General features: G+C 71.2%; 46 protein-coding genes, 1 tRNA gene and 2 CRISPR repeat arrays (1 of these 49 cut by a window edge). Of the genes, 21 read left to right on the forward strand and 26 right to left on the reverse strand.

What is annotated here, in order from left to right:
- Positions 1-107 precede the first annotated feature (107 nt).
- The gene (locus tag LG943_RS12715) at positions 108-599 is read right to left on the reverse strand and encodes an ATP-binding protein (RefSeq protein WP_270072460.1); all 492 of its coding nucleotides are present in this window, start codon (positions 597-599) and stop codon (positions 108-110) included.
- Positions 600-815: 216 nt separating this feature from the next.
- Between LG943_RS12715 and LG943_RS12720 the strand changes: the two genes are divergently transcribed.
- Both LG943_RS12720 and LG943_RS12725 read left to right on the forward strand, forming a co-directional pair.
- The gene (locus LG943_RS12720) at positions 816-1,667 is read left to right on the forward strand and encodes a helix-turn-helix domain-containing protein (RefSeq protein ID WP_270072461.1); all 852 of its coding nucleotides are present in this window, start codon (positions 816-818) and stop codon (positions 1,665-1,667) included.
- Positions 1,664-2,029 carry a DUF397 domain-containing protein gene (locus LG943_RS12725; RefSeq protein WP_270072462.1) on the forward strand — a complete coding sequence of 122 codons (366 nt, stop codon included), beginning with the start codon at positions 1,664-1,666 and terminating at the stop codon, positions 2,027-2,029. The genes LG943_RS12720 and LG943_RS12725 overlap by 4 nt, the downstream gene beginning before the upstream one ends.
- An 855-nt stretch (positions 2,030-2,884) precedes the next feature.
- On the opposite strand, the gene LG943_RS12730 is transcribed toward LG943_RS12725, so the two are convergent.
- Both LG943_RS12730 and LG943_RS12735 read right to left on the reverse strand, forming a co-directional pair.
- Entirely contained in the window at positions 2,885-6,934 is a 4,050-nt protein-coding gene (locus LG943_RS12730) for an ATP-binding protein (RefSeq protein WP_270072463.1), read from the reverse strand.
- A gap of 396 nt (positions 6,935-7,330) precedes the next feature.
- Positions 7,331-8,182, reverse strand: coding sequence for a hypothetical protein (locus tag LG943_RS12735; RefSeq protein ID WP_217781961.1), 852 nt, complete (start codon positions 8,180-8,182; stop codon positions 7,331-7,333).
- 563 nt (positions 8,183-8,745) lie between these two features.
- Between LG943_RS12735 and LG943_RS12740 the strand changes: the two genes are divergently transcribed.
- The 3 genes from LG943_RS12740 to LG943_RS27770 all read left to right on the forward strand — a co-directional run bounded on the left by LG943_RS12740 (position 8,746) and on the right by LG943_RS27770 (position 10,659).
- Entirely contained in the window at positions 8,746-9,186 is a 441-nt protein-coding gene (locus LG943_RS12740; RefSeq protein ID WP_270072464.1) for an ATP-binding protein, read from the forward strand.
- 128 nt (positions 9,187-9,314) lie between these two features.
- The gene (locus tag LG943_RS12745; RefSeq protein WP_270072465.1) at positions 9,315-9,515 is read left to right on the forward strand and encodes a hypothetical protein; all 201 of its coding nucleotides are present in this window, start codon (positions 9,315-9,317) and stop codon (positions 9,513-9,515) included.
- A gap of 649 nt (positions 9,516-10,164) precedes the next feature.
- Complete coding sequence (locus LG943_RS27770; RefSeq protein WP_372451083.1) at positions 10,165-10,659, forward strand: HNH endonuclease; 495 nt, start codon at positions 10,165-10,167, stop codon at positions 10,657-10,659.
- Here LG943_RS27770 and LG943_RS12750 read toward each other — a convergent pair.
- Positions 10,546-11,193, reverse strand: a complete 648-nt coding sequence (locus LG943_RS12750) for a hypothetical protein (RefSeq protein ID WP_270072466.1) — start codon at positions 11,191-11,193, stop codon at positions 10,546-10,548. The two genes, LG943_RS27770 and LG943_RS12750, sit on opposite strands and share 114 nt — an antisense overlap.
- A 389-nt stretch (positions 11,194-11,582) precedes the next feature.
- Between LG943_RS12750 and LG943_RS12755 the strand changes: the two genes are divergently transcribed.
- Positions 11,583-12,569, forward strand: coding sequence for a phosphotransferase family protein (locus LG943_RS12755; protein ID WP_270072467.1), 987 nt, complete (start codon positions 11,583-11,585; stop codon positions 12,567-12,569).
- On the opposite strand, the gene LG943_RS12760 is transcribed toward LG943_RS12755, so the two are convergent.
- The 5 genes from LG943_RS12760 to fxlM form a co-directional block, all read right to left on the reverse strand.
- Positions 12,530-13,048 (reverse strand): hypothetical protein, encoded by a 519-nt coding sequence (locus LG943_RS12760; protein WP_270072468.1) that lies wholly within the window; start codon positions 13,046-13,048, stop codon positions 12,530-12,532. The genes LG943_RS12755 and LG943_RS12760 overlap by 40 nt on opposite strands.
- A gap of 152 nt (positions 13,049-13,200) precedes the next feature.
- The gene (locus LG943_RS12765) at positions 13,201-14,352 is read right to left on the reverse strand and encodes a lanthionine synthetase C family protein (protein ID WP_270072469.1); all 1,152 of its coding nucleotides are present in this window, start codon (positions 14,350-14,352) and stop codon (positions 13,201-13,203) included.
- Positions 14,339-17,254, reverse strand: a complete 2,916-nt coding sequence (locus tag LG943_RS12770) for a lantibiotic dehydratase (protein ID WP_270072470.1) — start codon at positions 17,252-17,254, stop codon at positions 14,339-14,341. Before LG943_RS12770 ends, LG943_RS12765 begins: the two co-directional genes overlap by 14 nt.
- Before the next feature lie 75 nt (positions 17,255-17,329).
- Positions 17,330-17,539: an FxLD family lanthipeptide gene (locus LG943_RS12775; protein WP_179766672.1), complete on the reverse strand. Its 210-nt coding sequence runs from the start codon at positions 17,537-17,539 to the stop codon at positions 17,330-17,332.
- Positions 17,536-18,813 (reverse strand): methyltransferase, FxLD system, encoded by a 1,278-nt coding sequence (fxlM, locus tag LG943_RS12780; protein ID WP_270072471.1) that lies wholly within the window; start codon positions 18,811-18,813, stop codon positions 17,536-17,538. Before fxlM ends, LG943_RS12775 begins: the two co-directional genes overlap by 4 nt.
- Before the next feature lie 381 nt (positions 18,814-19,194).
- Between fxlM and LG943_RS12785 the strand changes: the two genes are divergently transcribed.
- From LG943_RS12785 to LG943_RS12835, 11 genes are all read left to right on the forward strand, one after another.
- A complete protein-coding gene (locus LG943_RS12785) occupies positions 19,195-20,970 on the forward strand; it encodes a helix-turn-helix transcriptional regulator (RefSeq protein ID WP_270072472.1) in 1,776 nt (591 codons plus the stop codon).
- Positions 20,971-21,675 carry an SDR family oxidoreductase gene (locus LG943_RS12790; protein ID WP_270072473.1) on the forward strand — a complete coding sequence of 235 codons (705 nt, stop codon included), beginning with the start codon at positions 20,971-20,973 and terminating at the stop codon, positions 21,673-21,675. It begins immediately after the preceding gene.
- Positions 21,676-22,149: 474 nt separating this feature from the next.
- Positions 22,150-22,494, forward strand: a complete 345-nt coding sequence (locus LG943_RS12795) for a DUF742 domain-containing protein (protein ID WP_270072519.1) — start codon at positions 22,150-22,152, stop codon at positions 22,492-22,494.
- Complete coding sequence (locus tag LG943_RS12800; RefSeq protein WP_270072474.1) at positions 22,475-23,053, forward strand: GTP-binding protein; 579 nt, start codon at positions 22,475-22,477, stop codon at positions 23,051-23,053. The genes LG943_RS12795 and LG943_RS12800 overlap by 20 nt, the downstream gene beginning before the upstream one ends.
- On the forward strand, positions 23,050-24,282 hold the full coding sequence (locus LG943_RS12805; protein WP_270072475.1) for a styrene monooxygenase/indole monooxygenase family protein: 1,233 nt from the start codon (positions 23,050-23,052) through the stop codon (positions 24,280-24,282). Before LG943_RS12800 ends, LG943_RS12805 begins: the two co-directional genes overlap by 4 nt.
- Before the next feature lie 196 nt (positions 24,283-24,478).
- Entirely contained in the window at positions 24,479-26,239 is a 1,761-nt protein-coding gene (locus LG943_RS12810; RefSeq protein ID WP_270072476.1) for a beta-ketoacyl [acyl carrier protein] synthase domain-containing protein, read from the forward strand.
- A complete protein-coding gene (locus LG943_RS12815) occupies positions 26,212-27,522 on the forward strand; it encodes an acyltransferase domain-containing protein (RefSeq protein WP_270072477.1) in 1,311 nt (436 codons plus the stop codon). The genes LG943_RS12810 and LG943_RS12815 overlap by 28 nt, the downstream gene beginning before the upstream one ends.
- A 435-nt stretch (positions 27,523-27,957) precedes the next feature.
- A complete protein-coding gene (locus tag LG943_RS12820; protein ID WP_270072478.1) occupies positions 27,958-28,275 on the forward strand; it encodes a hypothetical protein in 318 nt (105 codons plus the stop codon).
- 216 nt (positions 28,276-28,491) lie between these two features.
- Positions 28,492-29,166: a CPBP family intramembrane glutamic endopeptidase gene (locus LG943_RS12825; protein ID WP_270072479.1), complete on the forward strand. Its 675-nt coding sequence runs from the start codon at positions 28,492-28,494 to the stop codon at positions 29,164-29,166.
- A gap of 74 nt (positions 29,167-29,240) precedes the next feature.
- Positions 29,241-30,143, forward strand: a complete 903-nt coding sequence (locus LG943_RS12830; protein WP_270072480.1) for an endonuclease/exonuclease/phosphatase family protein — start codon at positions 29,241-29,243, stop codon at positions 30,141-30,143.
- Between the two features lie 123 nt (positions 30,144-30,266).
- The gene (locus tag LG943_RS12835; protein ID WP_270072481.1) at positions 30,267-33,170 is read left to right on the forward strand and encodes a DEAD/DEAH box helicase; all 2,904 of its coding nucleotides are present in this window, start codon (positions 30,267-30,269) and stop codon (positions 33,168-33,170) included.
- 250 nt (positions 33,171-33,420) lie between these two features.
- Positions 33,421-34,168: direct repeats of the CRISPR family, unit length 31 nt; unit sequence GTTTCAATCCCTCCAGGGATGATCAGCGACC.
- Between the two features lie 110 nt (positions 34,169-34,278).
- Here the strand turns inward: LG943_RS12835 and cas2 are convergent.
- From cas2 to LG943_RS12875, 8 genes are all read right to left on the reverse strand, one after another.
- Positions 34,279-34,542, reverse strand: a complete 264-nt coding sequence (cas2, locus tag LG943_RS12840; RefSeq protein WP_270072482.1) for a CRISPR-associated endonuclease Cas2 — start codon at positions 34,540-34,542, stop codon at positions 34,279-34,281.
- 2 nt (positions 34,543-34,544) lie between these two features.
- Positions 34,545-35,525 carry a type I-B CRISPR-associated endonuclease Cas1b gene (gene cas1b, locus LG943_RS12845; RefSeq protein ID WP_270072483.1) on the reverse strand — a complete coding sequence of 327 codons (981 nt, stop codon included), beginning with the start codon at positions 35,523-35,525 and terminating at the stop codon, positions 34,545-34,547.
- On the reverse strand, positions 35,522-35,989 hold the full coding sequence (locus LG943_RS12850) for a CRISPR-associated protein Cas4 (protein WP_270072520.1): 468 nt from the start codon (positions 35,987-35,989) through the stop codon (positions 35,522-35,524). Before LG943_RS12850 ends, cas1b begins: the two co-directional genes overlap by 4 nt.
- A 60-nt stretch (positions 35,990-36,049) precedes the next feature.
- Positions 36,050-39,145, reverse strand: a complete 3,096-nt coding sequence (cas3, locus tag LG943_RS12855; RefSeq protein WP_270072484.1) for a CRISPR-associated helicase Cas3' — start codon at positions 39,143-39,145, stop codon at positions 36,050-36,052.
- On the reverse strand, positions 39,142-40,194 hold the full coding sequence (cas7i, locus tag LG943_RS12860) for a type I-B CRISPR-associated protein Cas7/Cst2/DevR (protein WP_270072485.1): 1,053 nt from the start codon (positions 40,192-40,194) through the stop codon (positions 39,142-39,144). The genes cas3 and cas7i overlap by 4 nt, the downstream gene beginning before the upstream one ends.
- A complete protein-coding gene (locus tag LG943_RS12865; RefSeq protein ID WP_270072486.1) occupies positions 40,194-41,495 on the reverse strand; it encodes a hypothetical protein in 1,302 nt (433 codons plus the stop codon). The genes cas7i and LG943_RS12865 overlap by 1 nt, the downstream gene beginning before the upstream one ends.
- A 104-nt stretch (positions 41,496-41,599) precedes the next feature.
- Positions 41,600-42,289 (reverse strand): CRISPR-associated endoribonuclease Cas6, encoded by a 690-nt coding sequence (cas6, locus tag LG943_RS12870; RefSeq protein ID WP_270072487.1) that lies wholly within the window; start codon positions 42,287-42,289, stop codon positions 41,600-41,602.
- Positions 42,290-42,748: 459 nt separating this feature from the next.
- A CRISPR array of direct repeats spans positions 42,749-43,881; the repeat unit is 30 nt; unit sequence CTTGCGATCCCTCCAGGGATGATCAGCGAC.
- 249 nt (positions 43,882-44,130) lie between these two features.
- Positions 44,131-44,859 (reverse strand): DUF2637 domain-containing protein, encoded by a 729-nt coding sequence (locus LG943_RS12875; protein ID WP_270072488.1) that lies wholly within the window; start codon positions 44,857-44,859, stop codon positions 44,131-44,133.
- Between the two features lie 211 nt (positions 44,860-45,070).
- Here LG943_RS12875 and LG943_RS12880 point away from each other — a divergent pair.
- Positions 45,071-45,145: transfer RNA gene (locus LG943_RS12880), tRNA-Val, on the forward strand.
- 302 nt (positions 45,146-45,447) lie between these two features.
- On the forward strand, positions 45,448-45,915 hold the full coding sequence (locus LG943_RS12885; protein WP_270072489.1) for a hypothetical protein: 468 nt from the start codon (positions 45,448-45,450) through the stop codon (positions 45,913-45,915).
- Between the two features lie 184 nt (positions 45,916-46,099).
- On the opposite strand, the gene LG943_RS12890 is transcribed toward LG943_RS12885, so the two are convergent.
- From LG943_RS12890 to amiA, 9 genes are all read right to left on the reverse strand, one after another.
- Positions 46,100-46,567, reverse strand: coding sequence for a peroxiredoxin family protein (locus tag LG943_RS12890; RefSeq protein WP_270072490.1), 468 nt, complete (start codon positions 46,565-46,567; stop codon positions 46,100-46,102).
- 39 nt (positions 46,568-46,606) lie between these two features.
- Entirely contained in the window at positions 46,607-47,110 is a 504-nt protein-coding gene (locus LG943_RS12895; protein ID WP_270072491.1) for an RNA polymerase sigma factor, read from the reverse strand.
- Between the two features lie 339 nt (positions 47,111-47,449).
- Positions 47,450-49,141, reverse strand: coding sequence for an ATP-binding cassette domain-containing protein (locus LG943_RS12900; RefSeq protein ID WP_270072492.1), 1,692 nt, complete (start codon positions 49,139-49,141; stop codon positions 47,450-47,452).
- Positions 49,138-50,808 (reverse strand): ATP-binding cassette domain-containing protein, encoded by a 1,671-nt coding sequence (locus LG943_RS12905; RefSeq protein WP_270072493.1) that lies wholly within the window; start codon positions 50,806-50,808, stop codon positions 49,138-49,140. Before LG943_RS12905 ends, LG943_RS12900 begins: the two co-directional genes overlap by 4 nt.
- Entirely contained in the window at positions 50,805-51,902 is a 1,098-nt protein-coding gene (locus tag LG943_RS12910; RefSeq protein WP_270072494.1) for a nitroreductase family protein, read from the reverse strand. Before LG943_RS12910 ends, LG943_RS12905 begins: the two co-directional genes overlap by 4 nt.
- A gap of 7 nt (positions 51,903-51,909) precedes the next feature.
- Complete coding sequence (locus tag LG943_RS12915) at positions 51,910-53,367, reverse strand: YcaO-like family protein (RefSeq protein ID WP_270072495.1); 1,458 nt, start codon at positions 53,365-53,367, stop codon at positions 51,910-51,912.
- Entirely contained in the window at positions 53,364-54,392 is a 1,029-nt protein-coding gene (locus LG943_RS12920) for a CocE/NonD family hydrolase (protein ID WP_270072496.1), read from the reverse strand. The genes LG943_RS12915 and LG943_RS12920 overlap by 4 nt, the downstream gene beginning before the upstream one ends.
- Complete coding sequence (locus tag LG943_RS12925) at positions 54,389-55,300, reverse strand: hypothetical protein (protein WP_270072497.1); 912 nt, start codon at positions 55,298-55,300, stop codon at positions 54,389-54,391. Before LG943_RS12925 ends, LG943_RS12920 begins: the two co-directional genes overlap by 4 nt.
- Positions 55,301-55,386: 86 nt before the next feature.
- Complete coding sequence (gene amiA, locus LG943_RS12930; protein WP_246425016.1) at positions 55,387-55,497, reverse strand: streptamidine family RiPP; 111 nt, start codon at positions 55,495-55,497, stop codon at positions 55,387-55,389.
- A gap of 117 nt (positions 55,498-55,614) precedes the next feature.
- Here amiA and LG943_RS12935 point away from each other — a divergent pair, with 117 nt between their 5' ends.
- Both LG943_RS12935 and LG943_RS12940 read left to right on the forward strand, forming a co-directional pair.
- Positions 55,615-56,829 carry a hypothetical protein gene (locus LG943_RS12935; protein ID WP_270072498.1) on the forward strand — a complete coding sequence of 405 codons (1,215 nt, stop codon included), beginning with the start codon at positions 55,615-55,617 and terminating at the stop codon, positions 56,827-56,829.
- On the forward strand, positions 56,829-57,671 hold the 5' end (the start) of the coding sequence (locus tag LG943_RS12940; protein WP_270072499.1) for a prolyl oligopeptidase family serine peptidase. Its footprint extends 936 nt past the window's final position; 843 of the gene's 1,779 nt are visible here — the first part of the coding sequence; the start codon lies at positions 56,829-56,831; the stop codon falls past the right edge of the window. The genes LG943_RS12935 and LG943_RS12940 overlap by 1 nt, the downstream gene beginning before the upstream one ends.

Here is a 57,671-nt window from a genome sequence, read left to right on the forward strand (position 1 = left end):
CCAGACCCGGTGGTTGGTCAATGTGGCCTGGTGGAGCCAGAGCCAGGTGGTGCCGCAGCCGGGAAAGGAAAGCGGCACCACCCTGCAATTGCTCCTCGGCGGTGCGGTCACATGCCGAGGACCAGGCGTTCCCTTTGCAGGCGGAGGCGCACCTGCGCCGACATCGCCGTGAACGAGGGCACGGCAGTGGGAGACAATGCGAACCACACCGCCTTTCCCATCGCTCCTCCCCGAGGCACAACTCCGCAGCACCCCCCGGCCAGGACCGTGACCAGGTGCAGGCCGCGCCCTCCCTCTTCGGGACTGCCCGCTGCCTCGATCGCCGGAAACGCGGGAAGGACTGGCGCCCGCACACCGCAGTCGTGCACTTCGATGAGGGCGCACCGGGGCAGCGGCGTCGATGCGCGCACGGTGACCGGGCTACGGCCATGCCGCCAGGCATTGGTCACCAGTTCGCTGACGATCACGTTCGCGTCCGCCCTCTTGACTTGGTCGAACCCGTGCTGCTCGAGCCAGCAGCCGATCAGCGCACGGGCTTGAGCGGCGCCTTCGACCGGCAACCTCGCCCAGTGCATCAGGACGTCCGTGGTGTCATTCACGATCTCCTCCAGGGATGACCCCGCGCGGCGGTCGACCAACCCCGCGGAACGTGAGGTTGCCGTCGCGCCCAGGAGTTCGATGATGCCTCTCAGGAATATTCCTGGCAAGTGCTCGAAACATTCTCGTCCGCTTTCTCGCACATGTCAGGATGGTGATCGGGACGTGAGCCGCCCAGCGCGCCACACTGGTGTCCTCCCTGACTAGAAAGGATCGACGTGCAGCAGCGCAGCCCTGTCGCAGCCCGCCGCAAGCTCGGTGCTCACCTGCGCGAACTCCGCGGCGCCGCCCGCCTTACCGGCACCAAGGTCGCCCAGCGCCTGGGCTGCGCGCCGTCCACGGTCAGCAAGATCGAGAGCGGCAACCTCGTCCCCGATTCAGCCCTGCTCGACCGCATGCTCGACCTCTACGGGCTGGAGCCGGCCGCCGAGCGCGCGGCCTTCCACCGACTACTCGACACGGCCTCGGGCGAGGGGTGGTGGGAGCAGTACGAAGACGTCCTGCCGCCGCGCTTCAACACCTACATCGGCCTCGAACTCGACGCCTTGTCGGTGACGGCCTATGAGACCACCCTCGTGCACGGCCTGCTGGAGACCCGGGCCTACGCCGGCTCGCTGATGCACGCGGCCGCCTTCGGCCAGCGCCCCGACGACATCGAGACGCTGGTCGAGGTCCGCATGCGCCGCAAGGAGAACTTCGACCGCGAGCCGCCGCTGCGGCTGTCGGTGGTGATGGAGGAAGCCGCCATCCGCCGCCCGGTGGGCGGCCCGGCCGTCATGCGCGAGCAACTGGCCTACCTGCTGGAGGCGCAGGAGAAGCCCTACATCAACATCCAGATTCTGCCGTTCTCGCTGGGCGCCCATATCGGCCTCACGGGCCCGGTCGCGCTGCTGGAGTTCCCCGACGACCCGCCCGTGGGCCACGCCGAGGGCACAACCGGCAACACCTTCCTCACCAAACCCCGCGATACCAGCCGCTGTAGGATCATCCTCGACAAACTGCACGAGCTGGCCCTGTCTCCTGCCGAGACCTCAGCCATGATCAGCGCCGCCCTGGAGGAGCTGCCGTGAGGCGTTGGCCTTCGGTCGACACCGAGGACGTCCCGTGGGTGAAGTCCTCCTACAGCACCAACCCCAACGGGTGCGTGCAGATCAAACGGCTGGGAGATCACGTCCTCGTCGGCGACTCCAAGCACCCCGACGGCCCGACCCTGACTGTCACAGCCGAGGAGTGGGACCGCTTCCTCGACGCGTTCATCGCAGAAGGCCCCGAATCCTCCGGTCGGCTCTGGGCCTCCTTCCACGCCGACGGCGGATTCACCCTGAGCACCACCGACCCCCGCGATCCAAAGCTGGTCTACACGCAACAGGAGCGCGAGGCCTTCGCCAACGGCGCCCGCGCGGGGGAACTACGAAGCCACATCCGGTCGTAGGTCCTCAGTTTCCGCGACACTGCCTCGCAAGGAGAAGCCATCACTGCCCCCGGGGAAGAAGGCCAGTGTCGGCGGCAGAGAGCACACAACGGCTTCGCAGGAGCCTGCACCTGCTCCTCTTGCACGCGCGTCTTACTCGGTGTCGTAAGCGCGGCTTCGGTGAGCCAGCGCTGCGTTGCCTTCGTCCGTGATGACAGTCACCCGCCTCCACATGCATGGAGAGCACCCGACCATCGGATTAGAAGTCCGCCATTTTCCTACCGCCAAGTGCTGAATTAGCCCCTGACGTGCCGTTCTATCCGCGAGAAGGCGCGCGCTAATACCGATCTGTCGCGCAGTGTGCCGCACAGGTGCCAAACCACCGAGCACCCACGGAGCACCATGGCCGCCACAGCGTCCGCCCTAGATTTCACCAGCCCCCTCGCACAACCACGCAAATATGAACATATGGACGCACGTCCTAGAAGCCACACACGCGCAGAGACAGCCACCGCCATAGGACTCGTCCGCAGTGCCCTCACGCCGGGAGACCGTGGCCTCGGCGATCAGGCGGTTCCGTACCAGTGCACCCTGCCGTTCTCCCACCGCGCCTTAGCGCTCAGACTCTTCCAAGTGGGCCTCGACGAGCCGCCGTCACTGCCATTGCCATCAACGGCAGTGACGATGGGCTCACTCCTATCTTGCGTGGAGAGCACCACGAGACCGGGGCCGCGAAGCCCTGGCTGCCGAATCATTTTCAGGTGCGTGGAGAGCACGCACGACGAAGGGCCCGACACCTCATGCTGACGAGATTTCCGCGGCTGACCAGGCGTTTGAGCTTGGAGCGCCTGTCGTGGGAAACTTAAGGCCGGTTCGTCAATCCCATCCGTTTTCAATGTCCTCTTGGTGACGTCGACGATCAGCATCGAGGGTGCCCTGCACCAGTTCTATGCCCCGCTCGTAATCGGAACGAAGGTCCGAATCTTGGACTTGGATTGCGGCCTGTCGAGCGCGATCAAGAGTATCATTCAATTCAGGGGAATCCCCGTCTAAGTCGCTCCAGTGGCCGGGGTGCATCGTTCCCAGGAGATTTTTTCGGACCTTTGCATGACAGCCTGTTATGCGAGCGCGCTTCATGATCTTCTCAGCAAGAACCCAGTGACGGAGCGGCCACGTATCGACGCTTCTCAGTACCTCGGTCAGTGCCAAGAGGTAGTCCGCGTCGAGTTCCGCGACGAGTTCGGCCAGGACTGTCCCCTGAGCCTGGGTCAGGCGGTCGTTGATGGCTGTGGCAACCACGCGACCGAGGCGGTCTTGGATGGCGGGGTCAAGAGAGAGATTCTGGCGGAGCCAGGACACGAGCGCGCTGGGGTGGTCGTCGTAGACGGCGCCGAGACCGGGCAGGTCGACGCGCAGCGCGATATCTGCGGCGTCTTTCTCAGCGAGATGGTTCAGTACAAGGTCAGGATGGGAGGACGCGATGCCCACGAGCACCTGCTGAACCTCATAGGACTCGTAGTCGGTGCGTCCGATGAGCCGGAGGACCGCAATGGCCTCCTCCTTGGTAAGTCCGGCTCCGTAGGCTGATCCGTCGAGGCCGCTGGCTCCCTCTAGAGCACAGGTGGCGGCAACATCAGTGATGCCTTTATCGAGCATGAACGGGACAGCTTCAAGAGGCTTCGCGCGAAGATAGGGGCCGCCTACACCGAGAAACGTATCCGCGACCTTTGGATCGGGATCACTGGTGCCAGTTACCCAGAGGACATGCAGGTCGTCGATGTTGTCCCAGGCATTGCGGTCAAATGCGTGAGCGATGGCCGTTTTGATGGATCCGCGCTCGTTGACGACAGCACCGTGAAGCCACATTACACCCTCGTCTGGGGTGAAATGCAACATAAGTCTGATGAGATGCCACACACTTCGGTCGAGTGGCCCGGGTTCTCGGCCAGCGATTTCGCGAACGATGTCAGGGAGGATTTCTGGCGCCCGATGTGCGATGCGCCGCCAGACAGACCATAGATTGCAGGATCGATCGTGGTGGAGGTTGATAACGTCGCGAGCAGTGCGGTCCAGGAGGTCGAGCATCTCGATGACCGTGCCGAAGTGGAGGAGGCGTCGCACGATGTCATCAACTATGGTTTCTTCGAGTTCGTGCCGGCCTTGACTTTTCTGTATTAACTGTTGAGCGTGTTCGGCCTGGATTTCACTCTTGGTCAGGCCTGCTGTACGCTCATTTTCGGTTGCTCGGGAGGCTTCGAGTTCTTCGAGTGTGGGCACGTCGCCCGGATGGACCCTAGTGGATACGAGCCATCTTTCAAAAAGGACGTCTGCAAGGTCATCTTCGAGGTGACCAACACCGTCGAGTGTGGCCAGAGTCGTGAGGGCGGCATGCATTACGCGCGACGACTTTGCGCGCTCTGCCGGCCAGGTGAGGATGTGGCGTACCCGGCGGCGGAGAGCGGGGATGGACGTTCGCCGCGCGATCTCGGTCAGCACGGCGATGGTCGCCAGATCATCATCCTCCCAAGAAAGAATGATGTCGGGATCGGCTCCCTGGCCAAAATGACCGCGCGGTTGACGCAGGGCGTGCTGCAACAGCGCGATGGCCTGAGAGACGCGGTGGTGATTCTGGGAGAGGGCCTGGTCGAGAAGGAGTGCCCGGATTTGGTCGCGTACCGCTCGCATCGCTGTTGCGTCGATAGGTACTCCTTGCATCGAGATCGTATGCGGAGCTATCTGGACCGTTGCAACTTCCTCCTTCACAAGTAGGGGTTTGAGGGCGAACAGCGGTGTAGCTTCGTTTTCACCCTGGCCAGGTTCGGTGAGCCATTCGGTGACTCTCGCGACGATGCGTTCCGGGAAGGAGGAATGGGGAAGTTTGATCAGATTTCCAAGATGCTGCTCAATTGCCCACCGTGCGTTCTCTGTATTTGAATGGGGCGGGTACGGGGTGTGCTGGTGTAGAGCCCATAGCGCGTCCAAGGCGGTCTCGAGGAGCTCGGGTGCATGGACGGCAGCGCTCGCGTACAGGCTAGGAAGTTTGCTGCGAACATCGTCTCGGCCCAGAGCTGGCCGACCACTAAGCTCGCGCCACGATCGTTCACCGCTGTCCTGAGGAACCGGCGTATTACACCCGTCCTCCTCGTCCAGCCGGATCCGTAGGCCCTCCAGCACGTCGAGCAGCGCTCGCGGCTGAGTCGCCGCGAGTTGCTGGAAGTGTCCCAACTCGTCATACAAGTCGTCATAGGACAACGTCTGCAGGCGATGACGGATCATCGCCCAGATCCGGTTCATGACACGAGGGCCGTTGCGCCTGCATAGGCGCCAGTCGAGTTCACCGAGGGACATCATCAGCCGGTGCTGATATTGCCCGTGACCAAAGGCTTCCCAGAGAGCGGCGACGAACCCGGTATCGAAGTTTCTGCAAGCTGCTTGGTCTTCAAGAATGCTGTCAGCCACGATGTCCGGCACGACCCGTAACATGTCCCCTTGTTTTATGAGGACACCGTGGTCAGTCAGCGAGGTGATGATCTGCATCAGATCGAGGGGTAGCAAGTCGCAGAAATCCGCGATCTGGCACATCAGTTCATGGTCCTCACAGGGCACTGCTCCGAGTGCTGCATAGGTGGCCAGAACCTTGCGTGTGGCTCTGCCGTCGAACCCATCGACCTCGGGCTCGCGCAAGCCGCGATACCGCGCAAGGACCGTCTCGCGCAGGTTGGCGTCGACGGCCAGCGCCGCGGTCAGCTCCCCGTGTCGGATTAGATTGGTGGTGATCACCGCGACGTGTGGACTGTGCTCTGCCTGACCAGCCAGGTAGGACCGTAGGTCAAAACTCAGTCCCATTCCGTCAGTAAGCTCCTTCACAAGACGCTGAGCCTGCGTTCTCGTGAGCTCACCAACTGGAACATTAGTCTTCTCCGATGGCCGAAAACCGGCCAGGATCACCTGTTGAGTGACGGCTTCCAGCGCGCTCGGTCGAGTCGCTAGAACGATCTGGATGTCCTCCCGGCTGCGAGCCAACCTTAACAGCGGCGCGAGCGCATCGGTGTCGACGTGAGCGTCATCGACTACGACTACCGAGGCGCCAATCCAAAGCTCACTCATCGCCTTCTCACTGAACACCCATCCGGACCTTAGACAGATGACAAGAAGGTGCGGTTGTCGCTCCCGTAGTTCGAGAAGCGATTCTGTCAAGAGGCGGGACTTCCCCCGGCCACCAGGGCCGGTCACCACCACAACCTGCCGAAAATCGCCCGAGGTACGATCGAGGGCACGCTTCATCCTGTCCATCTCAGCCGTCCGGCCAACGAGGGGAGCGATATCGTTCATCACGTCCTCGGGGCTCCGCCGTTCGCCTGCGAACGTCTCAATCGACACGAATGAATCGTCCGGACTTTCCAAAAACAGCCGCCTGACCTCCTGCCCCCAAAACTCGTCAAGAATTTCGCGCTGGATCTGAACCGGCAGCTCACGTAGCATCACGGTCAAATCCCGTCGATCCCACAGTTGCCAACTTGGATGCTTCTTGATCTCATTGCGTGCGCCGATCTTCGCGACATCGGAATACACGAGATACAGTTCCTTCGCTTCCTCAAACGTCAACTCGTGTACCGCCTGGATCACCCGTGCTGGTGACAAGGACTTTAGGTGCTTGCACTGCCAGGCGGCGGGCACACCGTCATTGAAGTGGCCGAACAAGTCGATGCCGCCCTGCGTGTCACCTGAAACACCCCAACGAACGATGTTCGCGACGTGTCGCTCGTTCATACCGAGAAACGTCTGAGCCTTCAACAGGCGCTCAACGAAGCTTTCAAAACGCATGGCTGAAAGCCATGGAGTGGGAAGCAGTTGAGGCTCTCTATCGCCGAGGAACCAGTCACGCGCTGATTGCGATTCCGACTTTTTGGCACGCTTCCCAGCCATTTGATCATCCAATTCCGTGAACTCGTTGAACCGCCCAACCCGCCGACTCGCGACTTGGTGTTTGTCGTGAGCCCTGACGACGTATACGACACATTCTTGCAGATGTCGCCGACATCCGGCTGGGGAGACATGGGGCCCGCAGGTGGCAGCCCGGCCAACGGGCCTGGTGTTCCAGTCCGTCATTCTCCTTCCGCCCAGTGCCGAATCATTCTCTGACGTGCCGTTTTACCCGCGAGGGCGCACCCACCAATACCGTTCGACCCCGCCGTGCACCGCGTAGGCCCGAAACCACCGAGCACCTACGGAGCACCATGACCGCGACGGCGTCCGTCCTAGACTTCGCCAGCATCCTCGAATAGCCAAGTGAATGTGAACATATGGGTACGCCTCGTAGGTTCAGTGGGTGCCCTCTGCACCACCACGTACCCGAGCGATCTTGAAGATGGCCACAGGACCCAAGAACGGTGATGGACCACTAGTAAGGGGATAGTCCTGACCCATACCGGCGTAGAGGACGAGCCCGTTCCCTGACAGCTCTTTCAAGATTTCAGTGATGCTCCGCTGCGCGTCCCGTACCTCAGAACGAGAGTACTCGATATCTGACGATATATCGCTCCAGTCACGGAAGGCTTGCACCGCACTATCAATGACATCCTGTTCCTCGTCTGAGCAGTCGTCTGGCTCGATGTGTTCTAACCACCCCAGGCAGCCAGAGAGGATAGGCCAAAGATCCCGCCCCGTCTTCACATGGTTGAGCGCCACGACATGAGGCTCTGGGTCGTCCACCGTAATGACATCGATAATTCGATCGACCTGATCCCTTTTCAGCTTGCTGATCACATCGGCAAGCGTCTTGATCCCCCACACTTCAATAATGACGCCCCTGTACAAGGGGCGAAGTTCGTTGTCGATGAATTGGTCAACTTCGCCTGGTGCCGTATCGTTTGTGAGGAAACGCCATACCCTCACGTCACGGTGCTCCTGGAGGCAGCCCTCCAAATCTCTGCGGATCTTTGCCTTGGTTCTATCAATCCGCTCGCCGCGCGTGGCGTGTGCCGCGAAGAACACCCGAGCTTTAGGGCAGTATCCGTCATTCTTGGTGTCCCCCTTCGGACCGGCGGCCCGCACGGGTTCATAGTCACCCGGGTACAACTCCATGCCGAGACGGTCCATGCAATCCTGGAAGGCGTTGCCCTCAAGCCGAAGCAACTGGCCTTCAACGAGTTTCCGCAGCGAGTTCTGATCCATAGGAGTCATTATTCCGATCATCCGCCCCACATCCGCTGGGGGCGGACTTACAGTGACGTGCTCGGCTGTGGAGCCGGGCCGGCGAGTGGCGAGGCAGCCGAGGACCCCGCGCAGCGTGTCGGCGTCCTCGGTGTCCTGCGCGGTCTCGGGGGCGGCGAACTGGTGCAGAAGCGCGTATGAGGCGGGGTGCGGCTGAACTGGGACGGTTGTGGATGCTGGTGCCGTGGCGGCGCCGGTCAATCAGTCACGCCTCGGTCAGGATGTTGAGGTCGTGGCTGACGCTGTGCGCGCTCGGGGTAACGCGGCGGCGAGGTCTCCGGCGCGCACGCCCTCGGAGGGGCGGCGCCACGTTCAAGGCGCGCGCCTTTGCGCGTTCCTCCATAACGAAAGCAATGGAAAGTGCCTTACAAAACCGGTCCAGTTATACGAGAATTGGACTCCACAACATTCTAAGTACGTGCGGATATTTCTCACGGCACATATTGACTGGTCCTGAAAAGGTGGGTGTAGATGTCGGTGCCCTACCGGGCGTGCCCTGCAACCAGCACAGGGAGGGAATCCGCATGCAGCCCCACCGGCCCACACCCGCCAATCCGCCTCCGAACACCCTCTGCCGCATCCTCGCCACGTCCGATCCCTCCCAGGTCGGCGCCGTGCGCGCGTGGAACGCCGAGGCCACCGTCGAGGAGGCGCGCAGCCACGACATCCAGCTCGTGGCCGGTGAACTCGTCGCCAATGCTCTAACCCACTCGAGTTTCCCGGCGCCGCCCGGCCCGGTCGGGATGATCGCTCTGCGTCAGAGCGCCCACCACGTCGAAGTTCGGGTCACCAACCACGCCCCACGGCCCGGGTCGGTACCGCTGCCCCGTCCAGCCGACCCCGACGCGGAGTCCGGGCGAGGACTGCTCCTCGTGGCGGCCCTCGCCGACATATGGGGCTGGCACCGTGAAGACACCCGGATCACCGTGTGGGCACGCTTCCACCGCTGCGGCGGTGCCCAGTGATGGGCCTGCGCGGTCGGGGCCGCACGTCCGTGCGCACTCCGCGCCACGCCCGCGTCTCCCCCGCCGTCAAACCCCGCACATCGGCCGCTGCCCAACCGGTGTTCGACGCCGCCGCCAGCGCCCGCGCCTTGGCGCAAGCCCTTCGAGCGCGCGGCCAGCAGCGGGTCTACGGTGTGGCCGATCCCCGCGTCTCGGTGGTCTCCATCCCGCAGGCCACCGTGTGGTGTCGCGGCGGCATGTTGGTCTGGCGCGACGCCTTGGGCAGGCGTGTGCAGATCTTCGCCGAGGAGATCGACCACGCCGTAGCGCTCCTGCTCGCCGCCCCCTGAGACCTTCACCCGCCAGGCGCGGCAGTCTGTCGAGAACGCCGCAGGGCCCGCAGCCAGCCCGGGCTCTATCGATGGCTGCCCGCCACGCCGCCGGGGACTGAACCACCGTCCCGAGCAGCGTCCGCCTCCGCCCGGGACACCCACAGAGACCTCTGAACTGGCCTGTCAGCAATGTGTCGGCGGCCGGTCACCGTTTTGATGAGACCGCCCGGCGCGGTGAGGGGCGCCGCTTCGCACGGCCCAGTCCAGCCTTCGCACCCGGGCGGGAATGACCGCCTCACCTGGCCTGTCAGCGACAGGTCCTCGGTAAGTCCCCGCGCGCCGGCGTAGGCGGCCGGGGCCGGCCCGCTCCGGAGGCCGGCGCGCGAAGAACACATGCAGCCGGCTGCCGTTCTCCGCGCTGTGCATCACGTCGTCCGGTTCGAGGTCGGCTGCTTCGACGGTGATGCCCAGCTCCTCACGGAACTCGCGCACCGCTGCGTCAATGATTGCGCTTTTATCCTCGGCTTCCAAGTCGCTGAGAACACCTCACTGCGTTCGCAGGGATGGATCAATGACTGGCAGGATGCGCTGATCTGGGCGGAGTCAGAGCTGTCGAGCGCGGGAGTACTGTCTTGCCATGGCAGACCGACCTCCCATCCCCACCGAGATGCGCCGGCAAGTTCTCGTCGAATCTGGCCACCGCTGCGCTATCCCGACGTGCCGGCAGCACCCTGTTGACATCGACCACATAGACGACTGGGCGAAGGTGCGCGAGCACAGGTTCGAGAACCTGATCGCCCTCTGCCCGACCTGCCACCGCCGGAAGTCGGCGGGAGAGATCGACCGGAAGTCGGTCCGCCAGTACAAGGAGAACCTCGGTGTCCTGAACAGTCGTTATACGGCAATGGAGATGCAGCTTCTGCGCTGGTTCGTGAAATACCGAGCCCAGAGAGGATATCCGATGCTCCCTTATGGGATGGTATGGCTGATCGGGAATCTCGTTGAAGACAACCTGGTGTCCCTTTCGAATGACCGGGGCGGATTACGGCTAATGAGAGAACAAGCGGAGATCCGTCGTGCTCATTATGTCGTCCTTACTGAAGACGGCAAGGACTTCATCGCCCGTTGGATCGATGCTCGTCCCCTCAGCCCTACGCTTTAGCAAAGCGCGTCGCTCAACGACGTCGAACGGCCCCCAGGCCCGGTCGTTCTCGGCTTCGGTGGTGCGCTGGCGACGGTAGTTGATGACCAGCAGGGCCACCGCGTCCAGGTCGCGCGGGCGCAGCACCTCGGGCGGCTCCCAGGCGGGCGTGTCCAGCAGCAGCCATACCCCGGCGGTCAGCAGCGCCACCACCCCGGCGGCCACCACCCAGGCCAGGGCGATCAGCCACGCCAGCGGAAGCGGCGCGGTGTGCCGCCGCGCCAGCCCCGCCGTCCCTGCAGCCGCCAGCGACGAGGACGAGGGGTGAGCGGCCGCCCGGTGGTCGTGTGCGCCCAAGTCGAGGACCGCAGCGCTGATGCGGTGATCACCGAACTGAACCGGCGCGGCGTGCCGATGGCCCGGTTCGACCCGGTCACCGACTTTCCCGGGCGAGGTGACCCTCGCTGCGGAAGCGGGCGGCGGGAAGGGCTTGCACGGCCGCACCACCACCCCTCGCGGGTCGTTGACCTCGCCTTGGTGCGCGCCGTCTACCACCGCCGCACCTCCGGGTACGGGGCCGCCTTCGCCCACCTGGCCGAGCCAGACGCGCGGTTCGCCGCCGCCCAGGCCCGCCGTTGCCCGAATCCGGGGCGTCGGCGCCCCGTTGAGACGGGAGTATCGCCGGGCCGCTCTGGCCCGGCGCGCCCCTCCTGGCGTTCGCCTCCTGCGGCCACGGTCGAGGCAAAGGCACCGCTTTGTGGCTGCCACGGCATCTGCCCAGACGCCTTGGGGCCTCACCGCCATCTCACGCGCTGGGCCGATCACGGCCGCACGATCCAGCTCGACCGCGACGCCCCGCCGACGAGGCTCTCGCCCGTGCGGCCGGGACAATGGACACACTCCCGTGCCGTCGGCCAGCGCATCTTCATCCACGAGGGGATCACATGGACTTCCGCCCGATCGAGCGCACGGCGCAGGCGTTTCAGCAGCCGGTGACCGCCGAGGAGGTCCAGAGGGTTTGCCGCCGCGTCTTCGGCTCCGATGCCCGAGTGGTGTCCGCGGTGGAGCTGGGATCGGGCATGTACAACAACGTCTATCGCGTGGCTCTGGCCGAGCGGGACCGCCGGGTGGTTCTTCGGGTGGCGCCGGCGAAGGCGCGGCAGTTCCGCAGCGAGCGGCACCTGATGAGGAACGAGCACGCCGGCTTTCCGTGGCTTGCTCCGATCGCGCACCTGATGCCGCACGTGATCGCCGCGGACTGGACGGGGCAGGTGATCGGCCGGGACTGGATGATCCAGACCTACCTGGAGGGTGTCCCGGCTCCAGAGCATCTGGGGTCGTACCCGCGGAGCACATGGCCGGCGTTCTTCCGGCAGATGGGTGCGATCACCCGTGCCGTGCACGATGTGCGGGGACCACATTTCGGGCCTGTGGCCGGGCCGGGATACGCCACGTGGAGCGAGGCTGTGATCGCCTCGCTGGAGGACATCGCCGCCGACCTGGACGGTGCGGGGCTGGAGGCGGCAGACGTGCGCAGGGTCGCCGCCGCGGCCGGCCACGACCGGGCGGTGCTGGACGAGGTCACCGAACCCCGCCTTCTGACCGGTGACCTGTGGACTGTGAATACTCTGCTCGACCGGGACGCCGACGTGCCGACCATAAGCGGCGTGCTGGACTTCGACCGCTGCCACTTCGGGGACCCGGACGCCGATTGGACGATCCGTATGGCGACGGCCAAGGCCGATGAGCGCGAAGCCTTCTGGGAGTCCTACGGGCCGCTGGACCGGTCGGAGGCCGCGGTGTGGAGGGCGCGGGTCTATGAGGCGCGGCATCTGGGTGCGGTACGCCTGGAGCGGTACCGGCTGGGCAAGGCGGAGGCGGTGAGCGAGAGCTATGGGGCGATGGCCGCCGTGCTCGCCCAACTGGCCTGACCCGCGTCGCCGGGCGGGACCACGCGGAGTTGGACCTGTCGCGCGAGCAGGTCGGCACGCTGTTCCACCTCGGCCGCGTCCGTGCCGGTGGCGACGAAGGCGCCCAACCGCTGGGCATTGGCCGAAGGGGTGTGGACCATGCCGCCGATCGGCGCCCGCCAGCGCACGAACGGCACCCCCGGCGCGGGCCTCCGAAACCCGGTCACGGAGACGAGCCGTCCGGCGTGCGGGGCGGCGATGAAGCGGACGGTGGCATAGCCGTGGGCGGTGGGGGTGAGCACTGCCGGGCGGCCTAAGGCGACGTCGAGCAGGGCCGCGAAGACCTCGATGCCCAGGGCGTGCTGGAGCAGGAGGCCGATGTGCCCGGCACCGATCCGGGCGGCGATCTCGATGATCGTGCACTGGCAGGCCACATCAACGATGACTTCGGTGTGCGAGGCGCCATGAGGGATGCCGACCGCGCGGATCACCGCGTCCACCTCCCGGTGCACAGCCGCTTCGGTCGCCGGGGGCAGGCGGACAGGAATGCCGACATCGCCACCTCGGCGAAGAGCGAGTGGACGCGAAGGCGTGGGCGGCGCTTCGCCACTCGTCAAGAGGAAGTCCCGTGAACCGGCTCGCGCTCGCCGCCTCAGGCCAGGAGGAGGCAGCGGTCCCAGCGGGAGTGTAGACCCGAGTTCAAGGCCAGGTGAGTGCCTGCGGTGCCTTCCAGGAAGTCCGCCCTTTCGTGGTGCGGCGCGGGTGTCTCAGCGGACTTCCGCACGGTCAGCAGGTGGCGGCGGAGTCGGGGCGCCCCGGGCGCCTGGTCCTCGGCCATCCGCGTGAGGGCGCGTAGACCCCCCGCAGGGCCGTGGCACAGACCTCCGGCGGTGAGGCCATCGACGCCGGCCCCGGCCACCAGACATGCGTCCATGGCCCGCTCGGCCGTGTGCCGGCGCGCGATGTCGCCCAATGCCAACGCCGCGATCTGCTGGGCGCGGGCAATGCCCGGGGTTCCGTAGCACCATGTGGGCGGCCCGGGTCGGGTCGGCCCGGTGGCAGTGTGGGCGACCGTCCAGGGCGGCCACCATGGTCCCGCCCGACCGTCGTACTGAAGAGAGTCCAGATAGGCGCAGAGGAGTTCGAGCGTGGCACGCTGCTCCCGCACCGTGCGGCCGGCGCGGTAGGTCAATCCCAGGAGGCTCACCACGCCGGCGATACCGTGGGCCATGCCGAGGTTGGCGTGGCCGTCGGGAAAGTACGGGTCGTGTCCTCCCCGGGGCGAGTGGTGGACCCACCAGCCGGGGTGGCAGCGACCCTCGCGGCGCACCGGGCGGCACAGGCGCACCAGGTAGGCCAGCACGTCCTCGAGCAGTTCGCCGTCAGGGTCGGCCTCCCACACCGCCACGGCGATTCCGGTGAGGCCGCTGACCAGGTCGTACTCCCCAAAGGAGGCCGGTTCCGCGCGGTCGATGCGGGCGTGGGCGGCTTCCAGGCGGTGGCGGACGAGCCTCCGCAGTTGTTCCCGGACCGTCGCGCGGGCACGGCGGTAGTGGTCGGGCGGGGCAAGGGCGAGCGTGAAGGCGACTGCGGGAAGGCCGTGGAACAGGCCGGGACGGACCGTGGGATCGAGGACACCCCCTGCCAGGGCGGTGCGCAACCATGCGTGAGCCGTCTCGGCAGGGCTTCCCGCGGCCAGGTGGACCAAGGCGATTCCCAGAGCACCGCGTGCGAGGGACAGCGGCGGTCCCGCTTCCGCCTCAACGGAAGCCGGGTCCTGGGGAAGCGCATCAGCGGGGGGCATGGGCCGCTCCGGGCAGGTGGCGCAGGGACAGGGTGAGGCTGCGCGCCAGCGCGAGCAGGCGGTGCTCGTCGTCCCGGTCGGGCCCGTGCACACGGTTGTGGTGCATGTGCCACAGCGAGGGCAGCACCGCCAGGGGGTCCTGGCAGTGGCGCCGGTAGGCGGCCAGTGCTTCGTCCCGGGCCTGCCACGCCCGGTCGACGTGCGGCGCCGTTTCTGCCTGGGTGAGCAGTGCGCGAGCGCGGGCCAAGGCGGGGCGGTCGACCGGCTCGGAGGAGCGGGGCAGACGGGTCAGCAGCCAGTCAGACGCAGCTCCCATGGCCGCGGAGACGCGGAGCAGGGACAGCGCCGCCAGCGCCCGAAGACGGTCCGCGTCCTGCCCGCACGCCTGAATCTGCGCCAGTGCGGCGCGGCTGTCCGCGACGAAGACGTCCTCGGCGGCCCTCATGGCGGTCCCGCGGCCGTACCTGTCCCGCTCCGGGCGGTAGGGCTCGAGTCGCCAAGTGTGGATCAGTTCCGCCTCGCCGAGGGTTCGGGCCCACTCCCCCACGGCCGCCTGTACGGCGTCCGGCTCGGCCGGTGCCCGTAGGCGCAACCGCAGGTGCGGACCGGAGTCGTCGCGGTAGCGCACGAACCAGGTCCGCACCGGCACTCCTCCGAGGAGGGCGTCAAGGCCGCTGAGTCCGGCCAGGACCCCGGTGAACAGGCAGGGGTCGGTGTAGAGGTGCGCGGAGACCCACGCGGACCTGTCGACGGCCGCGGCACTGCGCGCCCGTGAGGCGATCGGGGGATTTGGGCACGGCGTCGGCGGCCGCGTGGTGCCCAGGGGAAACACGAGTTCGTGGGCGTGGCCGCCACACCAGGAGAAGCCGTCCGGGTCGGGGGCCTCGGTGATGACGGCGCTGCCGTGCCGGTGCAGGTGGTCGGTGACCAGCACGCGCTGTGCGGGCTCCGCGAGGTCCAGCGGCAGCCCGCGTTCCCCCTCCAGCAGCAGCACGCGGCGGGGCAGGGGCAGGTGGGGCCGGCTGCGGGCCTGGGGCCATGTGTGCGGAGTGAGGCGCCACTGGGCGGGGGTGAGGATGCTGCGGCCGGTGCGCAGCCGCGGCAGGTAGGCGAAGCTCGCGGTGGTCGGCGGCCACGGTCGGTTGGTCGGGTAGAGGCCAGTGCGGCCCTGCGGCAGTTCGGCGGTGAAGCGGGCCATGGGGTGGGTGTAGCGGCGCGTGTCCAAGGCACTGGTGCAGAAGGGCTCCAGCACGGCTCCGGTGGGCGTGTGGACCAGGCGCAGGTGGTCGGGGTCGATGCGCACCGCCACCTCCCGGATGTCCATGACCTCGACGCCTGGCTGGTCGGGCGGGTAGGTGTCGATCACCAGTACGCGCGAGGCGACGATGGGCGAGCGGGCGACGTGGGACGCGTCAGCGGCCATGGGTGGGGCCAGGACCTGCACGGGCACGGCGCCTGCGGTGAGGGTCGGCAGGTGGGTGTCCAGGCGTGGATTCACCATGCCCGGCAGATGGGCGAAGCGCCCGGTGAGGGCTCCCGCCCCGCGCGAGAGCCCGGTGATGAACAACTGGAACCGGCCCGCGTCGACATCGGCTGCGGAGGCGCTCAGCAGGTGGGCTCGCACCTCGGTGTGCGCGGGCACCCGATCGGGCTCCGCGCCGACGAGGTGGCGCCACGCCGGTGCCTCCAGGTCGAGGTCGACTTCGCCCTGCGCGGCGGCCTCGGCGGCGGCCGCCGCCAGGGCGCGCTCCCGGTCCCGGTCGGGGCGCGCGGCGGGGGCGGTCAGGCGCGAGCCGGGGAAGGACGCGGGCAGCCCCAGCCCGGCCGGTCCGGTCAGGCTGAGGAGGTCGACGAGCGCGTGCTGGCCGTAGGTGTCCAGGCAGCGCCGGTGGTAGTCGGCCCATGCTGTCTGGTCGGCGGTCTTTGGGGCAATGCGCGCCGCCACACCGGCGGCGCGGGCCGCCTCCTCGGCCACCTGGCGGTGGAGTTCGACCCGCACCGCCAGCCGGGTGTCGATCGCCACCGCCTGCCCGTCGCCGGCGCCCAACTCCCGGTTGACCCGGTGGCGGATGCGGATCCGCTCCTCGTGGCCGGTGCCGGATCGGTTGTGGTGCCGCAGCGCTTTCGCCGCCGGCTCCAGAGCGGGGGCGTGCTCGGCGAGGTGGGACAGCGGCCACGGGTGCCAGACGGGCGGCGGTGCCGCGCTGATGAGGATCCGGTGCGCGAGCAGGGTCGTGAGCAAGTCGGAGACGGCGGCCGCCCCGGCTCCGGGGAAGGCGCAGGTGAGCGCGGTGCGCAGTTCACCGATGGTCGTGGGCGCCCGGGCGAGGCCCAGGGCAAGGGAGACCGCCGGGGTGTGGCGCAGCGACACCGTGCCCGCCTTGCGGGGGTCATCGCGGTGCGGGGTGTGGGCCAGGACCAGCCGGTCGCCGTGGACGCGCACCGTCTGCGCGGCCACCACCCCGGTGGCGTGGCCGGCTTCGGCGCTCGCAGCGCCGGCGTGGGCGGCCAGCCAGCCGGGAGCGGGCTGGGCGAACTCCTGGTGGTGGTCCTGCCAGGTGACCTGTGTCGAGGAACCGATCGCGACGGGCGCGACTCCCGCGAACAGTCCGAACGGTGTCGGGCGGCCGGTGGCGCGAAGCAGGTAGCGGGTGAGCGCTGCGGCGGTGCGGCGCGCCTTGGCCTTCGTTGGAGGATCGGCACGGAACAGCGTGCGTGCCAGCGACGGGCTGGCGACCTCGATCGCCCTCACCAGAAGGTGATCCCGTTCGCAGACCTCGGCGGTCCACGCGCGCAACTCCGCCTCGGAAGCCCGTCCCACGTCGAGCCAGCGCCGCCCGGGGGCGTGGGCGCGGGTGGCGGCACGCAGCGACGCGCCCAGTCCGGTCAAGGGGGTGTACACCAGGGCTCCGTTCAGTCCGGTCGGGGGGCACGTGTGAGCGGGCACCGTGCTCGGCGCCCGCTCACACGGCTCAGGTCATCCGCCGCCGCCGCTGTTGGTGCAGCTCTGCGTGCAGGCGCTCTGGCAGGTGGAGCCGCATCCGTCGTTGGTCATCGACCACAGCGGCTCATCGACAACGGGGACCTCGACCCGCAGGTCCAGATCGAAGGCGTCGTCGCCGAGCGTGCGGTCGCGGCTGAGGGCCACGAGGCCGTCGGCGGTGGGTGCCGCGGTGAGGGTGCTCAATGTCGCTCCTTTTCTCCGAGGGTGTCGGTCCAGTTCAGGACCGTGTGGGTGTGCCGCTTGGTCAGGACCCGCCCGCTCGGCAGTGCCTCGCGCGGCGTGGAGGCGGGCAGGATGTCGATCTTTGGCCGACGGCCCCGGTGGTGGCGGCCCCAGTCGCTGATCAGCTCAACCATGGCGTGAGCGACGTGGCGGGCCCGCGGACCGTGGCCCACCGCGCCGAACTCGTAGGCGTCCTCCGTGCCGTCGCTGCCGCGGATGCAGCGGTAGGCGAAGCTGGTCCCGTCGTCGCTGATCACCGCAGGGGTTCCGGACAGTACGACCGGGCGCAGGATCCCCGCCTCGACCGCGCCGCGCTGGGCGGTCAGCAGTGCCCATCCGTCGGCCGCGCACGCCATGTACAGGTCCTGGCTGTCGGTGGGTTCCATGCCGCCGACGCACGTTGAGGACCAGAGGACCACCGGATCCTGGGCCAGTGCCGCGCGCAGCGCCCCGACGTCCACCGACGGGCCGTCTTCCAGTCGCAGCCCGACCTGCCTGCCCTCGGCCTCGTGCAGCAGCGGCATGGGTTCCCAGTGCTCTCCGGCGCCTTGCATGCGCACGAAGCCGCAGACATCGACCGCGACGCACCGCCACCGCCCCGCGCCGGCACCGCGCTCCAAGGTCAGGCAGCGGGTGAGGCCGCGCACCCGCATCGGCACCACCACACGGCCGCCCGGCGCCACCTGCGCGTCCCAGGCCGGAGGGAAGTCCCAGGCCCCCGCGGTGGCGATGACCCGGTCGTAGGGCGCCCGGTCGGGGTAGCCGTGCTCGCCGTCGGCCACAGCCAGGTGAATCCCTTCCAGACCGGCCTCCTTCAGGCACCGCGTGGCACGGTCGACGACCTCGGGGTCGATGTCGATCGAGGTGACTTGCCCCCGCTCTCCCACCAGGTGCCGGATCAGGGCCGCGTTGTAGCCGCCGGAACCGATCTCGAGAACGCGGTGGCCCGGCCGCAGGTCGGCGCGTTGCAGCATGGTGGCGATGATGCTCGGCGCCGAAACGGAGCTGAGCGCCACGTCGGTCTCGGGATCGCGCTTGGTAACCACGGCCTGGTGCTGGTCGTAGACCTCGGTCAGCGGGAGACCGGGCAGGAACGCGTCGCGGGGCACGGAGCGGAGCGCGCTTTCGACGCGCGGTGACGGCAGCTCCATGCCCAGGCCCACCCGTTCGCGGATCAGGTCCTCGACCATGCTCTGGCGCGCCTGTTCGGGGGTGATCGGGGTGTGAGAGGGCACGGAGGCTCCAAGCTCTGCTAGTCGCTGTCGTCGGACATGCCGAGCGTGCGGCGGGTGCGGGACGCCCGACGGCGGCGTCAACTCCCCCGGCGAACGGCTGCGCGGATCGGCTGCGAAGGGCTCGCGCCGACCGCGCGCCGACGGTTCCTCGGCCCTTCCACCGTGCCGCCGCCTCTGCCGTCACGGTAGTGAGAATTCGCTGCACCCTCCCGCCCATCAGGAGCGTGCGAACGGCGTGAACCGCTCGCGCCGGCACCGCACCGGTGTTAGCGTCACCCCACACTCCGGGTAGCGAGAGAGGCCGTTCGCATGGGAAGCGCCCACCCCGTGGAATGCGCACGTCGAATCCGCGCCGAAGAACTGGGCGACGCTCACCCGCAGGTGAGCGAACTGCACCGCATTGCCGAGGTGATCGCTGACCATTGCGGACACACCAAGGTCAAATCCCATCGGCTCGCCTGGAAATGGACGGTCCAGCAGGCTGTCGAAGCAGCCCGCCGGCTTGCCGAGCAACACCCCGATCGCTACCGCGGCGCCGCCGTCGCGGAACGCTCATGGAAGAGCTGGGAAGCCGGCGAACGTCCGAATGCGACATATCAGGACCTGCTCTGCCGCCTCTTCCATACCGGCCCGGTGGCCCTCGGCTTCGCCGTCGACTATGCGCCCAGGCCACGGCGTGGAGAAGAACCGCTCCCCCTCGTAGCCGCACCTCGGCACCGGTCCGCCGGGTCGATGGTTTTCCCGGGGCGCGCGTGCGGCAACTTTGTGGCATCTCCGCCCCCGGCAACGGCCACCGACGAAGTCCGGGATACGGTTCGCGTGGGGAAGGAGAACCGTATGGGTACGTCTGCCCGATCCGCGCTACGTCGGCGCCGGGAAGAACTCGGCCTGTCCCAAGAGGCCGCCGCCCACGCGGCGAGAGTGGATAGGTCGACGTGGCACCGGTGGGAGACAGGAAAGGCGACTCCCATACCCCAGCAGCGCAAACGCATGGCAGCGGTGCTTGACGTCTCCCTCTCTGAGCTGGCGGCGCTTTTGAGGCTCGACTCCGCGAGCGGAGACGACAGGCAGGTCACCATATCGGCGGTGGAGCATTCGCGCAGATCGCCCTTGCCTGCGGTCTCGCTGAAGGAAGAGGTGGAACGGGCAGTGCAGGATCGACGACGGTTCCTCGCCCTCACGGGAACGGTGTTGGCCGCATCGATCACCGGTGCCGGCTCCTACAGCTTCACGTCCCAGACCTTCTCCCCCGCCGCGGCCCCAGGAGTCGGCGTGCTCGCCTGGCTGGAAGAAGAAGTGCCGCGCCTCCGCCGGATGGACGACCAGGTCGCCGGAGAGGCCCTGCGCCAAGTGGTACTGGGCGAATTGAGGATCGCCGTCGACCTTCTGGGGGAGTCGCGGGGTGAGGAGTACGAGCGCCGCACTCTCACCGTGGTCTCCCACCTGGCTCAACTCGGCGGCTGGATCAGCTTTGACGAGGGGTGGAACGCTGCAGCGCAAAGCCTCTTCACCACAAGCCTGAAGGCGGCGCACTGGGCGAACGACACCGGACTGGTGTGCAACGCGTTGGCTGCCATGGCCTTCCAGTCGGCCTTGACCGGGCATCCGGCCGATGGAGCCCAGCTCGCGGAGGCCGGAGCGCAGCAGGCGGCTCACCAGCCGCCGCGCATTCGCGCGCTGCTCGCCTCTCGCAAGGCGCGGGCGTACGCGTTGAGCGGTGACAGGGCGAACTGCGAACGGTCGTTGAACGAAGCCGAGGATCACTTTCAGCGGAGTGACAGCGACGACTCAACTCCGGAGTGGATCTACTACCTGGACGAAAGCGAACTCCACGCTCAGGCCGGAGCGTGCTGGCTCGATCTGGGCCGGCCGCGCCGCGCGCTCGACGCGTTGGAGAGCGCCCTGCACCACCAGGATCCCGCCTACGTGCGGGACGGGGCCATCTACCGCATACGCACTGCCAGGGCACACATCGGGCTCGGCGACCTCGACCACGGGTCCGCAGCACTGGCCGAGGCCGCCGCTCTGGCCCGGCGGGCGCGGGCCACGCGGCCGCTCGCGGACCTCGAGGACGTCCGGGTGGGCTTGAACACCAAGGACCCCGGCGTGCGGGCACTGAACGAGCAAATCCGGGCGATTACGGACAGTGAGCAGTAGATGAGTGAACACCGCGTTGCCCTGGTCACGGGAGCCAACCGAGGAATAGGGCTGGAGATAGTCCGCCAGCTCGCCGAGAAGGGGATCGCCGCCGTCCTTGGATCGCGCTCCGAGGACGCCGGGATGGAACAGGCACGAAAGCTCAGCGAGAAAGGGCTGCCCACATCCGGGGTGCAACTCGACGTCACAGACACTTCATCGGTCGAGTCCGCGGTAGACCGCGTGCTCGCCCAGCACGGCCGGATCGATGTCCTCGTGAACAACGCGGGAATAACGGACGGCGACACCCACCCGAGCGACCTCGACTTGGCAACGGCCCAGGAAGTGATCGACACAAATTTAATGGGCGCCTGGCGGTGCACTCAAAAGGTGCTCCCGACCATGAGATCCACCCATTACGGCCGCATCGTGAACGTCACCAGCAGTCTTGGCTCGCTCGCAGAAATGGACAGCGACTCTGAGCCTGCATACCGAATCTCAAAGGCGGCGCTGCACGCACTTACCCGCGTCCTTGCAGCGGAACTCGCGGGCACAGGGATCCTGGTGAACGCCGCCTCTCCGGGCTGGACAAGAACAGCGATGGGCGGACCGCGCGCCCCGCGGGACGTTCGCACCGCTGCCGAAACTCCGGTGTGGCTTGCCACACTACCGGACGGCGGCCCGACCGGCGGCTTCTACTACGATCGAGAACCGCATCCCTGGTAGAGCTAAACCGCGTTTCAAAATTCCCCCCTTCTCCGGGGCATAAAAGCCGTTGATATTCGCCCACCCGGGCCCCACTCGGACTCCGAGGGGGCCCTTCTTTGTGCCCCCAACACAGTTGCATCATCCATGCCACTTCTTTGCAGCTATCATGCCCTGGCCTCCCGGAACTGCGATCTCCTTAAATGAATAGAGAAGCAGTTGGCCGATTGAGGCAGCATCGAACCGGCTGCTGCGCGAGCGTACCGCCCAGTGCAGGAGACCATCATGCCGTCGCCCCCGACCACGCCGAAGTGCGAGGGCAGAACCAAAAACGCGCCAGCGAATTGTTCTTGGCTCCTGCGGCGGTTCGCCAAAGACTCCCCGGGCATCGACCGCGCCCGCACCCTGATCCGAGCAGAAAGCACACGCCATGATTCCCATTCGACTTCGTCGGGCCGCTGTGCGGCCCGTGCTGGAGCTGGGGCGGTGGTGGCGATGACCGCCCATGCCAGGCGCCTGCCCGTGCGCTTCCCCGGCTTCCACATGCCTCGCAACCTCGGCCAGTCGCGGTGCCGGAGGTTCTTCCTCGGCGACGAGACGGTAGTCCGGGCAGCACCCCAGGCGCTGCCTCGCCGGGACGGGTCGGTGGAAGCCCGCGTGGTCGACGCCTGCACGGCGCCGATCACGGTGTTCGAGCTGGCGGCTGCCACCGGCCTCCCGCGCGGGGTGGTGAAGGTCGTGGTGACCGAGCTGGCCGAGCGCGGGGTGCTGGAGACCAGCGCCGTGCGTCCCGACACCGCGACGCTGAGGAGGGTGATCGATGCGCTCGTCCGCCTCTGAGCTGGCCGGTGCGGTGAAGCTCGTGGTCGCGGGCAGCCCTGGCGCCGGGAAAACCAGCCTGATCCGGTCCGTCTCCGACATCGATCCGGTGCGCACCGAGGAGAAGGTGTCCCTGCTGCCCCATGACGGCCCCTCGTCCGGCTCCGAGACGACCACGGTCGCCTTGGACTACGGCCGCCTGCAGCTCAACACCGACCTCCTCTTGGCGGTGTTCGGCCTGCCCGGCGCCGCGCGGTTCAGGTTCCTGTGGGAAGACCTGGCGCGCGGGGCCGTGGGCGCCGCCGTGCTGGCCTGCCCCGCCGCTCTGGCCGACGCGGCTCCCGCTGTCTCCTTCCTGGAGGAGCGCGGCCTGCCGTTCGTGGTGGTGGTCAACGACGACGGCCGCGAACTGCCCACCGCCGACACGGTGCGCGGCGACCTCGCCCTGGACGCGGGTGTGCCCGTGGTCCTGGGCGACGTCCGCCGACCGCCCGTCGGCTTCGCCGTGGTGCGCGACGTGGTGCGCACCGCGCTGCGCCACCACTCCCAGGCGCCGGCCCTGGCCGGAGGTGGCCGGTGAGGATCGGGATCGTGGGCGCCGGCCAGTCCGGGCTCGTGCTCACCCACCACCTGCTGGCCCGCGGGATCGATGTGGAGCTGTTCAGCCAGCAGACCTCAGAGGAGATGCGGCGCGGCCGCGGGGTGCTGGCCCAGATCACCCTGCCCGCCACCCTGTCCATCGAACGGGCTGCGGGGCTGGACTTCTGGAGCGCGGGCGGGCCGCCGCCCTCGGCCCAGGTCGCCCCCATCTGGGACACCGTCCGCCTCACCGCGGCCACCACTCGGGGCGAGGTCGCGGTCTCGGGGCGGCTTCCCGGCCCGGCCGTGGCGGTGGACCCCCGCCTCAAGCGGGCGGACTGGCTGGAGTACGCCGAGGACCGGGGCGCCTCCGTGCAGATCCGCGGCGTCACCGTCTCCGATTTGGAGGGGTTCGCGGCCATCGGCCGCTACGACCTGATCGTCATCGCGGTGGGCGGCGGCGAACTCGGCGGCATCTTCCTGCCCGATGAGGCGCGGCGGACCTCCCACGCCCGGGCGCGCGCCCTCAGCCAGGCCACCCTGCACGGAGTGGAGCCGGGCCCGGTGGAGGCCGACGTGGTCAGCACCCCCCACGGCGAGATCCTGCTGCTGCCCGTTCTCAGTGCTGAGGGCCCGGCCCACGCCGTGGTGCTGGTGGGTGCCCCGGGCGGGGTGCTGGACGCGGTGCCCGATCCGCGTCGGCGGCGCCACACCGACATCCACGCCGCGCTGCTGGAGCGGCTGCGCGTCCACGCCCCGGGCATGTGGGAGCGGTGCCGCGGCGCCGACGTGCTGGATTCCTCCTCGCTGGTGCACGAGTGGATCCGCCCGGCGGTGCGCCACCCGGTGGGGTGGCTGCCCTCGGGCACCCCCGTGCTGGGCCTGGGCGACACCCTGGTCCAGGTCGACCCGGGCTCGGGGCAGGGGTGGGCGGCCTCCACCCTCGCTGCGGCCTCCCTGGCCGAGGAGATCATCGCCCGCGCCGGCACCGGCCGCCCGTTGGACGCCGAGTGGATGGACCAGGCGTTCGAGGTGTACTGGGCCCGCCACGGCCGCGCTTTGTCGCTGTTCGTGGACATGGTCCAGGGCTTCCACGCCGCCGACCTGGACCCCCGCATCCAGGAGGCGTTCGCAGCGGCCGCTGCCGACCCCGCGGCGGCCGACCAGTGGATCGCGTCGCTGGACAACCCGGCCGCCTTCGCCGACGCCATGGCCACCGCCCCCACCTGACCCGCCGGCCCCGCGCAAGGGGCCGCCGCACCACCCCGCGCTTGCCGCGATGGGGACGCCGCGCCCTATCGCCACCCCTTTTGTACTCGTTTGCCCCGGTTTTCACTTATTGCTGTGGAGGAGTGCCCATGCCCCCCGCCCGCCCCCGCCACCGCCATCCCGCCCCTTTTCCCGGCGCCTCCACGGCGGTGGTCCGATGAACCCCACCGCGCCGACGCCCGCCTTGCCCGACCTGCCGGTGGTGGCCGGTATCGGGTGCCGCCTGCCCGGCGGGGTGCGCGGCCCCGAGCAGTTCTCCGAACTCCTGCGCTCGGGGTGCGCCGTCACCGCTCCCGTACCGAAGGACCGGTGGAAGGCCATGGCCGCCGACCTGGCGCCGGGCGCCCGGCCCGCGCGCCGCTGGAGCGCGGGCCTGCTCGACGAACCTGAGCGGGCGGCGTTCGACGCGGCCTACTTCGGCATCGAGGAGGCGGCCGCCGCCGCGATGGACCCGCTGCACCGCCTGCTGCTGGAGACCGCCGTGGAGGCTTTGGCCGACGCCGGGATCCCCGCCTCGGCCCTGGCCGGGCCGCGCACCGGCATCTACACCGGCACGGCCGCCATCGACGCGGCGGTGCGGGAGTTCGCCCCGGGGCGCTCGCCGGGCCTGCTGGAGGTGGGCGGGGCCTGCACGGGCATGATCGGCACCCGCCTGGCCCGCCACCTGGACGCCCGCGGCCCGCTCCTGAGCATCGACACCGCCTGCTCGGCCTCGCTGACCGCCCTGCACTACGCCTGCCGCGACCTCCAGGACCAGCGCGTCGACACCGCGCTGGTGGCCGGCCTGAACTCCGTGGACAACGCGGTGGTGACCTCGGCGTTCGCCGCCGGCGGCGTTCTGGCCCGGGTATGTCGGCCCTTCGACGCCCGCGCCGCTGGCTACGTGCGCGCCGAAGGCGTGGTCGTGCTGGTGCTCCAGCGCGCCTCCCGGGCCCGCGCGGCCGGGAACCCGGGCTACTGCCTGGTGGCGGGTTCGGTGGTGGGCGGCGACGGCGCGGCGCCGGCGGCGGTGGGCGCCCCCCACGCCGGCGCCCAGGCCGACCTGGTGCGCTCCGCCTACACCCAGACCGGTATCGACCCCGACGCAGTCGGGGTCGTCCAGGCGCATGGAACCGGCACCCGCGCGGGCGACCGCGTCGAGGCCCGCGCGCTGGCCAAGGTCTTCAAGCGCACACGCCAGGACCCGCTGCTGGTGTGCAGCATCAAGGGCGCGATCGGGCACCTGGAAGGAGCGGCCGGGCTCGCCGGGGTGGCCGCCACCGCCCTGGCCCTGCACCACGGCGAGGTCTGGCCCACCGCCGGCCACACCCGCCCCGACCCGGTCCTGGCCAAGCACGGCCTGCGCGTGCCCACCACGGTGGAGCCCTGGGCGCGCACCGGGGTGCGGGTGGCCGGGGTGTCGGCGTTCGGGTTCGGCGGCACCGGCGCCCACGCCGTCCTCGTCCAAACCCCTGATCCCGTTCCAGCCGGTTCTGGTCGGCAGGGCGCGGCCGAGCAGGCGTCGACGGCGGCGCCCACCGCCCCCCATCTCCGCCCAAGCGGCGAGGAACCCATCGCCGAGGAAGCGGCCGCCTCCGAGGCCGCTGGCCCGGTGGTGGTGCCGGTGTCGGCGCAGACCCCCCAGGTGCTGGCGGCCACCGCCGGCGACTGGCCCGCGCGCTGCGCTCGGGCACTCCTGTGCAAGCCCTGGCCTCCACCGCCGCCCACCGCCGCGACCACCACGCCCACCGCGCCGCCGCCATCGCCGCCACCCGCCACGAGGCCGCCGACGCGCTGGAGGCCCTGGCCCGCTCCCGCCCGCACCTGGGAGTGGTCGGCCCCCGCACCGCCGTGCGCACTCGGCCGCGGATCGTCTACGTCTTCGGCGGGCACGGCGCCGACCACCCCGCCATGGCCACCGGAACAACCCGCACCGTGACCGAGTTCGCCGCCGCGTTGGAGCAGGCGTGCGCGGCGCTGGACGCGGCCGCCCCCGGCCAGGCGTGGAACCCCGCCGAAGGCGCCCCGGCCTCCTACGCCCACCGCCAGCAGGCCACCTGGGCCCACCAGATCGCCATGGCCGCCGCCCTGACCGCCTGGGGCCTGGCCCCCGACACGGTCATCGGGCACTCCCTGGGCGAGGTCGCCGCCGCCCACACCGCCGGCGCGCTGCCCCTGGCCGAGGCCGCCCGCCTGGTCACCGCCCGCTCCGCTCTCCTGCACGAGGCCCAGGCGCTGGGGTGCCTGCTGGCCATCGGCCTGTCGGAGGAAGAGGTGAAGCAACTGCCGGGCATGCCCGCCGGAGCCGAGATCGCCTGCATCAACGGGCCCGCCACCACCGTGGTGGCCGGCCCGGCCACCGCCCTGGAGTCCCTCGCCGGGCACCTGGAAGCCACCGGGGTGTGGCACCGGATGATCGGTGACGCGCCCCCGGCCCACTCCCGCCTGCTCGCCGACCACCAGGACCGGCTGCTGGCCCACATCACCCCCCTGCGGTGGCGCCGGCCGCGCGTGCCGATGGTCTCCACCGTGTTCCCCCGCGAGGTGGGTTTCGACCTGGACGAGGCCTACTGGCAGGCGCAACTGCGGGAGCCGGTGGACTTCTACGCCGCCCTGGCCGAGGCGCTGCACGCGGGCCCCACCCTGGTGGTGGAGGTCTCCCCGCGGCCGGTGCTCAGCGCCCCCATCACCCAGACCATCGCCCGCCACGGCCTGCCCGCCGCCCTGGCCACCGCGCCGGCCGGAGCCGATGCGCACACCGCGCTGCTGCACATCGCCGCCACCGCCTACACCCGCGGCCGCGCCCCCGCCTGGCCCACCCCCCGCACCCCCCACACCCGGCTGCCGCTGCCGCGCTGGCACCACCAGCCCCGCCAGGAGGTACCGGATCTGGCCGACGACCTCGCCGGCCTGGCGGCCGACGAGCGCCGGGCGCGCCTGGCCGGCCTGGTCCGGGCGATGGTCGCCGAGGCCGCGCCCCTGCCGCTGCGGCCCGGTGACGACACCACACCGCTGGAGCGGCTGGGCCTGGGCTCCCACGACCGGATCCTGCTGCGCGCCCGGCTGGCCCAGCGCGCCCCGGCTCTGCCCGCCCACGCCGGCACCGACCCCGCCACCACCATCACCGACCTGACCGACCTCTTGGAGAAGACCGTGACCACCCAACCCGGCCGGGAACCCGAGCCCACCGCGCCGCCGCAAGGGCCGTCTACGGCGCGGTGAAGAGGGGCGGTCCGGTGTGTACCCCTGTGCATCCCTGAGCCGGACCGCCCCAGGTCCTCGCGGACGCCCTTGACCCTGGCGCCCGCGAGGACCGCACCCCGGCGCCAGGGGCACACCCCTGCCGCCGGCACTTCCTCACGGATCGCAGGCCGTGAGGAGGGAGCCGCGTCGGCCTCCCGCCCGGTCCCGCCCCGGGCGCGGGCCGGCGCGCTGCTCCGCCGGGGCGTGCGGGGCGCACCCCCGCTGGCCCGCGCCCCGCACACCCTCCCCCTGACCACTACGACGCACCTCACCCACCCGCACGAAAGGGCTCCTCATGATCACGATCGGCCCCCGGTGCCGGCGTCCCGCCGGCGGCCGCCGCCTCGTCCTTCCCGGCGGCGGCACCAGACCTGCCCAGCCAGACCCGGCTTCGCCGGTGCCAGGGGAGGCGGTGTGCAGCTGAAGACCGTCCGCCGCCTGCCGCCCGCCCGGCGCCGCCGGCACCGGCCCCGCGACGCCGCCGCCCTCTACCAGCAGGGCCTGCTCGCCGCCGAGGTCATGCAGGCCACCGGGCTGAGCTACGCCGACCTCCTGCGCCGCCTCCAGGCCGCCGGAGTGCGCATGCGGCCCGCCCGCCGCTCCGCGGAGCTGCTGCGAGCCAAGAGCCGCCGACGGACCGGCGCGCCGCCCTCGACGACATCGCGGCCGCCTACCACGACGGCCACTCCGCACCCACGCCGCACAACCCGCGCAGGAGCCTCACCGCCGTGACCGGCGAACCGGAGCCATCAGCCCCCCGCCACCTGCCGCCCGACCCGGCCTTGACCACCACACAGGAATCCCGCGATGACACCCTCCACAAGCGCCGCCCCGACCATCCGCCATTCCCGGGGACGACGCCTGCTCCCCCCAGCCCCGACCGCGCCGCCTGAGCCGCGCCGCATCCGGTGGTACCTCGCCTACCCCGCGGCGGTCGGGATCTACGCGATGACACTGCTCAGCCCCTGGTGGGCTCTGTGGCCCACCCCGCCCATGCCCGACACCCTCGCCTTCGAAGCCGTGGCGCCGTTCGCCGCCCGAGCCTGGACCATGCACGCCGTCACCTCCCTACTGGTCCTGGCACTCGCGGTCGTTGTGGCGCGGTGGACCCGGGTCGGCCTCGGCGGGGTGGGCGTGGCGCCGGGCTGGACCCGGGACCCGGAGCACCGTGCGCACGCCCGGCGGCAGTGGTGGGCCGTGTTCGCGTGGGTGCTGGGGTCCTACTGCGCGGCCACCGGCATCCTCGCCATCAGCGGTGCGCCCTTGTACCCCGGCCAGGGGGAGGCCGACCCCGCCGCCATGGGGGTGGTCCTCCTGCCGATCTCGGTGAGCACCGCCTGGATCGAGGAGGTCATCACCGTGGCCCTCGTCATGCTTCTGCTGAGGGCGGCACGCCAGCCTGCGGCGGTGGCATTCCTCCTGGTCGCCCTCGCGAAAATCCCCTACCACCTCCCGCAGATGGGCCTTCCCGCAGTGGCGGTGGTGGTGGCCGCACTGGTGTGCGCATGGACGTACCACCGCACAGGCCGGATCACGCCCGTCATCGCCGCCCACGCCGCCCACAACCTGCTCATGGTGGGTGTCATCTTGGCGTCGAGCGGCGCCGTCGCCGCGGCGCACTGACCGCACGGTTCCCTTCACCGGTGCCGCCCGCCGCGCTTCGCCTGCGGCGAGGATCCCCCGCAAGAAAGGTGCCCATGGACTCAACGGACCCGACCACCGCGCCGGCGCCCGCGCCCGAACTGCTGAAGGTCATGTCGGTCAACCTTCAGCACGGCGGCGTCCGGGCCCCCACCGGCAGGCCCCAGCACCGCTGGCCCCGGATCGCCGCCGACATCGGCGCGGCCGCCCCCGACATCCTGGTGCTCCAGGAGTGCCACGGCTGGCGGGACCACCTGCATGAACAGCTCTACCGCGCCCTCAACGACCTGGACATGCGGGTGGCCGGCCGCCTGGTCCACGGCCGCGCCCCCTTCGGCGGCAACCTCATGCTCTACCGCCACCAGCCCGGCGTACTGGAACAGGTCGGCTGGAGCGACGCCTACGAGCGCGAGCACTACAACGGACTGGGCATCGCGCTTTTCCACGTGGCCGGCCTGCCCGAGCGCCTGGCCGTGGCCGGGGTCCACCTGACCACGGTCACCCCCGAGGCGGCCGCCACTGAGGCGGTGTGGGCCGCCGACCGCGTCTTGCGCTACAGCGATCACGCCGTGGTCATCGGCGACCTCAACAGCCACCCCGCCCACGGCGACGACGGCGGCACCGCGCCCGACCCCCGAGACATCACCAAGGACCTGGACCGCACCTGCCGCTGGCACGCGGACGGCAGCCCCAACCGTACTGTCGCCGAGCGGCTGGTGGGCTCGGGGCTGTACGACGCCGCCGCCCACCTGGCCCGGCGCACCGGCCTCACCACGCACTACGCCGCGACCGGCCGCGGCGGCGTGCGTGTGGACCGCGCACACCTGAGCCGCCTCCTCCTCGATCGGCTCCTCGACTACCACCGGATTCCCACGGCCAGCGACCACCACGCGATCGCGATCGCCCTCGACCTGGCAGCCCCCATTGCCTCCCTCCCCAACCCGCAATCCGCGCGCTGAACACCACCCGCCGATGACCACACGCTTTCCGCTCCCGTCCTCATGGCCGGCCGCGCCGCCCCGCCGGGCCCCAGCCCCAGCACACCGGCCGACCCCCACCGGCGCGCTCGAAGGGCCCACACCATGAGCACACCCGCCCTGGACCCGTCCCTGGAACCCGCCGCGCTGGGCACCGCGATCCACCTGCGGCCCCACCAGGTGGAGACCCTGGAAGCCGCTCTCAAGCACCTCGCCCGCTTCGACCGGGCCCACGACGTCCTGGCCTGCGGCACCGGCAAAACCGTGATCGGCCGCGCGGTCGCCGACGCCCTGGCCCCCCACGGCCGCACCCTGGTCGTGGTCCCGCGGATCCTGCTGATCCCCCAGGCCATCAGCGACTACCGCCGCCTGGGCGGCGACACCGGGCTGGGGCGCGTCGTCATCGTCTGCTCCGACTCCTCCCTGGCCGCCGACCCCCGCCTGGCCGGGCTGGGCGCCGTGGTCACCACCGACCCCGCCGAACTGGCCCAGGCCGCCTCCGGCCCCGGGCGCACCACGGTGATCGCCACCTACGACAGCGCCTGCACCACCGTGGCCGCCGCCCACGCCCGCCACGGCCTGCCGCCCTGGGACCTGCTCCAGGCCGACGAAGCCCACCACCTGGTGGGTACCGGCACCTGGACCCGCGTCCACGACGACGCCGTGCTGCCCGCGGCCAAGCGCCGCTACACCACCGCCACCCCCCGCGTCCTGACCGGCAAGGCCGCCGGCGACGACAGCGCGGTGTCCATGGCCGACCCCGACGTGTTCGGCGTCCGCAGCTACACCCTGGGCTTCGCCGAGGCCATCGACCGGGGCCTGCTGTGCGGGTGGCGCGTGGTGGCCGCGGTGGTCACCGACGCCCACGTCCACGGCCTGGGCGAGCAGGCGCTGAGCATCAGCGAGGGGGGCGCCTCCGTCACCGCTGACGTGCTGGCCGGCCAGATCGCCGTGCTCAAGGCCATGGCCGAGTTCGGCGGGCGGCGGCTGCTGAGCTTCCACCCCCGGGTGGCCGACGCCAAAGCGTGGGCGGCCACCCTGCCCCAGGCCGCCCGGCTGGTCAGCGACCACGGGGGCCTCACGGTGGCCGCCCGCCACCTCAACGGCGGCCACTCCGGCGCCGTGCGGCGCCGGGTCCTGGACTGGTTCTCCCACCACAGCACGGCAGACATCCGCGCGATCACCAACGTCCGCTTGTTCACCGAGGGCTTCGACGCCCCCGCCTGCGACACCATCGCCCTCACCCACCGCAGCGGCTCCATCATCGACCTCATCCAGACCCTCAGCCGGGCCCTGCGCACCGACCAGCGCCCCGACAAGGTTGCGACGTTCATCGTGCCGGTGCGCCTGCGCTCCGAGCAGGACCTGGACGAGGCCCTCGCCGACCCGGAATGGGACACCCTGCGCCAGGCCCTGCGCGCCCTGGGATCGATGGACACCACCATCTACGACCAGGCCGCCCGCACCCTGCGCGCCCACGGGGCCCAGACCGACGCAGCCGCAGGGGCACCCGACGCCACCCCTGCCGCGGCTTCGGCGCCGGACTGGCTGCACGTGCGGGGAGTGCCCGTCCCGCCCGGTTTCGCCGCATCCGTCGGCCTGGCCGTCAGCCGCGTGCTGGCCCCGCCCGTCGAGGAGTACCTGGGCGCGGCCGCTGCCTACGCCCGCACCCACGGCCACCTGGCCGTGCCCCGCGACCACGTCACCGGCACCGGGCTGGACCTGGGGCGCTGGCTGCACCGCTGGCGCGAGCGCCACCGCAGCGGCGTGCGCGGAACTGTGGTCGACGCCCTCAACGCGATGGGCATGGTCTGGAACCAGACCGCGTGGAAGATGGAGCGCGGCCGCCGCGAAGCCGACGCCTACTACCGGGCCTTCGGCCACCTCCGCGTGCCGACCGACCACGTCACCGAGACCGGGTACCCCCTGGGCCAGCACATCACCAACCGCCGCCAGGCCCGCCGCCGCGGCCTCATGCCCCAGGAGGAGATCGCCTGGTGGGATGCATACGGCATGATCTGGAACGTCGTCGAGGCCGAGGAGGCGCGCTACCGCAAGGCCCTGGACGACTTCTACTCCGCCCACGGCCACATCAACGTGCCCGCCGACTACACCGCGGAGGGCCTCGGGGTGGGGCAGATGCTCAGCACGCGCCGCGCCGCCCACGCCCAGGGCCGCCTCAGTGCCGAGGCCGTGGCCTTCCACGAGCAGCGCAACGTGGACTGGGACGGGCGGTCCGCAGCCCACCGCAAGCAGGCCGACCGCAAATGGGAGCACGCCTACCACTTCGCCGCGCTCTTCCACCAGGCCCACGGCCACCTCAAACCCGCCAAGGGCGAGCGGGTCCCCGACCCCGCCACCGGCGCCACCTTCGGCCTGTGGGACTGGGTGGCGCGCAACCACCGCCGCTGGTACAGCCTGCCCGCTGACAAGCGGAAGCGGCTGCTGGACATCGGGTTCCAGCCGCCCGACACCGACGCCATCCACGCCGCCTACCGCCAGTGCCGCTCGATCGGCGCGACAGCGCTGCAGCTCGGCTACTCACCCGACCTGGTGCGCTCATGCCTGCGCTCGGCCGGGATCGCCGCGGACGAGGACGCTCCGCCGGGCGAGGGCGGCCGCGCGGCCCCTGCCACTCCGCAGGAGCGCGCCGCCGCCGTCGCAGCAGCACTACGCGACGGAGCCACCAACGCCCAGATCGAGCAACGATACGGCCTGGGGCCGGTGGCCGTTGCCAACACGCTCAAACACCACGGGCACCCCACGCGCTGGCGACTGCGCAGCGCGGCCATCGCCGACCGCCTCCGGGCCGGCGACCCGGAGGAAGCCGTCGCGGCGGACTTCCCCGACGTCTCCCGCGTCCGCTTCCTACAGGCCCGCAACCGCGTCCGCGCAGAAGCCACCGAACTCCAGCAGCACAACATGGACGCCCGCAGCCCCGACCTCGCACTTCACGCACAACCGCCATCGGAAACCTTCGAACAAGTCCAGGAGCCACTGTGGACCTGACGCAACTCCGGAGGCGTCTTGGATCCACCACACCGCGCCCTGACACGCCACCGACCTCCACATGCAGCGCCACGATAATCAGCGACACGGACGCGGGACCTGCGGCGGGCGACCACTCTGCCGTTGCGGTCCCTCCAGGGATGACCAGCGGCCACGAGCATGGTGGCGACCTGCTTGAGCAGCAGGCGTTTCAATCCCTCCAGGATGATCAGCGGCGAGCTGACGGCGTAGTACTCCCGGCCGTCCTCGGGTTTCAATCCCTCCAGGGATGATCAGCGGCCCGCCTCTCGTGCTCCCTGTGCGTGCTCGCGTCCCGGTTTCAATCCCTCCAGGGATGATCAGCGACGGAGTGGTACTGGGCAGCGGCGGTGTAGCGGCGGGGTTTCAATCCCTCCAGGGATGATCAGCGACTTGACGTCCTGGCCCCCACGGTCCACATCGACAGGTTTCAATCCCTCCAGGGATGATCAGCGACCTCGGCGGCCGCCGCCTCCCACGGGATCCCGGCGTGTTTCAATCCCTCCAGGGATGATCAGCGACGAGGGGGAGACGTGGCGCGCAGCAGCACCAGCAGCGGGTTTCAATCCCTCCAGGGATGATCAGCGACACCCGCGCCGCGTGCCCCCGGTGCGCGCACTGCTGGTTTCAATCCCTCCAGGGATGATCAGCGACCGGCCGACCTGGCGCGGGCGCTTCTCCCGCTGATGTTTCAATCCCTCCAGGGATGATCAGCGACCCGGAGATGATCCCGGTGGCCTTCCACCGCCCGCAGTTTCAATCCCTCCAGGGATGATCAGCGACCGGGAGCGCATGCGCCAGATCTTCCTCGTCCTGAGGTTTCAATCCCTCCAGGGATGATCAGCGACCCCGGTGACGCCCAGCTGCCCGAGGGGTGCGGGGTGTTTCAATCCCTCCAGGGATGATCAGCGACCCACGGTGACCTTCGACGGCGCGCGGTTCACCGGCGGTTTCAATCCCTCCAGGGATGATCAGCGACCCCGAGGGTAAAAGCGCAGGTCAACAGACGCGTGGACAACCACGGAAGGCCTTCGATTGCAGCGTTCCGCCGGTAGTGCAGCCGTGCAGGTCAGACACGGTTCTACGTAAGTCATATCACCGGGCCCTCGTGGGCCAGTCTTTGGCCGATGGTTTGCGTCTGCACGCCATGAGGCCCCTGTATGCGGTAGATGATCACACTGTCATATGAGGTGTCGATGAGGTCTTTGATCGAGTGGGTGAGCGAACGGTGCTGTGCGGCGGACAGTTCGCCCTGGAAGACGCTGCGCTGCACCCAGTGCAGGTAACGGCGGCAGAGTTTGAGGATTCTCGGGTTGCGCTCGGCCAGCGTGTCGTAGACGACGATGACGAACATGGTCACCACCAGGGGCGAAACGGCTTGTAGGGAGTCTGTTCCAGGCACAGCCGCACGAGTTTGAGCGCCTCGAGGTGAATGATCTCCTCATAGCTGACCTTGCGGCGCAGGCTGCGGTGATAGACCGTGCCCGACAGTTCGGTCCGCAGCATCTCGGCGACTTTCTTTCGTCCGTCTCGACTGAGTGATGCGCGCGCCACCTCGCTCTCGAAGTCCGATTCCCGCAGCGTCTTCTGCGCGGCCGCGCGGCGCAGGAGGCGTTCGGCGAACAGTGGTTTGAAGGGTTCGGCGAGATCGAGGGCGAGGGTATTGCGGCGCCGATCCGTGTCGGCGTGCAGGAACCCCACTGCCGGATGCAGCGGCGTGCACCGCAGAGCGGTCAGGGTGCGGGCGTAGACGATGGTGTTGACATAGCTAATGAACGCGTTGCCGGCGTTGCTGGGCGGGCGACGGCTTCTCCCGTTGAGCCGGAGCCAGGGCGGCAGCATCGTGTCCAGGACCTCCCAGGCACTGCGCCGGAAGTTGCCTTCGAGACCCATCAACTGGTCGCTGGACTGCGCGGCGGGCAGGTCGTCGGTCAGCCGGCGCAGCGGGGCGTCGAGCAGGTCGGTCTCCAGTGCCCAAGCGACGTTGGCAGCGGTGGCGGCGACCAGCGAGCGGGCGATGGCGAGGCGCTGGGAGTCGTCGCCGGTAAGGGCGATCTGGCGGCGCAGGACCCGAGCGGAGGCCATGTCGTGAGCGGGGGTGAGGGCACCGGCGTAGTTGCCGTAGTGATCGAGCACGTGCACGGTGATGCCGTTCCTGCTGAGCAGCGACATCGCGGAGGTGTTGACGTCGACGTGGTCGAACAGGACGAGGTCTGCGATGTCGGTGACCGGGACGCGGATGGGGGTGCGGTCGGGCCGCTCGATGCGGATGCTGTTGTCTTCGCGGCGGATGCGGCAGGGTTCGGTGAGCCAATAGCTGCGTGCGGATGCGGTCACTGGTCTCCCCAGCAGTAGTCGCGGTAGGAGCAGCCGCGGCAGTGGCTGCGTGGCAGGCGCGGGGCGGGCTGGTCGGCGGCGATGACCTCGAGGGCCCGTTGTTCGGTCTCCTCGGCCTCGCGGCGCGCCTGAGCGTTCCATTCCACGGTTGTGGTGCGCCGGATGAGGGGATAGTGGACGACCCCGCCGGCGACATTGACACCCAGGCGTGCCAGCAGCAGGCAGTAGTGGCGCACATGGGCGGCGTGCTGCGGTGAGGGCCGACGCGAGGACTTGGTCTCGTGGACGCGGGCGCCGGTGGTGACCCAGTCGATGCGGGCTTCGCCCAGATCGACGTCGCGCCGACGGGTGTAGGTGGTGGCGTCGAGGGCTTCGCCGAAGGAGACAGTGTCGCTGCGGTGCTCGGGGCGGTAGCCGGTGGCATAGAGCCAGAGTTGGCGGGGGCAGTGGGCGAGGTACTTGATGTAACACGCCGCCGATACCGCTGTCGGCGGCCCCGGTGGACGCGTTCACACGATCGCGTCCTACCCGTGTGCCGGTCCGGAAACGGACGTGAGGTCGAGGCCGGTCTCAGAGTCGTAGGGCAGGTCGGTGCACCACAGCACAGGCCGGGTACCCGGCAGGGGCCGGATGCGGCCAGCGCGATGCAGACGCTGGAACTGGGCGTGGCGGATGGGGATGAGCAGGTCGGCGGCCAGTAGCGGGTGCTGTCGGCGCAGGTCCTCGTATTCGTCAACGTCGCCGGCGTACAGGATCTCGACGGTGTCGAAGGACGCGTCGAGTTTTTCGGCGTGTTCGCCGCGGTCATCGAAGGGCTCGGTGAAGGTGAGGAATCCCGCGGTGAAGGCGTCGCGGGCCCGGCGTGCCTGATCCAGCCAGGCGCGGCCCCACTCGGTGTCATAGGCCAGGCGCAGCCAGTCGTCGATGGTCTGTTCGGAGATGAGGGGTCCAGGGGCCTGGTGTAGGGCGTACCAGGCGGCGTCGACGGCGCCGGGGGCGTAGGGATGGGGCTCGTCGGTGTGGTGCACCCGGAACTCCACCGGCCCTTCGGGGTGGCGGCCGCGGCGGTTGACGCGTCCGGCGCGCTGGGCGACGGCTTCGACGGGGGCGCGTTCGCTCGCACCTCGGTCGAAATCCAGGCAGAGGGAGACTTCGAGGGCTTGGGTGGCCACGACCAGGCCGCCGCGGCGCGGCGGCTCGCCCGGGGCGCGCTCGGGGTGGCGGTCCTGGATGCGGACTTCGATGTCCGCGCGGTCGCGGCCGCGGAAGCGCGAGTGCAGCAGCAGCGCGGCGTCGGGGTCGCCGGGTCGCAGCTCGCGGGCCCGCGGTGCGAGCTGGAGGTAGAGGTGCCGGGCGGTAGTGACGGTGTTGGCCACAACCAGGACGCTGTAGCCGTCGGTGAGCCAGCCGCGGACGCGCTCCAGGCTGTCAGGGTGGGCCAGGGGGTGGTCGTCGAGGGCGAGGCGGTGGCGGTCGGGGGCGGTGCCGGGCGGTGCGCGGTGCACGCTCACCGGCGCGGTGAGGCTGGGCCTGTCGGGGCCCGCGATGAGCTCGAGCATGGGCGGGGCCAGGGTGGCCGAGGTGACGGCGATGCGGCTGCCCAGTCTCTCCCACAGGCCCATGGCGGCGCAGATGCGGCCGAAGACGTCGGGGTCGTAGGCGTGGAGTTCGTCCAAGACGATGACAGCGTTGGCCTGTTCCAGCAGCATGCTCGCGTAGCGGGGCCCGGCGATGGCGGCACGCAGCAGTTGGTGGGGGGTGGCCACGCGCACCCGCTGGGCGAACAGGGTGCGCATGGCGTGGGCCTGAGCGCGCGCCTGGGCCGCCGCGGTGGCGCGGGCGGCGGGGGCGTCATCGGGGCAGGCGGCCTCGGTGAGCAGGGTGAGGGCGGCGCGGGCGTGCAGCAGGCCGATGTCGGGGGCATCGTGGCCGGGGGCGGGGTCGAGGTCGTTGGCCAGGCGGCGGCGGGCGGCGTCGATGGAGGCGCGGTAGGGCAGCACCCACACCAGGCGGGGTTGGCCGTCCATGTCGGCGATTTGGGTGGATGCCCAGGCCAGGGCGGCCTCGGTCTTGCCGCTGCCGGTGGGCGCGCACAGGACCAGGTGGCCGAGGGTGTCGGCGGCGGTCTTCTGGTGGGGGTAGGGGGCGGCCATGCGGGCCAGGTAGTCGCTGGGCAGCGGCATGTGGGTTTGCAGCGCCACCCGGGCCGAGGCGCTGTGGTCGGCGAGGGTGACGGCGCCTTGGGCCAGCACCGCCACCAGGCCGTCCTCGGCGCTTACCGAGGCCGACCAGGCGGTGCGGACCTCGGCGAAGGCGTCGCGGGCCAGTTCCCACAGCCGGCGCCGCTCCGCCTCGGGGCGGGGGGCGCCGAGCCGGTCGGCGAACCAGTCCAGCAGCGCCCGGTGGCGGGCGGCGGGGACCTGGATGCGAGGGCGTCCGGGACGCGCGTCGGGGTCGCGGCCGAACTTCTTCTCCCACTCGGCCACGGCCGGATAGCGTTCGGCGAGCGCCAGGGGAACCTGCCGCGCCCGGTGGGGCGCCCGCAGCGGCCTGTGGTGGAAGGCGACCCCGGCGGCGATCAACCGCCGCCGCCACGGTTGCAGGTGGCGGGTGAGCAGGTCGACGTAGGCCAGCGACAGCACCTCGTGGCGCTCGCCCCATGCCTCGCCGCCCCGCGCCTGGTGCTGGAACCCGTTGGCGACCTTTCCGGCGTCGTGGAGCAGGGCGGCCGTCTCCACCGCCTCCCAGAAGCCGGGGTGGCGGGCGAGCACACCGGCCGGTCCGATGCGCTGGGCGAGTGCGCGGGCCGCGCCGCGCACCTCACCGCTGTGCTCGGTCAGCGTCTCGGGCCGACCGAGCGGGGAGTAGGCGGCCGACTTCGCCCACACCTGCGCGAGTTCGCCGGGCTGGTCCTCGGCGCCGGCCTCGGGGCTGGCCAGCCACACGGCCTGCCCGTCGGTGGGGTCGCGATAGGCTCCCCGCACCTGCTGCTCCCCGGCGGGGTGCGCGCACCACAGGTAGTCGCCGTAGACGGTGTCCAGCCGGTCGGCGCTCACGGTCTCGGCCAGGCGCAGGGCGGTGGCCTGCGGGGCGGCGTGGGTGCCTGCCGGGGCCAGGGCGTGGCCCACCACCGCCCGCTCGGCCGGCTCCAGGCGCACCCGCGTGATGGAGGTGAGGTGGAGCAGATCCTGGGAGCGGCCCAGCCGCAGCGCCCACACCGGGCGCCGCAGCGCCGCCGCGATGCGCTCGGCCTCGGGTTCGGGCACCCACACCGTCACCGACAAGTCGACCAGGAAGGGGCGCTCGCGCAGCGTGGTGCCGCCCTTGCCGGGGCGCACCCGCCCGCCCACCGCCGGGTTGGAGCCGTCGGCGGCGATGGGGTGGTAGGTCTCGGCGTCGACGCCGCGGCCCCGGGCATGGGCGCACAGCCCCAGGGTGAGGGGTTCGGACGGGCGCCCGGTGGCCGCGGCCAGCATGCCCCGCACGGTGGAGGGAGGCGGCACCGGCAGGCAGCGGCTCACGCCGGGAAACATCGGGTCGCGAAACGAGGCGACGGGCACGAACAACTCGATGCGCACCGCATCCACGGGCGCGCGCGCGGGCGTGGTTGTCGGCGTCACCGCTGCGGGTCCTCGAACCAGTGGTCCACGTCGCCGGCGCGGACCTCGGCGGCCAGACCGCGCAGCACCGTGCGCGGGTGGTCGATGCGCACGGTACCCGCCTTCATCAGGTCCTCCGCCTCGGCCTCGAAAGCGGTCCGCGCGGCGTCGTGGAACCCCGGCCGCCACCCCAGGCGCACCGGCGCCTCCCAGTTGCCCTCCCACGCGCGCAGTTCCTCGCGCAGCGCGGCGGCGCGCACCCGCAGCCCGCTGCCGTCCTGGGCGCCGTCGATCACGAACCCCAGCGGGTTGGCTCCCCCTGTCATCGCCACCAGCGCCAGCAGCGCCGGGGTGCGGTCGCCGTAGTGCAGGGCCTTCTTCGCGCCGCCGACCAGATCGGCGATGGCCTCCAGCAGCACGGCCACCCGCTCGCGGCGCATCTGGATCGGCAGCCGCAGCGCCTGCTGGCCGCGGAACTCGACCAGTTGCGCGCCCGCCTCGACGGCCGCGGCCGCCTGCAACGCCGCCTCCTGCGACAGGTAGTTGGCCTTGCCTCCGGCCCGTCCGAGGGTGAAGGTGCCCACCCGCGCCACATCCAGCACGAACGGCGCGGCCAGGTCGGCGGTGTAGAACTGGTGGGAGTGCAGCACGGGGTCGTTGCCGCCGCGTGACATCACCCCGAAGTCCTCGGTGGGCCGGGCCGGCTCCACCGCCATCAGGGTGCCGGTCATGAACGGGCTGTCGCGCAGCGTCGTGGCCTCCTCGTCCTTCTTGCGCGCGCCCGTCCTCATGTAGCCGAACAGGTCGTCGTCGGCGTAGCGCACGGGGTCGGCCGCGGTGGTGGCCTTCTGCGCCTTGTTCGCCCCGGCCCGCTCAATGGGCGAGGGCACGGCGCCGGCGTCGGTCATGGTGTCGCGGATCCAGCGGCGAAACGCCTGCGCCGAGACGTAGGGGTAGGTCTTGTTGCGCACCCGCGCCTGCTTGACGGGGGTGGTGGTGTTCTCGCCCTTGGCGTTGTTGGGGGCGCCGGCGGTGACGGCGAGCACGATCTTTCCGGCCAGGTAGCTCATCAGGCGTAGTCCTCGTCTGCTTCGGCCTCATCGGCCAACGGGTCGAATCGGGTGGGTGCTTCCTCGTCGGTGTCGTCCTCGAGGGGGGACTCGGAGATGGTCACGCCCTGGCGGTGGAGTTCGGCCATCACCTCGAACCACAGGCAGGCACGCGTGCGCCAGCCCTGCTCTCCGGCGGCCAGCAGTTCGGGGGTGACATCGGTCAGGTCGCCCACCACGTGGCCGTCGCGGTAGAGGCGGGCGCTCATCTCCACGAGCAGCCGGGACAGCGGGTAGGCGCTGCCGGCGGCGCGCCGGTACTCGTTGAACCGGCCCCGGCGGGAGTCCGCGGCGATCCACCGGGCGATCAGTTCGGCCACCGGCCGCAGGCGCTGGGGGTCCATGGCGTGCATCTCCTTCACATACAGGGCTGCCAGCGCCCGCCACCGCCACATCCGCAGGGAGGACGGCTCGTCGTTGCGGCTGAGCCGCCACAGGAGGTCCAGCAGCCGGTCGGTGGGGGCCTGGTCGGGGTCGAACAGGGTGCGGGCGGCGGCGGTGGCGCCGTCGAGGACGACCTCGCCGGAGGAGCCGGTGCGGTGCAGGGCGCGTTTGAGGGCCGACCATCCGGCCGCGCAGTCGGGATCGGCGGGCATGCGGTGGAGGAACCCGACCGCGCCGGCGCGTATGGCGCTCACCCGCAGCCACGGTTCCTGGTTGTCGTTTTTGAACGTCCACAGCACGGCGGGCGCCGGCGCGTCAGCGTGGGCGCGCAGCGCCCGCAGCACCTCCGCCTCAGGTCCCCGCCCGGAGGCCAGCCCTTCGAAACCGAGCTGGCCGATACGCGCGGCGCGTCGCACGTGGCGCGCCACGAACGCGCGCTCGACGCCGTCGGCTTCGCAGGTGAGCACAGTGGCCGATCCGGCCGTGACCCACGCCCCGTAGGGCAGCGCCCACACCGCAAGACGGCACGAGCGGCACACCGGCCATCCCGCCACGCGCGGCGGCAGCGTGTTGATGGCCCGCAAGGAGTCGAACATCGGCAAGGTCGACTTGGCCCACAGCACCGTACACGCCGCCCCGCAGAACACGCACGGCCGCACCGGCCCCTGCCAGCCATCGGCCGCCAGCAGCGCGGTCACGTCCTCGGCGAGCACGGCCGGGTCGCGAACGCGCTTGGCGTGGGTGGGCTTGGAGTTGGGATAGAGCGCGAACAGCACCTTCCACCAGTCATAGGCACCGGATCCGGTGGCCGCGGTGGCCGCTGCCACCACGTCGGCGACGATGCGGGCCGCCAGGCGGTCCAGATCCGCGTCATCCAACTCCGCGGGATGAGCGCACCCGGCCAACTCGGCCAACGCCCATGCGCCGCAGCGTTGCAGCGGGTGACCGGTCAGCGCCACACGCGGCGGGATGGTGGACGCGGTCACTTCACCCACCCGAACCCCTGGTTGGTGGCCAGCCCCAGCCCCCAGTCATAGATCGCGTCCAGCAACTGGGGCGCGGCCGCGACCCGCACCGTGGCCTGGGCCCCGATACGAAAGCCCTTCGCGGTGTCGAAGCGGCGGCGCGGCCCTGAGGCGACCACTTCCACCTCGACCTCGTTGGGCAGTCCCAGCACGTCGGCCTTGTGGCGCAGGTTGTGGACCAGCCGGTCCTCATAGCCCGCATCGCCGGGAACGAGGAACCGGTCGTCGCGTTTGACCACCACCGGAGAGACCGACTCCAGCAGCGCCACCCCCGCACTGTGGTCGGGCGCCGGCTCCAACTGCACTCCGCGCACGCGCAGCGGCACCGGGCCCCAGCGCAACTCGCTGCGCCCGCCCAGGGCCGCCAGCAACGTCGCCGCGATCTGGGGCACCGGGGAACCCAGTCGCACCATGCCCTGGGGCGAGGTCGCGTAGCAGCCGCGTTTGCGAGGTGCCCGCAAGAACACCGGAGGGCACACCCCCACAGGCCGCAGGGGCGACCCCTGCCACCCCGAATCGTGCAGCCCGGCCGCCAGGTCGGGGTTCTGGCCACCGATCAGCTCATAAACCACCGCCCGCGCCGGGCCGTGCACGTCCTCCCACGCCATCTGCGGCACCGACGCCGCAACATCAACCCGAAACCTCATCGCCACCCGCCTGGTGAGTCGTCGTGGCAAAGGGATAGCAGTCAGGGAGGACAAAATCAGCACGTCGGAGAAAATGAACCCGATGGCATTTTTCGTCCCATCAAGAACTTAATGTCCTCTTTCAATGATTTTGCTTGCCCTCTATTGGCCGCGTCGCCTCCCTAGAAAGCCCTCTCACGTGCCATGCGGACCTTATTGCGGCCTCTTTCGCCCCAGGGATGATCAGCGACTCCAACTGCTGCGCCGCCGCGCCGCGCGCATCGCCTTGCGATCCCTCCAGGGATGATCAGCGACCTTCACCGGCCGCGCCCTTGGCGCCCACCACCGTGCCTTGCGATCCCTCCAGAGATAATCAGCGACGCCGCTGGGGATGATCACGGCGCTGCTGGTGTGGTTCTTGCGATCCCCCAGGGATGATCAGCGACTGGTCCTGGCCGGGCTGCTCGTGGCCGGCGGCCACTTGCGATCCCTCCAGGGATGATCAGCGACCCGTGAGCCTGCTCGATTGGGGCCCCGACCAGGTCTTGTGATCCCTCCAGGGATGATCAGCGACCCGACATGGACACCTGGGCCTCCGCCGCCGCCGACGCCTTGCGATCCCTCCAGGGATGATCAGCGACTTGTGCAGGCGCTGCGGATGGCCCGCACCGCCGGCGACTTGCGATCCCTCCAGGGATGATCAGCGACGAGTGCCACCCCACCAGCACGCCCGCCAAGACCGCTTGCGATCCCTCCAGGGATGATCAGCGACACCTCGGCCGACCGGCCGACCCGCCACGCCACCATCTTTCGATCCCTCCAGGGATGATCAGCGACGGGCCTGGCCGTCAACGCCAGCTCGCACTGGTGGGCCTTGCGATCCCTCCAGGGATGATCAGCGACCCTGAGCCCGCGCCCGTGGCGGTGTGGACCCTGTCCTTGCGATCCCTCCAGGGATGATCAGCGACCGGCGGCACGGCGGCGGGCTGGCCGGTAGGGGGCTTGCGATCCCTCCAGGGATGATCAGCGACTGGTGCGCCTGGCGCTGGCCCGCTGGGGGATCGCCTTGCGATCCCTCCAGGGATGATCAGCGACCCGTCGGGGTCGCCGTCTTCTAGGAGCTGGTCGGCTTGCGATCCCTCCAGGGATGATCAGCGACCGTGCGCGTCGTCGGCCTGCCCGGCCTCTCCCGCGGCTTGCGATCCCTCCAGGGATGATCAGCGACCTGAGAGTGATCTCGTGGGGGTCGCGCGCCACGACTTGCGATCCCTCCAGGGATGATCAGCGACGGGGCGGGATCTGGGTTCGGCCTCCCGACACCGGCTTGCGATCCCTCCAGGGATGATCAGCGACGGAGCCCACCGCGATCCAGCGGGTCCGCACATCGCGCTTGCGATCCCTCCAGGGATGATCAGCGACGAGCGGTCCCAGGCCCGCGCCGGTATGCGCGCCGCCCTTGCGATCCCTCCAGGGATGATCAGCGACCCGAGGAGATCGCCGTCGTCGGCGAGGTCCTGGTCTTGCGATCCCTCCAGGGATGATCAGCGACGGGTGCGCCTGCCCGAGTGCCACCTCCAGCGCTGCTTGCGATCCCTCCAGGGATGATCAGCGACCCGAAGGTAAAGTCGCTGGTCGCGCCCACCAACGGACTTAGCAAAGCGCGACCTTTTGCAGCGGTCCGCCGGTAGTGCAACTACGCAGGTCATAGCAACCGATGAACCGTAGGTCCTCGTGTCCCCAGAGTGGTGTTGCGACACCGAGATATCTCTCCTTGGGTCTGGCGGTGACACGAAACTTCAATCAGTCTCGTCACAACCTCGATCTACTTCAAGGGGCGACACCGCCCTCTGGCGCCATGGAGGTCAGGCGACCACCCGCCGAAACGCACCTTGCTGACCTCGCTGCTTGACCAGTCTGCCCCACCGCGGCTTGCGACCGAAGACCGCGGCGATCTCCTCCCCACTCGGCAAAGACCCATCCGACCTGCGATGCTCCACCGCCCACTGCCAAGCTTCGACCTGGACCCGAGGAAGCGCAGGTGCCGCACCATCCGGACCAACCCCGGGCAGATGGCAGGCGTCGTCCGAACCAACGACATGGAGAGAAGCGGTGCCCTCGCCGCCGCGCTGCCGCGCGGCAGGCGCGGCCGTGTCCTCGTTCTCGTCTCCCACCCTGTGCTCACCGCGTGGGCTCGCCGCTTCTTCGCGGTCGGCCGCGACACGGAAATGGCGCATCAGCAACTCATAGGCACCCATCAACGCGAAACTCGGCCAGGCATGGATCACCCGCGACCACAGTGTCGGGTCGGCCACCGCCACGTTGGCCGCCAGCGACGCCGCGCTGCCCACCACCAGCAGCGCCCACGGCAGCACTCCCCCGCGCCGCCCCTGACGGGCGTCGGCCAGCAGCGCCATCGACGCCGCGACGATCATGCCGTCCACCGACAGCGGGAACAGCCCCGCACGCCAGGCCGGCTCGCCATGGCGCAGGGCCAACTCGAACATGTGGGCGTAGGACACCACGGCCGCGATCGCGGCCAGAAGCAGGACGGTGGTCGTGGTGATCCAGCGGGACCACGCCGGACTCGACATGGGGACTCGCACTCCCTTGCAGGTCATCAGCCATACACGGGAGCCGTTCGCCGGTGAACACTACCCAGGACGCATGCCGCGGCCGGTCATGGAGACGGCCTTCCTCCGCCGGGGGCATGGAGACGAAATGGAGACGCCAACTCGTCCCAAGGGTGCTAAACGGCGCCGAACGGCTCCCAATGACGGCCTCTGACCTGCGCTTTCACACGGAGGGCCAGGTCAGCGGATGACCCGAACTACCTTGACACGGTAGAGGTCACAGGTTCGAATCCTGTATCGCCCACCAGAATCACCCCAGGTCAAAGGCTGCTTCGGCGGCCTTTTTCCATGTCCGGGCACCGGCCCGTGGAGCGAACCTGGAGACGATCATGTGCGCCGGGCGCGCACCGTGCTGTTGCAGATCACGTGGCTGTTGCAGATGCTGATCAGCGGCCGTTCCCCCATTTACGGAAAAATGTGGGCGTCCAGACAGCACCGGTACTCGGCACTCATGCCACCCTGGTTCCGGCTCGGCCCGTTCACGCCGACTTCCCACCGCCGGCGGGAGTTCTGAGCCCGCTCGGAGTGCGCCAGGGGAGAATTGGGCGCATGCGCGTTCCATGGTTGGTGTTGCCGGATTCGACGGCGGTGGAGTGGTTCGAGGAACCACTGCCCGAATGGTTCACACCCGGCTTCTTCGTCGTTGTGGTCTTCCTCCTCGTCTTCACGAAGGTGATGCCCGAGCGGAAAGGGAATGCTCGACTGGGGATGGAGGAGCGCATCGACCAGGCACACGCCCGGCTGCGGGAAGGCGCGAGCCTGATCGAGGAGGTCTCTGCGGAACTGGAGACCCGCCGGGTGGCGCTGGAGCGGCTGCGCGCCCAGCGCGAGCAGTACGAGAAGCTGGCCGCGCTCGACCACGAGCAGGCCCAGGCGGTCACGCGGCTGGTGGAGGCCACCGTTGAGAAGGGCCACCGGCGGGCCGGCCGCGCGGCCTGGTTCCAGCAGATGCTGTTTTTCCTCCTGGGCGTGGTGGCGACCCCCCTGGCGCGGTGGGTCTTCCCCGGCCTTTTCTAACCGCCCTCAAACCCCGCTCCACCCAGTATCAACCTCGGAATCGACCTTGATGAAGCAGAGGCCCCGCTGGGCAGGACCAAACCAAAGACCGCATCGCCTGCTACAACGACGACCTGGCGTCTCCCCGGCCGGAGCGGTACAACCGCCGCTGCCCACGCCCGCCACCCGGCCGATTGGTCAGAGGTCAGGCTGGGGCGCGGAGGGATGCGATGGCCGCGGTGATCCCCTTCCTGTCGTAGGCGTTGGTGGGGATGGTGGCGCCGTGGGCGTGGCGGATGACTCCGTGGGTGTCGATCAGGAGGCTGCCGGACTGCTGCATCGAACCGAAGATCTTCCTGCTCAGGCCGATCATCTCGTGCGGGGTGCCGCGCCGGGCGGTGAGAACGGGGAACGGGATCTGGCGTTTGGCCTTCCAGGCGGCCGCCTGCTCCCGGTCGTCGGGGACCGCGAGCAGGACACGGACATTCGCGGCTTCCAGCCCGTCACCGCTGTTGACGAGGTCGTGGACGTGCCGGTTGCAGACCGGGCACGACGCTGACCGCATGAAGTAGAGCAGGACCGGGTGCTTGCCCTGGTAGTCGGAGATGCGGACGGTCTGCCCTGTGGTGTCTTCCAGCACCATTCGCGGTGCGGTCGATCCGGTTTCGAGCATGGTGGAACTTCCTCTCAGAACCAGGGTTGTCAAAGGCGATCAGTTCTGGTCGAACGTCGGTGATGCCTCTTCGCGCAGGCTGAGGCGGAGCGTGGTCCGGGCGCGATGCAGGTGGGACTTCATCGCCGCGGTGCTCAGCCCGAGCGCCTCGGCAGCCGTCCGTCCCGGGTAGCCCAGCACGTCGCGCATGATCAACACGCGGCGCTGGATGTCAGGCAGCTCCCGGATCGCCGCTGCGACCCGCTCCGCCTCCAGACGCTCGAGGACCTCCTCCTCGGCCGACGCCACGGCTACGGCCACGGCGTCGGCTCCACCGCCGTGGTCCAGCAGCCGCCGGACACGGCGCAGGCACTCGTGCTTGACGATGCGGAACATCCAGGAGGCCAGCGCGGCCGAGGCGCGCAGGGAACCGATCTTGCGGTAGAGAACGATCAACGCTTCCTGCGCGGCGTCCTCGGCGTCCTGCGATGACGCGCAGAGGTGTTCGGCGAAGCGCCGCACATGCGGATGAGCGCTGTGCACCACCGCGGTGATCGACTCCATGTCACCACTCTGAGCAGCCCTGATGAGACGCTCACTGGCCCAGCCACGGTCGACCGCACCCACCTCCGAACCCATCCCACTTCTCCCTTTCGACGCGACCATCACCCCATAAGAGGCCCCGACCCCCCGAAAGGATTCACCCGTCGCCATCGCACCGGTGATGAGGGGTCCCATCGCCTACACCGAGTCACCGACCAAGGCCGGTCCGGCCGGCATGCTCACCGGCTCCACGCCGGTCTCGCGCTGGGCGCGGGCGGGCGGCGCCGTACGCCACGATCCTCACCGAGGTCCTCGATCCCGAGGACCGTCCCGCGCCGGCGGCGGCTGTCGGGGAGGGCGTCAGAGGACGCTGGGCTCCCGGTCGCGGCCGGTGGGGGCGGTGATGTCGATGATCCGGTCGCAGCGGGCGAGGGTCTCGGGGCGGTGGGAGGCGATGAGGACGGTGCCGTCGAAGTCGGCGATGACGTCGGAGATCGCCTGCTCGGTGTCGGGGTCCAGGCTCGCCGTCACCTCGTCGACGAGGAGGACGCGGGGGCGGCGGGCGAGGGCGCGGGCCAGGCACAGGCGGGCCTTCTGGCCGCCGGAGAGCCGCACCCCGTCCTCGCCGAGGTCGTCGTCCAGGCCGATCCAGCCGGTGGCGCCGACGCGGGCGAGCACGGCGGCCAGGTCGCTGTCGGGGCGCGGGCGGCCGCCGCGGAGGAGGTTGTCGCGGACGGTGCCGTGGAACAGGGTGGCGTCCTGGTCGACCAGGGCGACCGCGCCGCGCAGGGCCGTGTCGTCCAGTTCGCTCACGGGGAAGCCCGCCCCGTCGGCGGTGACGAGTTCGACGGTGCCGGCCGAGGGGTCCCAGAGGCGGGCGGCGAGCGCGATGACGGTGCTCTTGCCGGCCCCGGAGGGTCCGGCGAGGCCGGCGTGCTCGCCGGGCGCCACCTCCGCAGACCAGGCCGTGAGGGTGGGCCGCCGGGAGTCGTAGGCGAAGGAGACGTCGCGGAACCGCAGCCCCAGCGGCCCGTCGGGCAGCCGGCGCGGCGCGCGCGGGACGGTCACCACCGGGGGGCGGTTGAGGCCGGCGGCGACGCGGCCGGCGCTGGCGATGAGGGGGTGGAGCTGGGTGAGCGTGGTGGTGGCCTCCGTGGTCGCCGCGACCCCGGCGACGGCCAGGGCCACGAGGGCGGGCAGCAGCGCCGGGGACAGCCGCGCGTCGGCGCCGTCGGTCAGCACGCCCGCGGCGGCGGCGCTGACGGCGATGACCCCGACGACCACGGCGGTGACGACGAGTTCCCGCACGGCGGTGACGAGCTGGGCCAGCAGTTCGCGCCGGCGCGTGATCGCGGTGGCGCGCCGGGTGGCGGTGTCGGTCTCGGCGATGATGCGCGATGCCAGCCGGTAGGCGAGCACCTCGCGCAGGGCCCCGAGCGCGTCGACGATCCGCTCGGACAGGGCCGACCGCTCGTGCTGCTCGCGCTCGCCCAGCCGCCGCGCCGTGCGCGCCCAGTACAGGGCCGTCGTGGCCACGACCGCGCTGCCGCCGAGCATGACCGCCCCGGCCTCCGGCAGCAGGACGCTCGCGGTGATGAGGGTGGTGAGGAACACGGTGATCGAGGCGCCGAGCTGGGCGACGGTGTGGGCGTAGAAGAACTCCAGCTTCTCGATGTCGCCCATGGCCACGGCGGCCGCGCGGCCGGAGTGCTCGCGCCGGCGCCCGGGGACGCTGCGCGCGTAGGCGTCGAACAGCGCCATCCGCAGCCGCGCCAGGACCCGGTAGGCCAGGGCGTGCGAGACGTCCATCTCCTGCCAGGTCAGGACGGTGCGCGCCAGCACGAGCCCGCCGACGAGGACCCACCAGGCCGCTCCGGGCGGCGTGCGGTCGACCACGGCGTGGCCGACCGCCCACGCCGTGAGCACGGTGAGGGCGGCCAGGGCGAGCGCGCTGGCGGTGCCGACCAGGTAGCTCCGGAGCATGCCGCGCCACTCGGGGCGCAGGGCGGGCAGCAGGGCGCGGAAGGCGCGGAGCGCGGAGGCGGTGTTCACGGGGCGCTCCTCTGGAGCTGTCCGGCGTCCAGGCGCAGCACGTGGGCGACGCCGGCGAGGGTCTCGGGGCGGTGGGTGATCATGATGACGATGCGGTCGCGGGCGACGCGGTGGAGTGTCGTGACGACCTCCGCGGCGCGGGCCGCGTCCAGTGCGCTGGTCGGTTCGTCCACGAGGAGCACCGGGCGGTGCGCCAGGAGGGCGCGGGCCAGGGCGAGGCGCTGGCGCTGCCCGCCCGAGAGGTTGGTGCCGGCTTCGGCGACCTCGGTGTCGAACCGGCGGGGCAGGCTGTGGATGTCGTCCAGGATTCCGGCGGCCCGGCACGCGGCGGTGATCTCGGCCTCCGTGGGGGCGCCGGCGAGGGTGAGGTTGTCCCGGATGGTGCCGGCGAAGAGCACCGGGCGCTGGGAGACCACCGCGATGTCGTCGGCGCGCACCGGCCGGCCGTCGAGCATGATGCGGCCGGCGCTCGGGGTGAGGAAGCCGAGGAGGAGGTCGAACAGGGTGGACTTGCCCGCTCCGGACTCCCCCACGATCGCGGTGAGCGATCCGCGCCGGGCGGTCAGGCTGAGTCCGCGCAGGACGTCGTCGGGGGCGCCGGGGTAGCGGAAGCTCAGCTCGGAGACACGCAGCGCCTCCGCGCGGCCGCTTGGCGCCGCCCCGCGCGGCGCGGCGCCGGCGGGTGCGGCCGCCGGCTCGTCCGGTGCCGTGGCGCGCTCGGGGGTGAAGGCGCCGAGCTGGGCGAGGCCGGGCACGGCGGTGAGTCCGAGGAATCCGGCGTGCCAGTGCCGGGAGAGGTCCCGGATCGGGCGGAACGCCTCGGAGGCGAGCAGCAGGATCAGGTAGGTCTCGACGGAGGGGGCCTGCCCGGTGAGGGCGTGGCCCAGGGCCGCGGCCGCCGCGGCGACGATGCCGCCCTGGACCGCGAGGTCGATCACGGCGGTCTCGGCCAGCGAGACCCGCATGACGCGCTCGGTGGCGCGGCGCAGCGCCTCCGAGCGGGTGTCCAGCCGGTGCCGGGTGCCGGGCACGTCGCCGAGCGCGCGCAGGGTCGCCATGCCGCGCAGGTTTTCGAGCAGGTCGGCGCTGAGCGCCTCGTAGCTGTCCCAGTGGTCGAGCCCGCGCCGGGCCATCATCCGCTTCCAGGCCATGGGCCCCAGCAGCGCCAGCACGATCCCCGCCGCCGCGCACAGCCCCGCCGCCGGGGAGAGCAGCAGCAGCGCGGCCACCACGGCGGGGCAGGCGAGGAACACCTGCGCGACGGCGGGGATGTACTTGGAGACGTAGGCGTCGGTGCCGTCGACGCCGTCGCCCAGGCCGGCGCGCATCGCCCCGGCCCGGGCGGCGGGGTCGTGCAGCCGCTCGGGCACCAGCGCGGCCGCCATCGCGCGGCGGCGCAGGGCCTGGCGGACGCGGCCGCCCAGCCCGGTGGCGGCGGAGGTCTGGGCGAGTGAGAGCAGCGTCCGCGCCAGGGCGGTCCCCGCGATGAGAGCCAGCGCGGCGAACACGTCGTGGGGGTGTCCGCCCAGCACTGCCGACATCGCCCAGGCGATCGCGACGGCCTGGGCGAGGTGGGTGAAGAAGACGAGCACCAGCAGCGCGGTGCTGAGCGCCAGCGCGGCGGGGAACCGGGCCGCCTCCCGCCACAGCTCGCGGACGACCATCATGGCGCGGCCCCCTCGGCGGCGCTCGGGTCGCCGGGCAGCATTGCCAGGGCGTGCACGGTCCAGCGGCCCCCGGTCGCGCTGAAGCCCGACACCGGCCGGCAGCGCCACCGGCCCGACAGGGCGCCCGCGTAGCACAGGCCGGCCGCGGCCCGGTGGGAACGCCACAGGGCGTCGGCGACGGCGGCGGCCGGGGCGTGGACCGCCACCGACCAGGTCGCCAGGCGGTGGGCGCCGCGCACCCACGCCTGCCCGCAGGCCGCGGCGGCGCGGTCGGCTCCGTCCGCTCGTGGCCGGTGCCGCGCCGCGGCGGTGAACTCGCTGAGCGCCGGCGAGCGGCGGCCGGCCAGGGCGTCGCGGCGCCCGGGGGCCACCGCCCACGACGCCGGCAGTTCGAGGGCCGCGAGCGGGATCTCGGGGACGAGTCCGCGCCCAAGCCACCGGTCGGGCTCGGCCGCGCGCGGCACGCCGAGCAGAGCGCGCAGCGGTGCGCCGGGGCCCAGCCGCACCCGGGCGGGGTCCGCGCCGATGAGGAACTCCACGGCGGCGAGCGCGTAGGCGGTGTCGGCGACCCACAGCGGCCACGCCCGGTGGCGGTAGCGGCCGAAGCTGCGGCCCGGCTGGACGGTCAGGACGACGTGGGTGCCCGCCGCCCGGTCGTTCGCGTCCTCGGCGGTCCAGCCGGCCGCCCGGTCGGCGGTGTCGTCGCGGCGCAGCAGGGTGTCGTGTTCGTGGTCGTAGACGTAGCGGCCCGCCTCCAGGGCGCCGCCGGCGCCGACGACCAGGTGGGTCTGCACCGGGTAGGCCCCGCCGGCGGAGGGCACGGGGCGCCGGCGGATCCCGGTCGGGGTGCCGTCGGCCCTCCGGTGGAACCCCTCCCCCGACCACAGCGCGGCCAGCAGGTCGCGTTCGCGGTCGGGGGCCGCCACCGGGGCGGCGCCGGCCCCGCGCCACGGGTTGACCCGCGGCCCGGGCGGCAGCGCCGGGCCCGGGGAGTCGGGGGCGAACGCGCGCGCCAGGGCAGGGGGCAGGCCGGGCGGGCGCGTGGGGCGGTGCGCGCGGTGGGCGTGGCCGGGCAGGTGGTCGGTGGCGGACATGGGTGCCTTACATGTGCGGGGGCGGGACGAGGGTGAAGTCCTCGGGGCCGCCGGTCCACGTCGTGCGCCAGCCGCGCTCCTGGGCCGCGTCCCTGAAGCGGGGCATGCCGAGGTAGGCGAAGGCGGCGGGGGCGTTGGGGACGAGTCCGGTGATGAGGGTGCGCACCACGCGCAGCGGGGTGCGGCGGATGTCGGCGGTGGTGAGGTCGCGGGTGAGGACGCGGTGGCCGCGCCGCGCCAGCCGCCGGTACACCTCGTCCATGGCCACCGGCTCCAGGGCGCTGATCGGGCGGGTGCCCAGGGCGGGTTCTGTGAACCGCCGGGCTTCGGGGTGGACGCGCGGGTCGAGCCAGAGCTGGACGTGGGCGCCGAGGTCGATGATGTTCTCGCACTGGGCGCCGGCGGCGTCGCGGTAGGCGGCGTCTGCGCGGAAGTCCAGGTAGAGGCCGCGCGCCAGCAGGCCGTGCTCGACGGCGCGGAACACCCAGCCGTCGGCGGAGGTGCAGCCCTGGGTGTAGACCCAGGTGTGGATGGCCTCCAGGACCGCTTTGCGGGCGGCCCGGACCGGGTCGCACGAGGCGGAGAAACCCGCCGCGTACAGGCCGCGCTCCTCGTCGTGGACGAGGGCCGCGACAGCGGGGGCGAACTCCGAGGGCATGGCCACCAGGAAGACGCGGAGGGAGCCGCCGCGCAGGTCGGCGTCGAGGCCGGGGACGCTCGCGGGGTCGATGCCGAAGGTGGGGCCGTCCAGGTGCCACCACAGTTCGAGGGCGTCGCGTTCGACGACCTCCAGGACACCTCGGTCGCGGGCGTCGTCGGCGCCTTGGCCGGTGGCGATGCCGGCGTAGTTGAGGTGGTGGGTGCGGGGCAGGCCCCGGAAGCGCGACTGCCGCCAGTTCAGGTAGACCAGCGAGGCGGGCACCCAGGCCGGGGTGCCGTCCAGGTCGGTGCACCGCGCCCACAGGGTCGGGGTGGACTCGGTGAGGGGCTGGTAGGCGAACCCGTCGCGGGCGTACTGCCAGGGGGCGAACACCGGCAGGTCGGCCGGGTCGATCGGGGTGTGGCCGGCGGCGGCCAGCTCCGCGCGGGAGGCCACCCGCAGTTCGTCGCCGGGGAGTTCGGCGGGCAGCCAGTTCCCGCAGTAGCGTTCGACCCCTTCGGCGATCGCGGCGATCCGCGCCTGGGCGGGGTCGCCGAAGGAGGTGCCCAGCGAGACGCGGTCGGCGGGCCACTCGCCGAGCCGGCGCGCGTCGGAGACGGCCGCGGTCATCGCCAGGTAGGACTGCGGCGCCCCGGCGGGGTGTGGGACCTCGCGGACCGACCGGATGATCCCGCATTCGCGGTCGACCAGCGCCTCCACGGGCAGCGGGTGGCGGCCGGCGCGCGGCGCGCGGGCGGTGCCGGCGGGGTCGGCGGTGCCGGCTCCCTGCCGGGGTGCGCGGTCGGTGGTTTCGGTCAGGGTCATGGTGCGGTCCTTTCGTGGTGCCAGGTCCCTGACGCGGGGTCCAGGACCGACCGCGTGCGCGAGGCGGCGGCGGGCGCGAGGACGCCGGTCCACGCCGCCGGGGTGCCGGGCAGCCCGTTCGCGGACAGCCACGGGTCGATGATGTGGGCCAGTCCGCCGGCCGCGGTGATGCGGGCCCGCCGGGCGGGGTCGGTGACTCCCCCGACGAGGCCGTGGCCCCAGGGGCCGCTGGCGAAGTGGCTCGCGGCGCTCCAAGCGCGGGCGAGGCGCTGGGCGTGGTGGTGGAAGAAGTCGTCGTCGCCGCTGACCACCAGCAGCGGCGCGGCGACGCGGCCGTAGCGTGCCGCCAGGTCGATGCGCCGGGCCGTCCACAGCCGCCGCCAGCCCGCGCGCGCGTGCGGGGTCCAGCCCCAGTCGGCGGCGGCCTCGATGACGCCGTGCTCGCGCGCCTGCGCGACGCGCCCGTCCAGCTCGGCGGGGGGCAGCGGGGGTTGGGGGCGGGGTGTCCGGCCGTGCTGGTGCCACCAGCCGATGCGGTGGCGGAGCTGGGGGACGCCGTCGGCGTCCCACGCGGTCTCGGCCAGGCCCAGTGCGGGGACGAGCACGATGACCGCCGCGACGGCGCTCGGCGCGGCGGTGCCACCGGAAGCGCCGGCCGCGCCGGCTTCGGCGGCGGCGCGGGCGGCCTCCAGCGCGGTGTGGGCGGCGTAGGAGGCGCCGTAGAGGACCACCGGGAGGCCGGGGTGGTCGGCCGCCAGCCGCGCCAGGACCTCGCCGCCGTCGTCGTGCTCGTGGGTGTAGGGGGACCAGCGTCCCGCCGACCGGTAGCGGCCGCGCACGTCCTGCACGAGGCAGTGGTAGCCGCGCGCGTTCCACGAGCGCGCGGTGGAGGCGTGCTCGTCGGCGTCGTAGGGGGTGCGGATCAGCACGATGCCTTGGGGGTGCGCGCACTCCCACCAGCGTCCGCGCAGGACGGTGCCGTCGCGCAGGCGGACGTGGTGGTCGTGGCCGTGCCGCGCGGTCATGACGGCCGCGCCGCCCCGCCGCCGGCGGCCCGTGAGGCGGGGAGGGCAGGTGGCGGGTCGTAGGCCAGGACGGGGTGCTCGCTGAGGGTGCCGGTCGCCGCGACGAGTTTCCACAGCGTGCCGCGGTAGGTCTCCAGGGTGTCGGCCCGCTGCGCCCAGGCGAGGGCGACGGTGAGGATTCGGGCCGCCACCAGGGTGCGGGCGGCGGTCGGCAGCTCCTCGGCGGAGCCGGCGGCGGCGCGCTGCCAGGCGTCGAGTTCGCGGGGCACGGTGCTGGCCGCCAGGCGGCGCCGGCGGACCTGCTCGGCGGTGGGGTCGTCGGTGGAGAGGCTGATCGGGTCGACGAAGCAGACCTGGCCCTCGCGGTAGGCGCGCAGCCAGGCGGCGCCGTGGCCGGGCAGCGAGTCGAGCGCGTCCCACCCGGCGCGTGCGGCGGGGGTGTCGGCGTAGGCGATCACGAGGTCCCAGGGCGGGGCGGCCCCTGGGCGGTCGCCCGCCGCCGCGTCCGGCAGGTCGCCGCCGGCGGGGTCCGCGCCCGGGGCGGCGAGCAGCGCCGCGCCGTCGGGGAAGCGGGCGGGGGCCACGCCCCAGCCGGTCAGCGCGTCGGCCAGCGCCTCGATCAGCGCGCCCTCCCCCACCAGGCCCACGTTGCGCCGCGCGGCCGGCCAGCGGCGCTCGGCGTCGGCGGCCTCGCGGGCGGCCATCTCGGCGGTGAGCTTCGCGGCGTAGGCGCCGGACTCGTCGTCGCCGGCGGGCGCGCCGGTCAGCGCGTCGGCGAGACCGGCCGGTGGGTGCTGGAGGCGGAGGAACGCCCCAGCGGAGGTGCGCACGACTCCGGTGCCGTCGTGTTCGACCAGCGCGTCGGCGCCGCTGCCCGGCACGCGGGCGACATGTGGTTCTGGGGTCATCTGCGCCTCCCGAACGGCCCGGCCGGGCGGCACGCGGCCACCCGACCGGGTATCAGGTCCGTCTGACAGCGTCGCGGACGACGGGACTAGTCGAAGGGGTTCTCGACGAGGGCGTTGGAGTGCGAGGCGGACAGGTGCGCCAACTGCTCGGGCTCCTCGATCTCGGCGACGATCTGCTGGTCCGTCTGCTGGTCCATGGCGATGTCCTCTCTTCACGACAGGACGTGCCGGCGTGGGTGCGCCGACACGTTGCTCACGGGGAGCACAGCGCACTCTACTTGAGAACGGTTTTCATTACCAATACTGTTTTCCCCATGACCGTGGACCAGCTCTTCGTGGCCGACTACCGTGCGGGCCGCACCTACACCGTCGACCCCGCCGTCGACGGCGGCGGCGTCCGCGCGCTCGGCACCGGGGTCCTCGCCGAGCACGCCGGGGTCCTGGCGCTGCCCCGCGACGGTGCCACCGACGCGGAGTTGGCGTTCGCCGACGACCGCTCCGGGGCGCTCGTGGTCCTCGGCCCCGGCGGTGAGCGGCGGGTCCCCGTGGCGATTCCCGCCGAGCACCTCGCCTGCGACCCCTCGGGGCGCCACGTGGTGGTCACCACCGGCGTCGGCGCCAACGGGGCCCCGTGGAGCGACGTCGTCACCGTGGTCGACCTGACGGCCGGGGAGTCCGTGCGGTTCCGCTCGCGGAGGGGCGAGCCCGGGGCGCTGGTGGTCCCCGACCAGGCCGGCGGCGATCCGACGGTCGTGCTCCGCCACCGCGAGCCCGGCGCCGTGGAGGCGCTCCCCCTGGCCTGGTGCCTGGGGGTGGGCGCCCACGTGCCCGCGCTCACCGGTGCCGCCGTCGCCGACATCGCCGACGACGGCCACGGCGACGTGGTCGACCAGCGCACCGGCATCGCGGCGACCGCGACCGGCAGGGGTCTGGAGCGGTTCGTGGTCGAGGAGGGCGTGCCGCGGATGATCGGCGCCGTGCCCTGGCCGGCGCCCGGACGCGCGTTCTACCTGCGCTTCGACCCGGCCACCGGCCGCGCCGTGGGCGTGGTGCGCGGCGGTCCGGCCGACCCGGCCGCGTGGACCGAGTGGACCAACCACCTGGTCGACGTCGACCTGTCCACCGGTGACACCCGCTGCGTGGACCTCCCGCCCGGGCTGGCGTTCCGGTTCGCGCTCGGCGGCGGGAAGGCGGCGGTGGCGACCATCCACCCCGACGGCGACGAACTGACGCTCATCGACCGCGCCGGGCCGCGACCGCGCGCGCTGTACCGCAGGGCGCTGCCGCCGATGTCGCATCCACCGGCCCCCGGGCGCCTGCCCTGGGACCCGGTGGGCGGTGCCCCCGCGCAGCGCCGGGCCGTCGCCCTCGACCCCTCCGGCACCACCGCCGCCGTGACCCGCGGCGGCGACGCCGAACTCCACCTGGTCCGCGAGGACCGGACCGACACCGTCCGCATGCCGAGTCCCCTCGATGAGGGCGGGCACCTGCACTGGCGCGGCGGCGCCGCCGACCCCGTGGGCCGCTGATGCCGACCACCGCCGACACCCCCCGCACTCCGTCCCCGGAGGTCCTCCCCTCCCTCGACGCCGCGCTGGCGGCGTGGGAGCACCACGGGCGCCCCGGCGTTCCCGACCGGGGTTTCACCCTCAGCAGGCTTCCGGGCCACCGGCGCCGGGGGATCTACCGGGCCGGCGACGACGCGCCGGTCTTCGAGCCCGACGGGCACATCCTGCGCATGGCCCCCTCACCCGACGGCCGCTTCATCGCCGTCCAACTGGCCGACCGCGCCGACGAGGACGCCGCCCTGGCCCTGGTCGACACCGCCACGGGCGGCGTGCGGACCTACCCGGAGGTCCGCTGCCGCTACGACCCCATGCTCTGGAGCGGCGACTCCGCCCGCGTCGAACTCGCCGCCGGCGGGTCGCACCGGTGGGTCCGCCTCGACGCGGCCACCGGGCGGCCGCGGACCACCGCCGTGCCGCCCGGCGTGCGGCTCCGGCTGTTCCCCGGCGGGGCCGACGGCGTGCTCGCCGAAAGCCGTCCCGGCAGGCCGACCGTCCTCACCGACCGCGCCACCGGCGCCGAACTCGGCGCGTTCCCCGCCGTCACGCGCGTGCTCGCCGCCGGCGGGCACGCCCTGGTCCACGACGGGACGGGACTGCACGCCTTCGACCCGCGCGGCGGCACCCGCCTGTGGTCCTGGGCCGACCCCTCCGTGCGGATCACCGCGGTCGCCGCGCGCGGCGACGAGGTGCTGGTGGCCGGCGTGCGCGCGGGCCGCAGCGTGCTGCTGCGCGTCGTCGCGGGGGCGGTGGTCGCCGACCGGCCGGTGGCCTACCAGGGCGAACCCGCCGTGGCGACCGAGGTG

Source organism: Streptomonospora mangrovi, assembly GCF_027604915.1.
In the GTDB taxonomy this organism is placed as follows: Bacteria; Actinomycetota; Actinomycetes; order Streptosporangiales; family Streptosporangiaceae; genus Streptomonospora; species Streptomonospora mangrovi.

Bases quoted from the DNA above. Each gene is read 5' to 3' on its own strand.
- cas6 (WP_270072487.1), bottom strand. From the start codon at position 42,289: ATGAGGTTTCGGGTTGATGTTGCGGCGTCGGTGCCGCAGATGGCGTGG.
- LG943_RS12800 (WP_270072474.1), top strand. From the start codon at position 22,475: ATGCGCTCGTCCGCCTCTGAGCTGGCCGGTGCGGTGAAGCTCGTGGTC.
- LG943_RS12830 (WP_270072480.1), top strand. From the start codon at position 29,241: ATGGACTCAACGGACCCGACCACCGCGCCGGCGCCCGCGCCCGAACTG.
- amiA (WP_246425016.1), bottom strand. From the start codon at position 55,497: ATGGACCAGCAGACGGACCAGCAGATCGTCGCCGAGATCGAGGAGCCC.
- LG943_RS12905 (WP_270072493.1), bottom strand. From the start codon at position 50,808: ATGATGGTCGTCCGCGAGCTGTGGCGGGAGGCGGCCCGGTTCCCCGCC.
- LG943_RS12925 (WP_270072497.1), bottom strand. From the start codon at position 55,300: ATGACCCCAGAACCACATGTCGCCCGCGTGCCGGGCAGCGGCGCCGAC.
- LG943_RS12790 (WP_270072473.1), top strand. From the start codon at position 20,971: ATGAGTGAACACCGCGTTGCCCTGGTCACGGGAGCCAACCGAGGAATA.
- LG943_RS12810 (WP_270072476.1), top strand. From the start codon at position 24,479: ATGAACCCCACCGCGCCGACGCCCGCCTTGCCCGACCTGCCGGTGGTG.
- LG943_RS12735 (WP_217781961.1), bottom strand. From the start codon at position 8,182: ATGGATCAGAACTCGCTGCGGAAACTCGTTGAAGGCCAGTTGCTTCGG.
- LG943_RS12875 (WP_270072488.1), bottom strand. From the start codon at position 44,859: ATGTCGAGTCCGGCGTGGTCCCGCTGGATCACCACGACCACCGTCCTG.
- LG943_RS27770 (WP_372451083.1), top strand. From the start codon at position 10,165: ATGCGCCGGCAAGTTCTCGTCGAATCTGGCCACCGCTGCGCTATCCCG.
- LG943_RS12835 (WP_270072481.1), top strand. From the start codon at position 30,267: ATGAGCACACCCGCCCTGGACCCGTCCCTGGAACCCGCCGCGCTGGGC.
- LG943_RS12920 (WP_270072496.1), bottom strand. From the start codon at position 54,392: ATGACCGCGCGGCACGGCCACGACCACCACGTCCGCCTGCGCGACGGC.
- LG943_RS12890 (WP_270072490.1), bottom strand. From the start codon at position 46,567: ATGCTCGAAACCGGATCGACCGCACCGCGAATGGTGCTGGAAGACACC.
- LG943_RS12935 (WP_270072498.1), top strand. From the start codon at position 55,615: ATGACCGTGGACCAGCTCTTCGTGGCCGACTACCGTGCGGGCCGCACC.
- LG943_RS12825 (WP_270072479.1), top strand. From the start codon at position 28,492: ATGACACTGCTCAGCCCCTGGTGGGCTCTGTGGCCCACCCCGCCCATG.
- LG943_RS12910 (WP_270072494.1), bottom strand. From the start codon at position 51,902: ATGTCCGCCACCGACCACCTGCCCGGCCACGCCCACCGCGCGCACCGC.
- LG943_RS12795 (WP_270072519.1), top strand. From the start codon at position 22,150: ATGACCGCCCATGCCAGGCGCCTGCCCGTGCGCTTCCCCGGCTTCCAC.
- LG943_RS12765 (WP_270072469.1), bottom strand. From the start codon at position 14,352: ATGCCCCCCGCTGATGCGCTTCCCCAGGACCCGGCTTCCGTTGAGGCG.
- LG943_RS12730 (WP_270072463.1), bottom strand. From the start codon at position 6,934: ATGGCTGGGAAGCGTGCCAAAAAGTCGGAATCGCAATCAGCGCGTGAC.
- LG943_RS12740 (WP_270072464.1), top strand. From the start codon at position 8,746: ATGCAGCCCCACCGGCCCACACCCGCCAATCCGCCTCCGAACACCCTC.
- LG943_RS12755 (WP_270072467.1), top strand. From the start codon at position 11,583: ATGGACTTCCGCCCGATCGAGCGCACGGCGCAGGCGTTTCAGCAGCCG.
- LG943_RS12895 (WP_270072491.1), bottom strand. From the start codon at position 47,110: ATGGAGTCGATCACCGCGGTGGTGCACAGCGCTCATCCGCATGTGCGG.
- LG943_RS12815 (WP_270072477.1), top strand. From the start codon at position 26,212: ATGGCCACCGGAACAACCCGCACCGTGACCGAGTTCGCCGCCGCGTTG.
- cas2 (WP_270072482.1), bottom strand. From the start codon at position 34,542: ATGTTCGTCATCGTCGTCTACGACACGCTGGCCGAGCGCAACCCGAGA.
- LG943_RS12915 (WP_270072495.1), bottom strand. From the start codon at position 53,367: ATGACCCTGACCGAAACCACCGACCGCGCACCCCGGCAGGGAGCCGGC.
- cas7i (WP_270072485.1), bottom strand. From the start codon at position 40,194: ATGAGCTACCTGGCCGGAAAGATCGTGCTCGCCGTCACCGCCGGCGCC.
- LG943_RS12885 (WP_270072489.1), top strand. From the start codon at position 45,448: ATGCGCGTTCCATGGTTGGTGTTGCCGGATTCGACGGCGGTGGAGTGG.